We start from the raw sequence: 56,263 nt of genomic DNA, 5'->3' as shown, positions 1-56,263 counted from the left end.
TCCGCCGGCACGCCCTGCAGCGCCTCGACCATGCGCCGGATCGCGCGCATGCGCAGCCGCGTCGCGGCGGTGCGACCGCTGCGTTCGGCATCGCCGCGCTCACGGTAACCCCTAAGCACTACCGTCTCGAGTTCGTCGAGATCATCGCCGACATGCGCCTCGCGCGTCGCGATCGAGACGTCATTGCCGCCACTCACCGTCAGAATGCCGTTGCGCACCGCGCAGTAGCCGGCGCGCCCGTCCATGTCGCGCCAGGAGACGACCGAGATATCGAGCGCGGTCAGGAAATCGGCGTGACCGTTCAGGATCCCAAAGCTGCCCGTCGCATCCTCGGCGCGGATTGCGGCGACCTCCCGGTCGACCATGATCGCGGTGGGATCAGTGATGCGCAGCCTCATGGCTTGGGCCCCACCTTGCCGCGCGCCTCTTCCAGGTCTCCGACCATATAGAAGGCACTTTCGTGCCAGTCGTCGGTCTCGCCACCGAGGATAGCGCGCACGCCATCGAGTGTGGCGTGGAGCGGCACCGATCGTCCGGGCTGGCCTGTAAAAGCCTGTGTTACGACAAAAGGCTGCGTCAGGAAGCGCTGGAGTCGGCGGGCACGGCCAACGATCAGCCGATCCTCCTGTCCCAGCTCCTCCATGCCGAGCAGCGCGATGATGTCCTGCAGCTCGCGATAATGAGCGATCGTCTCGCGGACCTTTTGGGCCAGCGCATAATGGTCCTCGCCCACGACCAGCGGATCGAGCAGGATCGAGGTGGAGGCAAGCGGATCGATCGCCGGGTACATGCCCTCCGCGGCCATCGTGCGTGACAGGAGCACATTGCTGTCGAGATGCGCCGAGATCGCCGTCACGGCCGGATCGGTGAAATCATCCGCAGGCACATAGACCGCTTCGATCGCGGTCACCGATGCGCCCGCGACCGAGGCGATCCGCTCCTGGAGCGCCGCGACTTCGCTCGCGAGCGTCGGCTGATAGCCGACCCGCGACGGCATCCGCCCTAAGAGCCCCGAAACTTCGCTGCCCGCCTGGACGAAGCGGAAGACATTATCCATCAACAGCAGCACATTGCGTTTCTGCTCGTCGCGAAAATATTCGGCGATGGTAAGCGCGGTCAGACCGACCCGCCAGCGCGCGCCCGGCGGCTCGTTCATCTGTCCGAAGACCAGCACGGTCTTCGCGATCACGCCGGAAGTGCGCATGTCGGTGAGCAGTTCATGCCCTTCGCGCGAGCGCTCGCCGATACCAGCAAACACCGACACGCCCTCGTAACGTGCGACCATTGCGTTGATCAGTTCCATCACCAGCACGGTTTTGCCGACCCCGGCGCCACCGAACATCGCCGCCTTGCCGCCCTGCGCGAGGGGCGCAAGCAGATCGATCACCTTGATCCCGGTCTCGAACATCGTCGTCGCTGTGCTCTGGGCATCGAGTGGCGGCGGTTGGCGATGGATTGGGCGAAGCGGAACGTCCACTGGAAGCGCCGCCCCGCCGTCGCCGATGACGCCGGTGGCATCGAGCAGGCGGCCCAGAACCGCATCGCCGACCGGGACCATGATCGCTGCACCCGTGGCCTCGACGTGGGCGCCGCGCGCGAGTCCGCTGGTGGTCTGGAGTGCGACCGCTCGCACGGTGCGCGCATCGACATGGCTCTGCACCTCGGCGATGTGCTTCCCTGTTGGGGTTACGATGCACAGCGCATCGTTGACCGGCGGAAGCGAGCCGGCGGCAAATTCCACGTCGAGCACGGGACCGCGGATCGCGCAAACGCGTCCGCTCGCCTTATCGATGTCGGGTGCCGCGCTGCTCATCTCAAGCTTCTCATGACGGGAGCTAAAGCGAGATCGGGCGGCATCGATATGCGGGACTATACGGATGCTCGTCTCTGCGCCGCGGCTTCGCCGGATCGCTAATGCAATCCGGTCTGGCGAAGTCCGATGTATCCCGACTTTCAGGACGCCAGTTTCGCTGTTCTGTCCGGCTCACGCCTCGCCAGTGGCGCACCTGTCGCAGTCCTGCGGCGAATCGTCGGCGGCCATCAGCAGAACAGGCGCGAACCCACCACCGGCGGTGCGCATATTGGTGGTTTGGCCCTGATATAGTCGCGCTGCGGCAACAAGCGGCTCCCCATCATAGGTGTAGAGACGAACGTCGATCTTGCGCTTAACCGTCTCTCCATCCAGCCGGATGATCCGCTCGCTTGGTCGCACATAGGCTTGGGCGACATAGTCGCTCTCCAGGATCTCGGCCCACACCGATTTCGTCAGCTTGTCGCCACGATAGGCCGCTTTGCTCCCATACCCTCCGGCCGGCTTGAAGAAGAATTGCCTGCGGCCCGCCCAAAGCCGCTCGGCGGAAGCCTTGTCGACCCGTTCGGTTGCCGGAATCCCGGCAACAAGCGTGTCGACAATTGCCGGGTCGAAACCCCATTCCCGCAGCTGCGCGGTGTCGGACAGCAGGGTGAGATTGCGCTTGTCGGCGAATTTCGCGTGGACATGGGGATTGGGCGTTACGACCACCGAGCCGTCGAGATATGCCGCTCGCAATGCCGAGTGCTCGGGTCGATCGAGCGAGAAATCGACGAGCCGGTTGTAGATGAGATCCACATTCCGGTCCCCATAGCGAAGAGTGCCGGACGCATAGGCGAATTCAGAAGGATCGGCGATGCAGACGCTATGGCCGGCCCGCTCCAGCAAATGGCGGGTCAACAGAAACTCGGGAAACAGATATTGCGATACGGGATCGTCATCGACGATGGCGATGGAGACCGGTTCGCCGCTGCCGCGTTGATAGCGCCATTCCTTCGAGAACATGGCCGCGACCACGGACTCAAACGGATCTGCGCGAAGAAAATCTGTCGGCTCGGAAGGACAGCAGACTCGTTGTGCCCGCGCGAGCACGGCATTCAACATTGCTCCTCCTGCATTGGTATTTATTTCGATCAGGGCCGGGCCGCGCTCGCTCAGATGGAAGTCATAGCCCATTAAGACGCCGTGCGGACCAAAGTCCTGTCGGGCACTTACTGGCGCCCAGGCCATGGTGGCTGCCAGATAATCCGGGTGGCGGGCGACCGTCTCGATCGCGGCGATGATGCGCTGCATCCCGGCGAGTTGGGACACATTGATGAACACCGCGACGTCCGAGAATAGATGCGGACGCGTTTCCAGATATGACGCTCGCATTGCCAGATCGCCCGTCTCCCGGACGAGTGCGTCGCTCAGGGCGGCGCGATCCAAGGTTACGCAAACGCATTCCGAACGTCCGTTCTGGAGGTCTGAGACTCGGGCTTCCTCTAGGCTCGGCACGCTATCGAGCTTCCCTGGAATAGAAACTGGACCCAGAACATAGCCTGATCCTTCTTTGGCTCATGCAAATTTCATTTCACGTGAGCGGCAACGACTTCGCCCGCCGCGTGATGACGCAAGAGGCTCGCTCACGGCGCGATCAGCCCCTGTTCTCGGGCGGCATCGTCATAAAGGAAGGCGGTGTTGGGATCAGGGTGGCCATAGCGATCAGAATCCGTTTCTCCCAGCCGGGTCAGCAGATCCCTGATCAGCGCGAGGCGTGCCTGGTGCTTGTCGTCCCCGCGAACCACCGTCCAGGGTGCCGCGATGCTGTGCGTGCGGGCGAGCATTGCATCGCGCGCCTTGCTGTAGGCCTTCCAGCGCTTGTTCGCCTGGTCGTCGATCGGGCTGATCTTCCACTGTTTGAGCGGATCCTCGCGTCGGGCGGTCAGGCGTTTCTTCTGTTCCGCCCTCGAGATATCGAGATAATATTTTACCAGCGTGACCCCGCAATGTTCGAGCAACTGCTCGAACATTGGGACGGTCGTCAGAAACTCCTCATATTCCTTGTCGGTGCAAAAGCCCATCACGCGCTCCACGCCGGCGCGATTGTACCAGCTACGATTGAACAGGACGATCTCGCCGGTAGCCGGCAGATGAGGGACCCAGCGCTGGAAATACCACGACCCGCGATCGTGATCCGATGGGGGGCCGAGTGCCACCACCCGGGTTTCGCGCGGGCTCAGATGCTCGACGACACGCTTTATCGTGCCGTCTTTGCCGGCTGCGTCGCGCCCTTCGACGATGACCAGCACCTTGCGGCCATCCTCGATGATTCCCCGCTGCAGGGCGGTGAGCCCGATCTGGAGCGCGCGCAACTGCTCGGCGTAACGGGGTTCGTTCTTCGCCTTCACCACCGGTTCTTTCTCCTGTCGGCAATCATGCACACCAAGATAGCGGGCCGCGAGGGCCGGGGTCGCACTCGTGGGCCGGTCTCAAACAGCGGCACCAACGGCATTGTGCTCCACCGCTGAGGCCCGACTCATGCCGCCCCGACTGATACCCGCCAGCCGGGTCCGCTTCAGCAGCAGCGCGTTGACCGCGACGAGTGCGGAGCTGCCCGACATAGCCAGCGCAGCGACCTCGGGGCTCAGCAGCACCGGATAGAGCACACCCGCCGCGAGTGGAAAGGCGATCACATTGTAGCCGACTGCCCACCACAGATTCTGGTGCATCTTGCGAAGCGTGGCGCGTGAGAGCGCTATGGCACCGACAATATCATAGGGGTCGCTCTTCATCAGGACGACATCGGCGCTTTCCATCGCGACGTCGGTGCCCGCCCCGATCGCAAATCCTACGTCGGCCTGGGTAAGCGCGGGGGCATCGTTGACCCCGTCACCGACCATGCCGACACGCTGGCCCTGGGCCTGCAGCTCCTTGACCTTCTCCGCCTTTTGACCGGGAAGCACATCGGCAAGGACGATGTCGATGCCAAGCTCATCGGCGATTCGCTTGGCCGTGCCGGCGTTGTCGCCGGTAATCATCGCGACCTTGACGCCGCGCTCCCGAAGCGCCGCGACGGTCGCCTTCGCGGTTGGCCGCGCCGCATCCGCTATGGCGATCAACCCGAGAATCTCGCCGCCGCGCGCAACATGGACAACGGTGCGCCCCGCCCCTTTCAGGCGCTCGCCAGGTTCCTCGAGGGCTCCCAGCGCTACTTTTCCTTCATCCATGAGACGCCGGTTGCCAAGCACCACGGTTGCGCCCTCGACCTGGGCGCTGGCGCCCTTCCCCTCTATATTGGCAAAATCGCGCGTCTCGGGAAGGGTGATACCGGATGCACCTTCGAGGACCGCCAGCGCAAGCGGGTGGTCGGAGTTGCGCTCGATCGCACCGGCGATGCGAAGCACCTCGTCCCGGGTGATGCCTTCCGCTGTCACTACTTCGACAACATTGGGCCGGCCCATGGTGAGGGTCCCCGTCTTGTCGAACACGATGACGTCAAGCTTGGTCGCATCCTCGAGCGCGCTGGCATTCTTGAACAGGATGCCGTTCATCGCGCCAAGGCCGGTACCGACCATTATCGCCATTGGCGTGGCAAGGCCAAGGGCGTCCGGGCAGGCGATCACGAAAACGGTTATCGTCATGGTCAGCGCAAACAGCAATGTCCCACCCAGAATCCAGTACCAGATGGCGAACGTCGCGAGACCGATCAGAATTGCCGCGAGCACCAGCCACTGCGATGCCCGGTCGGCGAGCAGCTGTGCCGGCGCCTTCGAGTTCTGCGCTTCCTGGACGAGCTTGACGATCTGGGCGAGCGCGGTGTCGGCGCCAACCTTGGTCGCGCGATAGCGGAAGCTACCGCTGCGGTTGATCGTCGCGCCGATCACGGTGTCGCCGGCCGCCTTCGACACCGGCATCGATTCGCCCGTGAGCATCGACTCATCGACCTCAGATTTGCCTTCGAGGATTTCGCCGTCGACGGGAATCTTGTTGCCCGGCCGGATCAGCACAACATCGCCGGCCAGCACCTCGGCGGTCGGCACTTCGACGTCCTTTCCGTCGCGCTGCACGGTCGCCATGGGCGGCGCCAGATCCATGAGCGCGCGGATTGCCTGGGACGCGCCGGCGCGAGCGCGCATCTCCAGCCAATGGCCGAGCAGAATGAAGATGAGCAGGACCGCGGAAGCCTCGTAAAATTGCTGGCCCTTGAACAGGAATGTCGACGCCACGCTGAACAGATAACCGGTGCCGACGCTCAACAGGACGAGCACCGCCATATTCAGCACACCGTTCCGAAGCGCGCGGATCGCGGCGACCACGAAGGGCCAGACCGGATAGAGGATCGCGGCGCTGGCAAGCAGGAACAGGGTCAGGTCGAGACTGAGTCCGAACATCGGTTTCAGAAGGGGATGGTCCAGACCCATTGGCGACAGCGCAAAGATCGGCAGGCCAAAAACGAGGCTGACGATAAACCTGTTGCGCATGTCGCGCGCCATAGCCGCCATGTCCTTGCCGTCGCCATGGCCCATCTCGTGCGCCATGGCGTCGTGTTCGGCCGTCACCGGCTTGCGATCGGGAGCAACCGATCTTGCGGCGACACCATCGGAACGATGATCGGGAGGATGCGTCGCGTCGGGCAAGACAGAGGACTGGGTTGTGCTTCCGATCACGCACACGTGCCGCGGGACGAGCCGGCCGCCGCAATGGAAACCGCATGCCGCGATCTGCTCCTCTATCGCGGTTTCGCTGGTGCGCGCTTCATCAAAGCTGACGGTGACGCTGTCGGAGGCGGCGTTCGCGGAGACCTGCGTCACGCCGGGAACCCGCAGCAACTGCTTTTCGACGCCGAGATGGTCGAGCGATTCGAATGATCCACGCAGATCGAAGGTGGACGTCTTCAAGGCAGGTCTCCGAAATCGAGGCAAGCCGCCGCCGACGTGTCGGCAGCCATAGATGCGCCCGCCGCCAAGGCCTGCGCGTGTCGGCCGGTCATCCCGGCTGACCTATTGCCGCCGATCACCCATGAAGCGCAGCAGGAACAGGAACAGGTTGAGGAAGTCGAGATAGAGCGTCAGCGCTCCCATCACGACCGCCTTACCGCGAAACTCGGTACCGGCCACATCGAAGTAGACGCTCTTGATCTTTTGCGTGTCGAAGGCAGTCAGGCCCGCAAACAGAAGCACGCCGATCGCGCTGACGATGAGATCCAAAGTGGACGACCGCAGGAACATGTTGACGACCATGGCGATGAGCAGGCCGACGACGCCCATGATCAGGAAGGTCCCGAACGCCGACAGGTTCCTCTTGGTTGTATAGCCCCACAGGCTCAAACCTCCGAAGGCTGCGGCCGTAACGAAGAATGTGCGCGCGACACTCACGCCGGTATAGGCGAGGAGGATGGTCGACAGCGATACGCCCATCAGGATCGCATAGGTCCAGAACAGTGCCTTGACGGTGCTCTCGGACAGCCGATTGATCCCGAAGCTTAGCGTAAAGACCAGGGCGAGCGGTGCGAAGACCGCTATCCATCCGAGCAGCGTCGGAGTGCCGCTCGCGGCGAAAAACACGGCGCGTATGGCGGCGCTGTTCGCAACCAACATCGCGACGATCCCGGTCAACAACAGACCGCTGGCCATGTAGTTGTAGACTGCGAGCATATATGTTCGCAGTCCCACATCAAAGGCGACCGCGGGGATTGCCGGATTCCTGCCAGCGGTAAGCGGCGATGTGGTCGGTTTCAGCGGATCTGCCATGGCCAGTGCTCCTTCTCGGTGTCGCGGTTTCAAGCTTCAGTCATTTCGGCGAGGCGACCGGCACGTACGTGCAGCCGCGCCGGCCTATACGCCACGCCCCGATGCCGGGCGGACGGCTGAGCGGTTCCCCTGGGATTTGCGCCGGTCCGGCTGGCAGGGAATTCATCGCTGATCCGCTCCTGCGTCACGCTTCGCCCCGAGCAGGCGCGCGAGGTGGGGCACGAACGGTGGAACGGTCTTTGCGTAGCGCCGATAGGCATCATCAAATTCGGCGAGAGCCTCACGCTCCTCGGTCCGCGCCAACCGCAAATACATGACGACGAGGACCGGAAACATCGCAAGCGTCAGGATCGTCGGCCACTGCAGCAGGAACCCGAACATCACCAGAATGAACCCGATATATTGCGGGTGCCGCACATAGGAATAGATCCCCTGGGTCGCGAGCTCGTGGACCTTCTGCGCGTCGTACAGCGCCTTCCAACCCGTCGAGATCAAGATGAACCCGCCGCCGATCAGGATAAAGCTCATGATATGGAATGGCCCGGCATGCGGGTTCGCCCGCCAGCCGAAGAGCATCTCGAGCAGATGCCCGGCATCATGCGAGAACCAGTCGATATTGGGATAATGGCTCTGCAGCCACCCGGACAGGACATAGAGAGTCAATGGGAAGCCGTACATTTCCACGAACAGCGCAACCAGGAAGGCGCTGAACGCGCTGAACGATCGCCAGTCCCGAGTGGTTCGCGGCTTGAAGAAACTGTAGGCGAACAGGATGAAGACCGCTGCATTGACGACGACGAGGCCCCACAGACCATAGGCTTGCGCATGGCCCGTCACTGGCCCTGACCCTCCCGGGGCGAACGACCGGCCCCCGGCTGCGGTGTTCCATCGTGACCATGCCCATGTCCGTGATGCATGAAGAGGTGCATCAGGGGACACGACAGCAGCAGCAGAAAGGGCAGCGCGCCAAGTACATGCGCGCGATGCTCCGTGAACAGCAGCACGAAACCGAGCGCAAGAAAGCCTATCATCACGATGCCCGCGCGCGACGTCAGGAAATTCTTTTTCCCAGTATGTGCCGGTCGTTGCCGTTCCATGATCACGTTTCCTTGAATATAGAACTCGTTAAAAATTGCTGATTGCTCACTTGCGCTGCGCCGTCCTAGGGACGCTGCCAATGACCGATCCAATTGTGGAATGCGGCGAAGAGACCTCCCACGGCTGCGCCGAAGACGATCGACCAGCACAACCCCGCCCCAAGCGCGACGAACGATCCCGGCGGAGCTGTCGTGAACATCGTCACGAACATGTGTGACCCGATCGGACCGAACAAAGTCGCCGCGAGCCAGCAAAGCACGAAGACAGTGGAAAGAGCGGCAGCGCTGCTCGCGGCACATCGTATCACACTGAGCTTGCTTGCATCGGTCATGACGGCTTCCTTTCCCCCCAAATTTGGGCCGGATCGAAGACAGCCACTATACGTATTCCACCCAAGGCTCGGTCGCTCGACCCTGGTCGATGCTGCCGTCAGCGGGAGGCCATCGCCAATGCCACGGTCCTTGGTGTGACGCCCATGAACCGCCGCATCGTACGAGAGAGATGCGCCTGGTCGCTGAACCCCGCATCCGCTGCGGCTGCCACAAGGGGCGCGCCCGCGCCAAGTGATCGCAGGCCCTGCTCGAGCATGAACCATAGCCGCCAGTGTGAGAGCGGTGCGCCCAACTGCTCCGCGGCAAGCGCACGCAACCGCGGTTCAGAGAGTCCGACAGCGCGCGCGATTTCACCTAGATCGGCTATGTCCACTCGTGCGTCCTTCAGGCGCCGCAATGCCTCGCAAAGGCGCGCGTCGATCGGCGGTGTCGGGCAGGCCGCTGCAAGCTCGTAAAGCGTTCCAGCGAGGTCATCGGAGCTGCGCAACTGCTCGGATAGCGCTGCCGGTGGCGACGCCGCGTCCTTACCGTCCCCAAGCCTGGACCAGGCAATACCCAGCGGGCTGAAGGATCGCGCATAGATCACCCTCGCATGCGTCGCGGTGGGACGAACCGCGTGAAGCGCGCCTGCGCGCACCAGCACGGCAGGTCCAGTCAACGAACCTGCGATCGTCTCGACATGGATCGGCTCGGACAGTCCGACGATCATCTGCGCGGCGAGATGGCGATGGGGTCGGGTGTCGCCGCAACGACCCTCGAACCACGCCCATCCGTCGCCCAGGCGGACATGGCCGGTCCACAAATCGCCATAGCTTGGCATCGGAGCTTACTCCCGTCGCGAAACTGAAGATGCAAGCGAAAGGTTCAAGACTCGGGGTGCTGCGATCGCCATGAAGCACATGGAGGCATAACGGTGAATGACAGTCCAACCTTCGTCCCCGCACTCGGGCTGTCTGGCCTGACGGGCGACTATGACCGGGTGATTGCGGTCATGACCCGCGAGCGTCGGTGGCGCAGCGCATTGCTCGAGTCGATTGCACCCGAGGCGGGCGATGTCATCGTCGATGTGGGCGCCGGCACGGGCTCGCAGCTGATCGCGATCAAACAGGCTGTCCCCACGGCACGCGTGATCGGGGTCGATCCGGATCCTGCCGCTCTCGCGCTGGCGCGGCAAAAGGCACAAACGGCCGGCGTAGAAAGCGAGTGGGTTCGAGGTTTCGGCGACCAGGTCGACGTCCTGGTCGGCACGATCGCCAACAAGATCGTGTCGAGCCTCGTGCTGCATCAATGCGACCTGCCGGTGAAATCGGCCATCCTTCGGGCCATGGCACGAACGCTTTGCCCAGGTGGCCTCGTGGCGATTGCCGATTACGGACTTCAGCGTACCTTGTTGATGCGAACGCTGTTTCGTCAGGTGCAGGCGCTCGACGGCTGGGAGCGCACCGGGCTCAACGCAAAGGGCATCCTGCCGGAGCTCATCGCCGACGCCGGCTTCGAAAATGTCGCCGAAGTTCGCGTCGTCCAGACGCCGACCGGCTCGATCTCGCTCTATACCGGGCGCAAGCCGTTCTGACACCGGGCGGCAAGACGAGACCAACACCCACCCGGCGATGGCTTCGGAATCAGCGAAGCGTCGATGCCTGCGATCAACTGTGGTGCGCAAAGACGCGACGCCCTTCGGGGCCAAAGGCGATGACATCGTAAGGCTGGCCCTTCATGCCTGCCATCTCCATGCCCGGCGATCCCATCGGCATCCCCGCAACGGCGAGCCCGGTGACGCCTTTGGGATGCTGGGCCAGCACGCGCTTCATGTCGGAGATCGGAACATGGCCCTCAAAGGTCATCCCGTCGATGGTGGCGGTATGACAAGAAGCCAGGTCTGAGGGCACGCCGGCACGCCTGCTCAAGCCGGCGCGGCCGGCATCGTCGATGATCTGCACCTGCCGGCCGAACTGCGCGCGTACCTGCGCCGCCCATTTCTCACAGCAACCGCAGCCAGGATCGCGGTGAACCACAATCGGGTTCGCCGCCATCGCTGCGACCGGAACGGCAAGTGCCAAAGCGGCGGCGAGGGTACGGATGCTGATCATGGTAGCTCCTTCGATTTCATGCAGGCGCGTTGCCGGTCGAGCCGATAGCACCACTCTTGCGACACTATATTGCGGGCAAGAAGCGCCTTCACCTGGTCAATTTCCTGTCTCTGGGACCGAATAAACTCATTGCACAGCGCAGCTTTATCCCTCTGGGCCAACATACGGCGCCTGGCGACCTTTCTCAGCGCAACCATCTCTGGGACATGCAGAACATGTTCAGATTGTTGTAGAGCTGCCGAGCCTGTCGTCCACGAAGAACATGACAAGATACATGGCCGTGCTGCCGACTATCGTCTGCACCGCGAGGCTCGCATCCACGTTTTCATCATGTTACGTCCCCTTCGTTGACTCCACTGACAACGCTCAAAACCAGGTCCTCACACCAATGACGAAGCTGGTCGCCTTAATGCGTTCACCATCAGCCCTTGCATAGTCGGCAGTTTTGCCCAGTTTTCGATCGTAGGATACGCCAATGTAAGGCGCAAACTGCCGTCGGATCTCATAGCGCAGGCGCAATCCGAACTCGGCGTTGGAGATTCCAGACCCAATCCGTGTCTCAGGCACGTCCTGCGCGGAGAGATTCAGTTCAATTCGGGGCTGCAGAATGATTCGCTGCGTGATGCGCTGGTCATAATAACCCTCAACACGACCGAGAACTTCACCCTTGTTGGAAAGGAATAGAGCCGCTTCGGTTTCAAACCAATAGGGTGCGAGGCCCTCCACCCCGACAGTAGCGTATGTTCGGGACGGATTGGGCTTGAAATCGTATCGAACGCCAGCTTGGAGGTTCCAATACGGATCGATCGCCCGGCTGTAGAGCGCCTGGACCTCGGCGGTCTCCATGAACGATCCGCCAGGACCGCCAAGGACACCCTCGCCCTCGCTCTTCAGCGTCAACCGATTGACGTCCCCGCCATACCAAGCCTCTCCATCCCAGCGGTAGCCGTCACGCCCATTGCGAACCTGATACTCCGCGATATTGAACATGATTTGATAGAAGGCTTGCCCCCCCTGCTCGTGCATCATAGCCATTCGCGACTGTGTCATCGCAGCGGGCGGGAACTGCCGATCGGCGTAGTGGTCCATGGGAGGCTTTGGCGCAGGGGCATTTCCGGCCGGGAGTGCGGTTCCGGTCATTTCCATGCCCGGCATGGCAGCCATATCGTGGCCACCATGATCCCCGGACATATTCATGCCGGGCATGCTGCCAGCCATCGGTGTAGAACCGCTGTTGCCCATATCCATGCCCGGCATCGCGCCATGGTCCATAGTCGGCGCCGTTGCCGCGGCTGCTGGTCCCGGCTGAGGCATCGCCATTCCAGGCATGGTCGAATGATCCATGCCTTCCATATCCTGGCGAGCCGCGGGCTTTGCCGGGGCCACTCTGACCGGCGCGGCCCTTTTAGGAGCCGGCTTCTTTGCCGCAGGCTTTTTGGCAGGCTTGGGGGAAGCCGGTTTTTTCGCGGGCATCGCCATACCGGGCATGCTGGAATGATCCATGCCCTGCATCGACTGGGCTTGCGCGGTTACCGGAATGGCGAGCAACATCGCCGACCCGCCGAGCAGTGTCGTCAAAACGCGCTTCATGCTGCGTCTCCCTTCGGCCGCACACTGACGACGCGCATCATCCCGGCGTGCATGTGGTAGAGAAGATGGCAGTGGAACGCCCAGTCGCCGACCGCATCAGCGGTAAAATCCCATGTGACCTTCCCGCCCGGCTGCACGATGACCGTGTGCTTGCGCGGCGCATGATCGCCATGACCCGTGACCAGTTCAAAAAAGTGGCCGTGGATATGGATCGGATGACCCATCATGCTGTCGTTGATCAGATTGATCCGAACCCTCTCACCCTCGATGAAGGGGATCGGGTCATGCACATCCGACATCTTCTCGCCGTCGAACGACCACATGAACCGCTCCATGTTGCCGGTGAGATGGATATCGAGACTGCGGTCCGGAGCACGCACGTCAGGATTGCGCTCCAGCGCCATGAGATCCTTGTAAACGAGAACCTTGTGGCCGACATTCTCGAGACCCTGACCGGGCTCTCCGGTGCGGTCCATCGGCATAGGCGAGATCGTCTGCACGCCCGGTGACTTTTTGACCTGCGGCGCTTTTGAAAAGTCACGCATGTTCATCGGCCCCATTTCCATGGAGCCCATATCCATGCCCGGCTGCCCCGCCATGGCGCTGTGATCCATGCCGGCCATCGCACCCCCGCCTGCCGCCATGCCCGCCATATTGGAATGATCCATGCCCGCCATGGCGGTCCCGCCAGGAGCCGCGCCCATGGCCATGGCCCCGGCACCAGCCACCGTCAGCTTCGCCGAGGCATTTTTCTCCGCAGTCGGGTCGACGCCCCGCATCGGCGACATGCCGCCTCCGGACATGTCCATGCCTTCCATGCCCGGCATCGATGACATGTCCATGCCCATGTCTTTCATCGTGGCGAGCGGCCGTTCACGCAGCGGCGGCACTTCGGCCGTCATCCCAGCACGCGGCGCGAGCGTGGCCCGCGCCATGCCTGAACGGTCGATGGCCTCACCGACCAGCGTGTAGGCGCGATCATCGGGCGGAGTAACGATCACGTCGTAGGTTTCAGCCACTCCGATCTGGAATTCTTCGACCATCACGGGCCGCACATTCTGGCCGTCAGCCTGCACCACCGTCAGCGGGAGGCCCGGTATCCGCACATTGAAGGTCGTCATCGCCGAGGCGTTGATGAAGCGCAGCCGGACGCGTTCGCCCGGCGTGAACAGAGCGGTCCAATTGTCTCGAGGCCCGTAGCCATTGACGATGTAGGTATAAGCCGAACCCGTCGCGTCGGAAATATCGGTTGGATCCATCCGCATCTTGCCCCAATCGAGGCGATCCTTCAGAGCCTGGTCGCGCTTGGACAGCAGACCGGCAAGCGTCTGGCGCTGGAAGTTGAAATGCCCGGGGTCCACTTTCATCGCCCGAAAGATCGCTTCTGGCGAAATGGCGCTGTGATCGGCCAGCACGATGACATGCTCGCGGTCATATTTCACCGGGTCAACACCGGCAGGGTCGATCACGATCGGACCATAATGCCCCAGCTGCTCCTGAAGGCCCGAATGGCTATGATACCAATAGGTGCCGTTCTGGATGATCGGAAATTCATAGACAAAAGTGGTTTTGGGCCGAATGCCCGGGAAGGATATACCCGGCACGCCATCGAATTGCGGCGGCACCAGCACGCCATGCCAGTGTATCGAGCTATCCTCATCGAGATCGTTGGTCACATGCAGGCGAACAGTCTGTCCCTCGCGCAGCCGGATCAACGGCGCCGGAACTGTGCCGTTGACGCCAATGGCCCGCATTTTCCGACCGTCGATCGTCATCATCTGCTGAGCAATTTTAAGCTCGATGTCATTGCCGGAAACCGTCGGGAGCGGCGTCGCGATGCCGGTTGATACGGGCTGCGCCCATGCCGGCATCCACGCGGACAATGCCAAGCCACCGCCAGCAAGCGAGGCTCCCCGGATTAAATCGCGGCGGGTCAATACCGGGCTCATGTCGTCTCCCTTGTTCAAAATCAGGCGCAAGGCTCAGCGAACGCCTTATGCACCATACTCTCTGAGGCTTACGCACGACCTGGGCGGACCCCTCATCAATCCGCCAATATTTCCGCGAGCCGGCTTCGAGCCCTGTACAGGCGCGTCTCGACAGCCTTGCCACTGATCGCAAGCGCGGCCGCAGTTTCCGCCTGGGTCATTCCCTCTACCGTCCTCAGCAAGAGTACCTCGCGCAACGGAGCCGAAAGCTGTGCGATCGCCGCATTGAGGCGTGCGAGCTCCATCCTTCCCGAGACCGTTTCATGGGCAGAGGGGCTATCGTCCGGGACCGCTTCGCGCTCCTGCTCTGTTGGACCCGCTCCGAAAGTGAACAATCGCCGCACTTTCTGCCGGCGACGCCAATCTCGGCATTTGTTGATCGCGATGCGCGACAGCCAGGCGCGCAGCGGGCGATCGCCATCATATTTCTGCAAATGGCCGAAGGCGGAGACAAAGCAATCCTGCGTCAGATCAAGCGCCTCGTCCGCGTTGACCACGAGACCGCGAACCAGACGGAAAATCGGTGTCTGATGGCGATGCATAATCTCGGCGAACGCCGCCTGGCGACCACCCAAGGTCAACGCCGCGAGTTCACCGTCCGAACACGCCTTGAGATCCAGACTCACCGTACGTCGTCGGTGAGCGCATGAACCACCGCCTGATCGAACGTCCTGGCCTGATCCGGGCGCAGGATCTGGCGCATGGCGAAGATGTGGCCAAGCGTCTCTTTCTGAAGTTCGCCCATTGCCTGGTGTGATTGATCGACAGCGGCTGTTACCCGCGGACCGTTGCCGTGCTCGGCTTCAATGGCATCTGCAAGCCGTGCGTTGTCGGCCCGCAATTCAAGTTCGAGTGCCCGCCGGCGGACAGCAAAACGCTGTTCAAGAAGATCGATCTGGCTCTTTTGACTAGCGTCCAGATCAAGTTTTCCGTGCAACACCTCATGCAGTTCGACACCCGCAGCCACCGGTTGCGGAAAGAAATACCGGCCCAGAAAGACGCCAGCGACCGCCGCGATAAAGGCCACCACTGCGACCAGCAAAAGCAGCTTGGCCTTCATCGCGATCCCACCAACAGCGTCGATGGCGCAAGCGGATTGGACGGCCCAAATGGAGATAATGTCACGGACGCTTCGGCCGGCGTTGCAAGACCATTGCTGGCGACGCCGAGCAATACAGCGCCGAACGCCGCCACCATGCCAAGGGTCAGCTGCTGCGCGGTGGAAACTTGCGGACGCGCCGCAATGCGCCTGAACACAGCCTCCTCCAGACCGGAAAGCCCTGGGTGAACGGCGTCGGTGCGCAAGCGGCTCAAAAGCCCGTCAAGGTCAATGTTCATCGTCTATTCCCATCATTCGATCTCACCCGTTGGCGCCTGACGACGCTACCCAATGCCTGGTCACCCGGCAGCACGCGACGCGATATCTCGCGCTGACCGACGCAAGTACCCATTCAAGGCGCCGTCTTCGCCATACCTGGCATGTCTTTCATCATCGCATCATGATCTTCCGGCGCGCTGGCGACAGCGGCCTGATATTGCGCAGCCGACATCTTCGGTAGCTGACGAACAAAAGCCACCATATCCCAAATCAAATCGTCGCTGTGCGTTTTCCCCCACGCCGGCATGGCCGTGAGCTTGACGCCATGTTTGATCATCCAGAACTGCTCCTTGGCCGACCTTTGTGGCTCCCGGAATAGCTCTGGGGCTCGTGGATACAGGCCCTGGCTGATCTCTGTCTTCTCGAGGCCCGGCCCTAGATGACAGCCACTGCACATCTCCGTGTAGAGCCCCGCGCCGCTCTCTAGGCGCTTTACATCCATCAGATTGCCAGGGACGACGACATTACGTGCGCGCACAGCGACAGAACGATCCCGGAATTGCTCGATCATCCAGTAGATAGGCCGGCTATGCGGCGAGTCGGCGCCGATGTCATATGCACCGACATACACCACCACACCGCCGACCGCAGCGACGGCGAGTGCCGCGATCGCAAGAAAGGGGCCGCTCGGCAAATGCCGCCTTATGCCTGTCATCCGCGGATCTGCCATTGCATCCTCCCCACAAAATCTCGGGCGACCGGTGTGTCCAAGCCGTCCACTTGATCATACGCGCGGGGCGCCTCGACCCCTCATGGCCTATGAAAATCATCCTCGTTCACCGAACTCAGAAGGTCGGGTGCGGCGCTCGCCTAAGAATTGTGGCGGCATCGTTGAGGGGTCACGGGCGGCCGTGCGTAATTCGAATTGTCGGCAGTACCGCCGCGCATGGAGAAATCGATGTTTCGTAAGACAGTTTTTGCGGTTGCGCTGGCCGCCTCTGCAATCGTAGCCACGGCCGCTCAGGCACACCCCAGGCTGGCGACTGCGATGCCCGCCGCCGACGCGGTGGTCACCGCCCCTACAAAAGTTCAGCTCGTTTTTTCCGAGGCGCTCGTTGCTCAATTTTCCGGCATCGACCTGACCATGACCGAAATGCCCGGCATGAAGATGGGGCCGATGAAGATGAATGGCGTCAAGGTTGCCCTCGCCCCCGATGGCAAGACGCTTGTTGCGACCTTCGCCAAGCCGCTGTCTGCCGGGACGTACAAGGTCGACTATCACATCGTGTCCACCGACACGCATCGCGTCCAGGGCAGCTACACGTTCAAGGTCAAGTAAGGGGTGCCAGACACGGTAGCGACCGCCGTCAGGCTGGGGCTATATCTTGATCTCATGCTCCTGTTTGGGCTGCCGATGTTCGGGCTCTACACGCTGCGCGGGGCCGAGCGGCAATCCGGCTCGGTCCTGCGCTTCCGTCCCGTTCTCGCCACCATCGCTCTGGTCGGCATCGGATTGTCGATCCTGGGCGTCATGGTATTGGCCGCATCGATGGGCGGAGTCGCCATCGGCGAGGTCGACCGCGCGACGGTCAGCCTGGTAATCTCGGGCACGACGATCGGCACCGTTTGGCAGCTGCGTATCGCCGCTCTCCTGTTAGTGTTGTATTTCTCGATCGTGGGATGGCAGCGGCCGACCTTCGCATTGGCTTCGCTCTCGATCACGGCCGCCGTGGCACTTTCTACGCTGGCGTGGACCGGCCATGGAGCCGCCGATGAAGGCGCACTTGGCTGGCTCCACCTGGCCGCAGACATCACCCATCTGCTGGCGGCCGGGACCTGGATAGGGGCGCTATGTGGCCTCTGTCTCCTGATCTTCCGGTCCGCTACGCGCATGGCGGCCGAGCATATCCATCTTTCCCACCGGGCATTGGACGGATTTGCAAGAGTTGGCTCGATTGTCGTCGGCCTGCTGATTGTCTCGGGCCTCGTAAATAGTTGGATATTGATTGGGCCATCGAAACTCGGCGCACTTTTCACCACCCTCTATGGCATCCTGCTTCTAGGCAAGTTGCTGCTTTTCGGTGCGATGCTCCTCCTGGCCGCGGCGAACCGCTTTTTTCTGACGCCGGCGCTCGCGGCTGCGTTGGAGCGCGGAGAGGGCGCAGCCGCAGTCGGAGCATTACGCCGGAGCCTCCTGATCGAAAGCAGTTGCGCAATCGCGATCCTCGCGCTGGTCGCGTGGCTTGGGCTGCTTGCGCCACCAGCATCGGGAATGTGAGTGAGAGATTTTTAGGGCAGTGTGCGGGCTATGGCCTTGATCGCCTTCAGCCCTGATCCGAACCGCGAAATTGCCTCCTTGTGCCGCTCCAGCTCGCCATAGGGAAGATAGGCGATCTCGAGATCGGCGACACGGCTGAAGGCGGGGCGCGCCAGTTGCGCCCGCACGTCGGCTTCTCGGGCGTCCGGGGCGACGAGGAACAGCCCAGCGGTTGCGTGTAGTGCGCTCCCGCTCAGGGCCAGGTCGAGCATGCGCACTATGCCGGAATAGATCGAAGTCGAGTGCTCCACCTCGAAAGCCGCCGCAACACGATCACCGCCCTGTTCGAGCCACAACACATCGATCAGGCGGATGGCGTCGCCGCCGGTCGAGGTGGAAATGGAAGCTGGCAAGCTTTCAAGGCACCCCTCCCCAAGGCGTATCCCGTTATGAAGACGGCCGCGATCATTGGCCGCTATCCAGACATCATAGCCAAGCGCCCGACCGATATCGCGGAGCCAGGCTTGAATTTCCGAATGGGTGCGATCGCTTTCGCCCTGCTTCTGAACAGCCTTATTGAGGTTCTGCGCTTCTGCCCGGGCTTGCTCGAGACGAGCTGTCCAGCCGCTAGCGCTTTGATCCTCCTCACCGCGGGGCGGGGCCGGATATCGGCCTGAGCCGATGTCGAACAATAGACCGCCAATGGCGCCAAGATCGTTGGACAGCAGATCCCGGAATTGTTCATTGAGATCGAGAACCTCCGACCGCATTGCCAGGAAATGCGGCCAACTCCCCAGCTTGACCTTTCCGCCCGTGAGCTTGTTGTACCCGTTAACGATCGCCGTGTTGAACGGCGGCACCAGCGTCGGATGCAGAAAATACAGGAGATTGGCGACCGCTGGCCCGAGCCCCTTAATGTTCAGCCGGTCGATCGTATGGATGCCGGAAATAATTTCTTCCGCCGTATCGCAGCACGCGCAGTGATCCAGCAACCGGCCAAAGGCGCGCTGATGCGCCGCGTTCTCATAAATGTCCGGTATCCGCAGCTTTGGCTTCCACAAAAAGGCATGATCTGCCCCCTTGAAGATCTGCCGTTGTTCCGCGACCGAATGAACCACGGTTTCCAGCGACGAGCCGCGATAAGCGACGCCAAATCGTCCCGTCTCGATCTCGGCGACCACCTGGGCCAGACCGCGGCGGATGGAGCGGAAATTCTTGATCCGCTCGTCCCACAAAAACCAGCTCTGATAGGTCGCGTTCGGATCTTCCTTCCATCGCTGAATGAGTTGCCGTGCCAGCAATTCAAAATCCGCCAAACCGTCCCCCTTTGTCGATTACTCGATGAGCTCGAGAGGCTAGCATTGTGGTCGACGGCAGGCCAGATTCCTGATCCCTGCCACGCCATGCGGAAGTCGATTGCCTCGCTGTTCACTGGATGTCGTCTGGAATGTGGATGAGGAGGTCGCGCGTATAATCGACAAGCAATGCTCCCATCGCGGCACCAAAGAGGACCAGGAATAGCAGCAGCGCGAGCAATTTAGGCACGAAGCTGACCGTTTGCTCGTTGATCGACGTCGCGGCTTGAATAATCGAGATGACCAGCCCCACGACACCCATGATGATCAAAGGCGGTCCCGCTACCATGGCCATGACCCAAAGCGCACGTCCCATCGACACAGAAAAAGGACTGTAGGTCTCCATTTATACCTCCCCCTGCACTTGCGCTCGCAAGTGCCAAGGAGCCAACAGTTCCGCCCATCGCGGGACGAACGGCCAAGCGGATGATCGTTGGTTCGATCAGGTCTTCCCTTGGACGCTCGCCCCGCTCCACGCTGCGACCCGTGGGCTCCCGAATGGCCCATCGAGTCTCTCGACGGGCTACTACTGACTTACGCACCGGCGGCGCGCACCCCTCGCCCCGGCCAGCAATTTCTTCAAAACATCGAAGGGCATGCGAGGGAAGATGGGCGAGCGCGCGTAATAGAAATGAGGATCACCGTCGGCGAGGTGCGCATGTACGACTGCATTATCATTGGCGGAGGCCCCGCAGGCCTGACAGCTGCCACCTACCTGGGTCGATTTCTGCGTGCCACGTTGGTTATCGACGCCGGGGCCGGACGTGCCGCCAGCATTCCCACGACGCATAATCTCATCGGCTTCCCGGAAGGGATATCTGGTGAGGAGTTGTTGTCGCGTATGCGTCAGCACGCTGTCGGCTACGGTGCGGAATTGGTCAGTGACGTGGCCCTCGGTATCATGCAGTCCAAGACAGGCTTTGCCGTGGGCATGAGTTCCCGCACCCTCGAGGCGCGGACGGTGTTGCTTGCGCCGGGCGTTGCAAACCACCGACCCAACCTCGCCCAAGCTGCACATGACAGAGGCGTTTCGCGCGGCCTCATCCGCTACTGCCCAATTTGTGATGCGTACGAGGTGCGCGGCAAGCGCGTGGCAGTCCTGGGCTGCTCGGAGCATGGAGCGGCCGAGGCGATCTTCGTGCGGCGCTACAGCGAAACCGTTACCCTGCTCACTGAAGAATCCGTGCAGCTTTCTCTTGCCGACCAAGCTGATCTTGCGGACGGCGGAATTGCGGTCGAACGTGCCGCCATACAAACATTATCGATAAACGATGATGATGTTCTCGTGCGCCTGTCCGATGGCCAATCGCTCAGCTTCGATACGCTCTATGTCGCGCTCGGAAGTTCCGGAAGATCAGAGCTCGCGCGGGTAGCCGGTGCTTCGTTGAGCGCGTCGGGTTGCATCATCGTCGACGACCACCAGCGAACATCGATCAGCGGCCTGTTCGCTGCCGGCGACGTCGTCGAAGGGTTGGACCAGATTGCCGTCGCGGCGGGTCAGGCGGCCAAGGCAGCGACCGCGATCCACAATCTCTTGCTCGAATAATCAGGCTCCAGCGTCTGGCGGACAGAATATTTGAACCGGGGCCTTGACCCTGACACGATGTCAGACCCCAGATTGTTTAGCGTCGACAAGGAGACGAGCCATGACCGATCCTATTTCCGCGAACACATCTGGTGCGCATAACTGTTGCGCTGGAAAGCACCGCGAGCCGCAAGGTCCGACGACAGCGAAGGATCCTGTCTGCGGCATGATGGTCGATCCCGGCGCGACCGCGCACCATGCCTCACACGGCGACCAGGAGTTTCACTTCTGCAGTGCCGGATGTCGGGCGAAGTTCGTCGCCGAGCCGGAACGATATCTGTCGAGCGGGGGCGACACGCCCACGGCCGCAGAACCTGGCACGATTTGGACTTGTCCGATGCACCCGGAGATCCGAAAAGATCGTGCCGGTCCTTGCCCGATCTGCGGCATGGCACTCGAGCCCGAGCTCATAACGGCGGAATCAGGCCCGAGCCCTGAACTCGTCGATATGTCACGGCGCTTCTGGATCGCCCTGGCGCTGACGGTGCCCATATTCCTACTCGAAATGGGCGGACACCTTTTCCCCGCGCTTCATCAACTCGTCCCCGAGCGAATATCAGGGTGGGTTCAGCTCGCTTTGGCGACCCCCGTCGTGCTTTGGGCCGGTTGGCCGTTTTTCGAGCGCGGTTGGGCGTCCATTCGGACGCGAAACCTGAACATGTTCACGCTGATCGCGATGGGAACCGGTGTCGCCTGGGCCTATAGCGTGGTGGCCACGCTTGCCCCCGGAATATTCCCGGCGGCATTCCGCATGATGGATGGCACGGTCGCCATCTATTTCGAGGCCGCCGCGGTCATCACCGTCCTCGTGCTCCTTGGGCAGGTTCTCGAGCTGCGCGCGCGAGAGCGGACATCGGGCGCGATCAAGGCCCTGCTCAATCTGGCACCCAAGACTGCCCGCCGGATCCTGCCGGATGGTCACGACGAGGAAGTCGCGATTGACCTGATCGTGGTCGGCGACAGGTTGCGCGTCCGCCCCGGCGAAAAGGTGCCTGTGGATGCGATTGTCGAGGACGGCCGCTCTTCGATCGACGAGTCCATGGTGACTGGCGAGTCGATGCCGGTGACGAAGACGGTCGATGCCCATGTAGTGGCGGGCACGATAAACCAAACAGGATCGCTCGTCATACGCGCGGACAAGGTTGGCCGGGATACGATGCTGGCGCGGATCGTCCAGATGGTGGCAGATGCGCAGCGTTCGCGCGCGCCGATCCAGCGCATGGCCGACAAGGTTGCGGGCTGGTTCGTGCCGGCAGTGCTTGCCGTCGCACTGCTCTCCTTTGCGATCTGGGGAATATGGGGTCCAGAACCGCGACTGGCGCATGGCCTCGTGGCCGCGGTCGCGGTGCTGATCATCGCTTGTCCCTGCGCGCTGGGTCTCGCGACGCCGATGTCGATCATGGTCGGGATCGGACGGGGGGCCGGCCTCGGTGTCCTGATCAAGAATGCCGAGGCGCTGGAGCGCATGGAAAAGGTCGACACGATCGTCGTCGACAAAACCGGCACGCTGACAGAAGGGCGCCCATCGGTCACGAATATCGTGGCGATGGACGGCTTTTCGGAGCACGATCTTCTTCGCCTGGCGGCGGGCGTCGAGCGGGCGTCGGAGCATCCGCTGGCGCTCGCGATCGTCGCGGCCGCGAAGGATCGTGACATCGACGTTCCCGAGGTTTCCGACTTTGACTCGCCTACCGGAAAGGGCGCGGTCGGGACCGTGGACGGCAAGCGGATCTTTCTGGGCGGCGCCGTTTATCTCAAAGAGAATGGCATCGATGTGTCAGCCGCGGCTGCACGCGCCAATGAGCTGCGGGCGGACGGAGCGACGGCGATTTTCGCGGCCGTTGATGGCCGGGTCGCCGGAATTCTCGCCATTGCGGACTCGATCAAGGCAACCACAGCGGAGGCGCTGGCCGCCTTGCGAAAAGAGGGCGTGAGCGTCGTCATGTTGACGGGCGACAACCGGACAACCGCCGAGGCGGTGGCCCGGAAACTAGGCATCGATGCGGTTGAAGCCGAGGTGCTGCCCGATCAGAAGAGCGCTGTCGTCCTGCGGCTGCAGCGCGAAGGCCATGTCGTTGCCATGGCTGGCGATGGGGTGAACGACGCGCCCGCTCTCGCGGCGGCGGACGTCGGCATCGCCATGGGTTCGGGCACCGATGTCGCCATCGAAAGCGCCGGGATCACACTGCTCAAGGGTGATCTCAACGGCATCGTGCGGGCGCGGCGCCTGAGCGAGGCAACGATGGCCAACATACGCCAGAACCTGTTCTTCGCCTTCATCTACAATGCCGCTGGCGTCCCCATCGCCGCCGGGCTGCTCTATCCGGTGTTCGGCATCCTTCTGTCGCCTGTCATCGCCGCTGCGGCGATGGCCCTGTCATCCGTCAGCGTCGTCACCAACGCGCTGCGTCTCAATCGGGTGACGCTGTGAACATCGGCGCGGCCTCCGATGCGAGCGCTGTGTCGCAGCGCATGATCCGCCATTATGAGAAGATCGGGCTTATCCCGTCGCCGCCGCGACGTGACAGCGGGTATCGCGACTATTCGCAAGCCGACGTGCACCTCCTGCGTTTCATCGCCAACGCCCGCGATCTCGGCTTTCCCATTGGGGAAATCCGCGTGCTGCTTGATCTCTGGTCCGACCGCGAGCGCGCGAGCGCGGAGGTCAAGGCTCTGGCGGAATCGCGCGCGGGAGACCTGGGTCGGAAGGCGGATGCACTCAATGCCATGCGCGAAGCACTGCTCGACCTTGCGAATGCCTGCCATGGGGACGAGCGGCCCGAATGCCCTATACTCACGCGTCTGGCGTCCTGAGCCTATCTGGCGGCTCGGCCTTGTCCTCGATGACGCACCTCAGGTCGCTCCCCATTTGAGTGTCGTAAGCACTGTCGAAGCTGTCGGTACGCAACGGTACATCGCGTTGACCTGTGGCTCGTGGGTGTGTGGCTGAAGCACGTCATCGGCACGATGCGCGCGCTGGCCCCCCACGGGCAGAGTGTCACGCCCGAAAAGATGGCCGCTCCCATGCTCAGCAGGTTCCGGGTCCGATGGCCGACATGGCAGCAGAGCCGGGCGCGGGCGCGGGCGCGGGCCAGATCTCGACGATGACGGTTGACGCCGCTTGCGCTCGCCGGCGGAATTATGGTGGCGACATCGCTTGGTCTGGAACCGGCAAGCGCCGCTGGAATTTTTATGCAAGGGGTTATCGCGCAAAGCGCGTATCTTCTAGTCACCTGGAACTGAAGTAAGTATCATTGTATAAGGCCTTGTCGATAGGCAGGGGTTTGCATGATGGCGGGCAGGAAGGCGGATTTGGTTGTCTTGAGCGGGGATGACCGGAATTTTCTCGAAGCTCAGGTCCGCCGCCACAAAGCGCCGCGTTCGTTGTCGGATCGCTGCCGGATGGTCCTGCTATGTGCAGAGGGGCTGCAGAGCAAGGAAGTTGCCGATCGTCTCGGCGTCCACGAACACACGGTTGGCAAATGGCGCCGCCGGTTCGTGCAGGATGGCATTGAGGGGCTGACTGACGAATATCGTGCGGGCCGGCCACGCACAGTATCTGACACGCAAGTAGCTCAGGTAATCGAGCGTACGCTGAATACCACTCCGAAAGACGCCACCCATTGGTCGATCCGTTCCATGGCTTCCAAGTCCGGGCTGTCGCACACCACCATCCGCCGGATTTGGGGTGCGTTTGGCCTGCAGCCGCACCGGTCAGAGACATTCAAGCTGTCCACCGATCCGCTATTCGTCGACAAGGTGCAGGACATAGTCGGCCTTTATATGTCGCCGCCAAACCGGGCGGTTGTGCTGTGCGTGGATGAAAAATCGCAAATCCAGGCACTGGATCGCGAGCAGCCGGTCTTGCCCATGGCGCCGGGCGTACCCGAGCGGCGCACGCATACCTATGTTCGCAATGGCACGACATCCCTGTTCGCCGCGCTTGACGTTGCCACCGGCGCCGTGATCGGAAAATGCTACAAACGCCATCGGGCGACCGAGTTCCTCGACTTCCTCAAGCGGATCGACGCCGAGATGCCCAAGGGGCCCGACGTCCACCTCGTGATGGACAACTATGCCACCCACAAGACGCCGAAGGTCAAGGCCTGGCTCGCACGCCGCCCACATTGGCATGCTCACTTCACACCGACTTCGGCGTCCTGGATCAATCAGGTCGAACGGTGGTTTGCCGAGCTGACGCGCAAGCAGTTACAACGCGGTGTCCACCGATCCACTGCAGAGCTTGAGGCCGACATCGCCGCCTTCATTGTGGCGCACAACGAAAATCCCAAGCCCTACAAATGGGTGAAATCCGCCGACGAAATCCTCGCCTCCGTCAAGCGCTTCTGCCAAAAAACAATGAACCGAACTTCGGATTCAGGTGACTAGTGGGGGGACTCAGACGGAGATGGATCGATGCATCAGATGAACCCCGACATGCAGGCCTGCATGGACGCCTGCCACGAGTGTCATGTGACCTGCCTGCACATGGCAATGAACCATTGCCTTGAAATGGGCGGCCAGCATGCCGCACCTGAGCATATCAAGATCATGCTCGACTGTGCGAGGATTTGCGAAGTCGCAATCGACTTCATGGCGCGCAAGTCGTCGCACCATCAGCATATCTGTCGCGAGTGCGCCGAGGTCTGCCGAGCGTGCGCCGCGAGCTGCGAATCCCTGGACGGCATGGAGGATTGCGTGGCCGCGTGCCGCAAGTGCGCCGACGCCTGCGAAAAGATGGCCGCCTAAACTTCTTCGCGCGGGGTATGCTCGCGTTCGTGCCCAGGCTCCAGGGAACGATGCGCGAGCAGTACAAGGGCTTGTGGCGAGTGTGCCGGCCGATCACGACGAGATGATGAAAGACATGCCGGCATGAAGTGATGCCAGCAGCGACTATGGAGGGGCGGTTCTGAAAAGCGCGAAACTAAGGCTGCACCTCCTCGCGAGCCGCACCCACAAATGGTTGCACTTATCATCGGTGCGCAGCTCCTCCTCTGGTTCACGAGCGGCGCGTTGATGAGCTTCTTGCCCATCGACCGCGTGCATGGCGATCACTTGGTGGAGCGCAACGCCACCACGGCCCTGCCCAGCCACCTCGCGCTCGCATCGCCATCGGCGATCACCGCCGCCACTGCCGCGCCCGTCGACCGTCACCTATCGCATGTGGCTTGGCCGAGCTGTCGCCGAAGTCGTGACGGCTGACGGCACTCGCCTGGTAGACGCGAGGACTGGCACAGCGCTGCCTGATAGTTAGTTTGGGATCTTGTCCGCGGACCTCATCAGGGCCAGCAGTCGAATTCTAGGCTGCACAAAAGGCCGAACAGAAGACTGCAACTGACCGTTGCCATAAGTTCGTTGAGCACTCGCAAAGGGGAGCCATCCACAGAAGAGATGACACTCTCGGGCCTCGGCGGCGGTCGCGGTGTTCAGTCTTCCCACAGGGGGACCAGGCTATGTCGGCGCTGGCGATGACCGATATCGACCAAACCAAGTCGGTCCCCGAAGCGCCCCGGGTTTTCAGGAGGCTCCCACTTGTGACAAGGAGCCGTTATGAGCAAGACGACGAACAAATTTTCACCCGAAGTACGGGAACGCGCGGTCCTTATGGTCGCGGAGCAGCGGGCTGAGTACGGCTCGGAATGGGAAGTGATGAAGTCGATCGCGGCGAAGATCGGCTGCTCGCTGGATGGGTTTAGTGGACGAACTGTGCTACGTACTTGTCATCATTTGGGCCTTCTCTGCAGGCATCTCGTGACGGGGGACAATCGCGCTCGCGCCTGTCGGCGGAGGCGGATTCTGGACCACGCTCCTTTTCGAAGCGCAGCACACGGCGGCGGCGCCCTGCTACCGGGCAAGCCTCGGGCGCGAGCCAGCATCGCTGCCGGACGTGGCGCGCGATCTTCGCGCCCCATCTGTCCAGGGTTGCCAGCCGTACTGACGAACGACTGGAGCCCCATCATCGGCGAAGGCCAAGTTTGGGCTCTGGGCATATTGGCGAACAGGCTTTGACCATCGAAAAGAAAGATCGCGCCGTGGGAAACTATAAGGTTCTGTGGTTGGCGCTGATCGCCGTGCTGACGGTGACTTTCGGCATATTGAGCGTGTCCGGGGTGGAGATCTATCGGAAGGCTCCGCCCATCCCAGAACAGATCGTCACCGCAACGGGCCAAGTGCTGATGACGCGCGAGGACATCCTCGACGGCCAGAGTGCCTGGCAGAGCACCGGCGGCATGCAGCTTGGCTCGATCTGGGGGCACGGCGCCTATCAGGCGCCGGACTGGTCCGCCGATTGGCTGCACCGCGAACTTGTCGCCTGGCTCGATCTTGCGGCACGGGAGACCGAAGGGAAGTCCTTCGAGGCGCTCGACGGCGAACAGAAGGCGGCGCTGACCTATCGCCTCAAGCAGGAATATCGCCACAACAGCTATGATAGGGCGAGCGGCGTGGTGACGGTGTCGAACCGCCGCGCCCAAGCGTTCGCCCAGACCGCCAGCTATTATGAGCGGCTCTACGGCTCCGATCCCACGCTGCGGCCCACCCGCGATAATTATGCGATGAAGGAAGGCACGCTGCCCGATCCGGCGCAGCGGGCGAAGCTGACCAATTTCTTCTTCTGGACGGCCTGGGCCGCATCGACCGAGCGGCCGGGCACGGTCGCGACCTATACCAACAACTGGCCGCCCGAGCCGCTGATCGGCAATTATCCGACGCCGGAAAATATCCTGTGGTCGCTCGCCTGCGTCGTCATCCTGATCGCGGGAGTGGGCGCGCTGATCTGGGGTTGGGCGTTCCTGCGCCGCCACGATGATACCCCCTTGGTCGCGGCGGCGAACGACCCGTTGCAAGTCGCCGGTCTGACGCCATCGCAAAAGGCGCTCGGCAAATATCTGTTCGTGGTGCTGGCGCTGTTCATATTCCAGGTCTTCATCGGCGCCTTCACAGCCCATTATACGATCGAGGGCCAGAGCTTTTACGGCTTGGATGTCTCGCAATATTTCCCTTACGCGCTGACCCGCACCTGGCATGTGCAGAGTGCGGTGCTGTGGATCGCGACGGCGTTCCTCGCGGCCGGCCTGTTCCTGGCCCCGGTCATCCACGGCAGCGATCCCAAATACCAGAAGCTGGGCGTCAACATCCTGTTCTGGGCGCTGATCGTCGTTGTCGCCGGATCGTTCATCGGCAATTATCTGGCGCTCTCCCATGCGCTACCGGCGAAACTGAGCTTCTGGCTGGGCCATCAGGGTTACGAGTATCTGGACCTCGGCCGGGTGTGGCAAATCGGGCTATTCGTCGGGTTGCTCCTCTGGTTGGTGCTGATGCTGCGGGGAATGGTGCCGGCATTGCGCACCAAGGGCGACGACAAGAGCCTGCTGGCGCTGCTCACCATCGCCACCATCGCGATCGGCCTGTTTTACGGCACGGGGCTGTTCTACGGCGAACGCACCAACATCACGATCATGGAATATTGGCGCTGGTGGGTCGTCCATCTGTGGGTGGAAGGCATATTCGAGGTCTTTGCGACCTCGGCCATCGCCTTTATCTTCGCAACCATGGGCCTGGTCTCGCGACGGATTGCAACGGCGGCCAGCCTGGCCTCGGCCTCGCTGTTCATGGTCGGCGGTGTGCCGGGCACTTTCCACCACATGTATTTTTCCGGCACCACCACGCCGATCATGGCGGTCGGTGCCGCGTTCAGCGCCCTGGAAGTCGTGCCGCTGATCGTGCTCGGCTATGAGGCATTCGAACATTGGAGTCTGCGCGAGCGCACGCCCTGGATGCGCGCGGTCAAGTGGCCGTTGATGTGCTTCATCGCCGTGGCGTTCTGGAACATGCTGGGCGCCGGTGTCTTCGGGTTCATGATCAACACACCGGTCGCGCTGTTCTATCTCCAAGGGCTGAACACCACGGCGGTCCACGCCCACGCCGCGCTGTTCGGGGTGTATGGCTTCCTGGCGCTCGGCTTCACCCTGCTGGTGCTGCGCTATATCCGGCCCGACATTCGGTTCAACGACCGGTTGTTGGCCACCGGCTTCTGGGGGCTCAACGCCGGGCTGGTGCTGATGATCTTCACCAGCCTGCTCCCGGTCGGGCTGTTCCAGTTCCAGGCCAGCGTCACCACCGGCATGTGGTACGCGCGCAGCGACTTCTTCCTGCAGCAAGGCTTCCTTGAAACCCTGCGCTGGGTCCGTACCTTCGGGGATGTCGTGTTCATGGTGGGCGCCATCGCTATCGCATGGCAGGTGGTGATCCTGGGTCTGTGGAGGAAGGGTGCTCGCGTATGACTAAGGCCGCCGCCAAACGGGACCGCATTGCCGAAGCGCCGATCTGGCTTCAGGGCAGTTTCCGGCTGCTGTTCACCGGCGGCGCGCTCTGGGCGCTTGTCGTCGTCGCGTTCTGGGTCGGCGCGCTGGGTGGAGCGTGGTCCGTGCCGACGGCAATGGAGCCGCTTGTCTGGCATCAGCATGAGATGCTGTTCGGCTATCTCGGCGCGGTCATCGCCGGCTTCCTGAGCGCGGCGATCCCCAACTGGACCGGGCGGCCGGTGATGACGGGCTGGCCGGTGGCGGCGTTCGTCGGCTTGTGGGCGGCCGCCCGACTCGCGGTGCTGTTCTCCGCTTATGTGCCGCCGCTCGTCGGCTCGGTGCTCGATGTCGGCTTCCTGCTCGCACTATTCGGCTATGCGGCGCGGCAGATTTTCGCGGCGCGCAACCGCAACAAGCCGATCCTGATCGTCCTCCTCCTGTTCGCCGCCGCTTGTGAGCTGGATCATGCCGCAGCGATGGGGCTAACCACCGATCCGGCGATCGGGATGCGGGCCGGCTTCGCGCTTGTCCTCATGCTGATCGCGATCATCGGCGGACGGATCATCCCGGCCTTTACCCGCAACTGGCTGAACAAGCATGGCGGCACGGACGGGTTGCCGATCATGGCCAACCGGTTCGACCATGCCGTGCTCGCGGTCACGGCGATTGCCCTGGCAGGCTGGGTGTTCGCACCGGCGGCGCATCCGGTGCCCTGGCTGCTGCTCGTCGCCGGCGCATCGCATGCCGTGCGGCAGACCCGCTGGGCCGGGCTGAGTGCGATCGGCGATCCATTGGTCTTCGTCCTGCACCTCGCCTACGCATGGTTGCCGGCGGGCCTGCTGCTGCTCGGGGCTGCTATCCTGTGGCCGGTCGTGCCCGTATCGAGCGCAATGCATGCGCTGGGCGCCGGCGCGATGGCGGGAATGACACTGGCGGTGATGACGCGGGCGACACGCGGTCATACCGGCCGCCCGTTGGAAGCGGATGGCGGCACGGTCGCCATCTATGTGCTGGTCAATCTCGGCGCGCTGCTGCGGGTCGCCGCGCCGCTGCTGCCGCTCGACTATATGCTGAGCATTCGTCTGGCCGGCGGCTTGTGGGGCGGCGCCTTCCTGCTGTTCATCTTCGTCTACGGCCGCATGGCGTTGCAACGGCCTGCCAGAGATCAAGCCTGATCACGGCGTTGGCGGCGTATCGAACAAGATCGTGAGCAGCAGCCGCGCATCTTCGATGCCTTGGACGGAGTGCTGATCGCCGCGCTCCAGATAGACCCAATCGCCAGCGCCGAGCGCAATATTCGTTGGTCCCAACGTGACCCGACCTTCCAGGCAATGCAGCGTCAGATAACCGGCAACATGATGTGGCGGTATGGTCGATCCCGCGGGAACGACGAGGTGAATGGCCTCGAACCGGTCGGATTTGACCAGCGCGGTCGTCCCGGTGGTCCCGCGCTCAGGAGCCAGCGTTGGAAGATGGACCACTTCGCCGGGCTTTGCATGCTGGAGCGCCATTCTCAGATCCTCTTTAACAGTTTTTTACGATCATATCCGACAACACGCGAACGGCGTGGAAGTCACCGGCGCCACTGAATACGCCAGCAAACATCCAAACACGCGGGAACCTGGAAGAGATAGGCCCAAACGCTCGTTACACTTGCTAACGAGGAGGCTATGGCGAAATATTCGAAAGGCGGCCATGTGATCTGAAATTTCAACCGGCTCGGAAAGACATAATTGAAGAGATGGACCGCGCGCTAGCAGCCGCCGAAAAGAACGCCTGCCGAAGCGGCGCTTCCTGAGCGTCGCAGTGATGCAGGAACGGCTCGGCGACGGCTCCACAAACCTGACGCTGATTAGGGGGACAAACTCGTCCGCAGTCCACTAACTTAACCTCGAATTGTGCCAAAAGCTCTGACGGCGGAATAAATACGAAATACGGGTCATTTGGAGGCCTCAGTGGGCTTCAAAATATAATTCGGACAACCGCAAGCAGACTCAGCGCCAATGCGACCAAGCTGGGTAATATGACCGCCGCACCGCAGACGAAGGCTAGGATGCCGACCCAATTCCCACCATGTGTGCGCGTCATCAGATTTTCCTCGATCGCATTTTTGCCAAATATCATCCCCATTCATTAACTCGCTACGATCTGGACGGTTTCGGCTCGGTCGCCTGTTCCTGGGTATTCACCATGGGCATGTCGGCATCGGCATCTATGAAGATGCGTTCTGCCGCGCCATCAAGATCGTCATACTGCCCGCTGCTCATAGACCACAGGAAGGCGCCCAAGCCTACCAAACCCATTACCAGCGCAATCGGCACTAACCAAGCGAGAGCCGTCATGCCGCGCCCCCTGTAGGAACCAGCACGCGCTCTCGACGAGCCGTATTTGGGCTGGGTTCACTCTGAGAAGGGACGCGCAGAGCATTTGCCACTACTGAAATGGAGGATAGCGACATTGCGATTGCCGCGAGCAAAGGACTGACATGACCCGTGACGGCCATCGGCAACACCACTAAGTTGTATCCGACTGAAAAAACGAGGTTCTGCCGGACAAGCCTACGGGCAGCGCGGGAAACCCGGAGGGCTTGCGGAATAGCTGTGAGATCCTGTCCGAAAAACACGATATCGGCGGCAGCGCGGCCGATATCGGCGGCATTGGACGGTGCCATGGAAACATGCGCGGCGGAGAGAGCTGGTCCGTCGTTCAATCCATCGCCCACCATCAAGGTCTTGCACTGCTTATCGGCGAGCGCTTCGAGACGCTGCACTTTCTGCTGAGGCAGGAGGCCGGCGCGAAATTCCGCGATACCGATCGAGCCCGCCACCGCCGATACCGCTCCCGGGTCATCACCCGAAAGCAACTCCACTTCCAGACCAAGTTCCCTCACCTGACGCACCGCATCTCGCGCGCTGGCCTTCTCGCGGTCGGAAAAGCGAAAATGGCCTGCCAGTTCGCCATCAACTGAAAAGACCGTGTGGAGGCTGTCGATATCGCCATTGGTGCTCAGCGCCCAATCGGATCGGCCTATTCTGAATACATGGCCGGCACGGCGCGCTTCTAACCCCTTTCCCGGAAGCTCGGAAAAGCTTTCCAGGTTGACGCCTGAACGGCCCTCGCCACTTGCTGCGATGGCGCGCGCCACAGGGTGGTCGGATCGCGACGCCATGGCCAAGGCGACCTCGCGGTAGCGCTTGTCGATATCGGCTTCGGTTACGCGCAGATCGCCGATGGTCAGCGTGCCCGTCTTATCAAAAACGACAATATCGACCTCAGCCAAGCGTTCGAGCGCGCTTCCGTCCTTCAGGGCGATACCGCGCTCGAACAAGCGCTTCGCCGCAACGAGTTGCACCATGGGAATGGCCAAGCCTAATGCGCACGGGCAGGTGATGATGAGCACAGAAATCGCGATCGTGAGTGACCGATGCCAATCGCCGGTCGACAGAAACCACCCGACAAAGGTGGCGACGGCCAGCGAATGGATGATCGGTGAATAATAGGTCGCCACGCGATCCGCCAAGCGCCGGTAGCGTGCGCGGCCCTGCTCGGCGGCCTCCATCATCAGGACCATTTCCGCGAGAAAGGACTGCGCGCTCGTGCTGGTGACGCGGACTTCCAACGAGCCATTGAGATTGAGCATGCCGGACAGAAGCTTGCTGCCAGCCATTACGGGCGTCGGCATCGCCTCGCCCGTTACAGCGGCAGTGTCGACATCGCCCTCTCCGGCAATGACGACTCCGTCGAGCGGCACGCGTTCTCCCGGCGCGACGACGATGGCATCGCCCACCGCGATGCTGTCGAGCGCCACGAATGTGCGTGCACCATCCTCGGCGATGACCTTCGCGCCCGCAGGCATCATTTTCGCGAGGCCGAGCACTGCGGAACGCGCCTTGTCGCGCATCAGATAATCAAGCGTTCGTCCGATCAGCAAAAAGAAGATCAGCGTGACGACAGCGTCGAAATAGGCATGCGGGCCGGAATGCAATGTGTCGAAGATACTCAAGCCAAGCGCGAGGAGAATGCCGATCGAGATGGGCACGTCCATGTTGGTGCGACCTGCACGCAAGGCGGACCATGCCGATTGAAAGAAGATGCGCCCCGAATAGGCTACCGTCGGAATCGCCAGCAGCGCCGATATCGCATGGAAGAGATGGCGCGTACTTGCGTCAGCGCCTGACCATACCGACACCGAGAGCAGCATGATGTTCATCGCCGCAAATCCCGAGACCGCCATGGCAACGATCAACCTGCGTCTTTCGCGATCCGGCTGGCCCTCGAGATTGTTCAGCAGATTCGCTTCGAAGCCGGCTTTGGACAAGCTTTCGAGCAGCGGGGGGGCAGTCCCCGTCCTTTTCCACGTAACCGTAGCCCGCCGCGTCGAAAGGTTGACGCGTGCCGACACCACCCCATCGAGCTGAGCCAAGGTCCGCTCGATCTTCGCCATGCACCCGCCGCAGTGCGCGGTAGGTACCGACAATTGGGTCTGAAGGAGGCCATCATCCAGCACTCTGCTGGCGAGGATGAGTTCATCGACCGACTGGCGGGCCGGTGTTCGTCGCAACGCGATATCGTTCAAAGCGGCACGCGATGCCATTCCTAGGCGTCCGCTTCGGCGACCCCACGATAGGCATGCCAGGTGGCATGACCCAGCCATGGGAAAATAAGGATGAGCCCGAGAAGTCCTGTTGCCGCGCAAAGAATGAAAAGCGCCAGAACGATTCCTCCCCACACGATCATCGGCGCAAGGTTGTTCCATACGAGCGCCATGCTGGTCCCCATCGCCGTGAGCGCATCGACCTTTCGGTCCAGCAACATCGGAATCGCGAAAACACTGATCGCGAAGGCGAAGGAAGCGAACAATCCACCGACTGCCGTACCGACACCAAGGATGATCCAGCCCACGGGATCGGCCAGGAGGAAAGCCGTAATATGCGAAATGCCGGGGAACGGGCGGACGCCGAAGAATAGGGCATAGATGAGGACTGCCGAGCGAATCCATAAAAGCATGAGAAGACTGAGCAGCAACCCGGTGAAATAGACCTGTGGGCCCGCTGCGGGTTTCACGAAAAGCATGCCGCGCAGGCCGATTGTCTCGCCCTGCTCACGAGCCCGGCTCTTTTCATAGAGTCCTACGGCGAGCAGCGGGGCGACGATCATGAAGCCGGCGAGCGCGGGAAAAAGAATATAGTCTCGCCCGTACAGGGCGAGGATCGCGACCGCGGCGACCGACAGGACAAAGGTGCCCAGACCGTAAAGAAGGCTCGGCACCGGTCGATCCATTAGGTCGCGCCAACCCGCTCCAAGCCAGCGCAAGCCAACGAGCGGCGGGAGGTGGCGCTGAAGCCGGGCGTTCCTGGTTTCATCGATTCCCGACGTTTCGGTCAGCAATCCGTAAGAGGCGCTCTCCTCAGTCATGTCCAGCAACCTTTCAGCATGCCGATTTCGCCGCGCGATACTGGCCGCTCTCGCTCGCTCGCTCCTTCAAATGCCCAACGCAATTGGGCTGCGATTGGAACGCGACGTAAATCAAATGCGCATTGGCGAGAACGAACAGGAGCAGCCCGGCCGCTACGAAGCTCCAAACAATCCATCGCGATCTGCTTCGCGTCACATTCATGGCGCGGGCGAGCTCAGTGAGTGAACATAGAGCGCCAAAATCTTGATATCGGCGGCGCTCAGTCGTTCATCCCAGGTCGGCATATGGCCTTGGCGACCGCCATGCACAGTCTCGACAATCTGATCAAGGTCGCCCCCATAGATCCAGCGCGTGTCCGATAGATTGGGCGCGCCGACATCGCGTTTGCCGCGCGCATCTTCGCCATGGCAAATCGCGCAATTCGACATGAACACCTCGCGCCCCGACAAAACCGAGGCACGGTTGGCCGCCGTCACGAATTTGGGATGCGACAAGGAATAGATGTAATTGGCCGCCAGACTGACCTGATCGGCGTCGAGAATGCCATCCCGACCAAAAGAAGGCATCTGCGAGTTCCGACCCTGCGGATGCTGTTCATTGACCCCGACGCGCATAGTCTGCGCGATTGTTTCAAGATCACCGCCCCAGATCCAGTCATCATCAGTCAGATCGGGATAGCCATAACCGCCCTTGGCATTGATGCCGTGGCAGGCGGCACAATTATCACCGAAAAGCCGGTGACCGGTGCTGCGCACGATCGACATGAGCTGCGGGTCGGCCGCGATCTGTTCGAGATTCTCGCTTTCGATCCGCTTCATCCAGGCCGCGCGTCCCGCCTGCGCATCGACCAAATGCTTCTCGACCGAAGTGCGTTGGTCCGTGTTGAGAATGCCCTTGGTGTAAGTATGGCCCACCGGCCAGGTCGGCATGAGGATCCACCAGGCAAAGGCGAAAAGATGGGTGACAATCAGAAAGATCAACACGCCTTTGGGGACTGGCGTATCAAGCTCCTTGATGCCGTTCCAAACATGGCCGGTCGTCTCGCGGCCGCTGACGGGATCGCGTTCTACGTCCACGGCTTGTCATCCTGATCGAGAACGCTTTGCTTGGCTTTGTCGAACTTCTTTCGGTTGGAAGGACGAAACGTGTAGATGAGCACGCCGATCATCAGCCCGATGAGGTAGAACAGCCCCCAGCTTTTCGAGAATGCGACGAGAGCGTCGTGGCTTAAATCCATGGGTCTCTCCTCATCTCATTTCACCGGCCCAGGTGGCTTTTGCGGCGCTGCCGTATTCTTATACGGCGCATCGGTCAGCCGTCCCAAAACCTGGAGATAAGCCACCAAAGCGTCCATTTCGGTGACTTCGGTCGCCACGTCGTCGAACACGCGCACTTGCGTTTCTTTGCCGTAGCGATCCGCAACACCGGACGACGTCGAGCTTTCCGGCGTCGCTTGGTCGTAAGCATCGATGCTGGCGTTTTCGATCATCGCGTCGGTGTAGGGAACGCCGGCAGCGCGCAGGGCTTTCAGATGCAAAGGCAGATCATCGACCCGCAGTGCGGTGCGCGCCAGCCAGGAATAGGCGGGCATGTTTGAATCGGGCACGACCTCGCGCGGATTGGTCAGATGGGCGACGTGCCAGAAATCCGAATATTTGCCGCCGATGCGGGCAAGATCCGGGCCGGTTCGCTTCGAGCCCCAGAGCATCGGATGGTCATACTTGGACTCGACCGCCAGAGAATAAGGCCCGTAGCGCTCGACCTCATCCTGCAAGGTGCGGATCATCTGGCTGTGGCAGGCATAGCAGCCCTCGCGAACGTAGATATTCCGACCTGCCAGTTCGAGTGGTGTGTAGAGCCGCATGTCAGGCGCCTTCTCCACTGTCTCATCGATCGTGAAGAGTGGGGCTATTTCGACAAGGCCGCCGACACTGGCAGCCGCGACAATTGCGAGCACGAAGCCGATGGTGCTCCGCTCAAGCTTGCGATGAAAGAGTTCCGCCATTGCTCAGCCCCTCACCACCGCGGTGGTGACGTTCAAAGGAACGTCGCCTTCTATCGCCGCGCTGGATGGCGATGCGCGAATGGTCCTCCACATATTGTAAGAGCCGATCACTGCTCCGATCAGGAACAACAGGCCGCCGAAGGTACGCGCGATGTAATAGGGATACATCGCGCGCAGCGAGTCGAGGAACGAATAGGCGAGCGTGCCTTCCTCCGTATAGGTCCGCCACATAAGGCCCTGGATAATGCCGGAATTCCACATTGCGAAAATGTAGACAAGTGTCCCGGCCAGAGCGAGCCAGAAATGCCACTCGACCAGCGCCGACGAATACATCTTCTCGCGCTTCCAGAGTGACGGCACCAGCGTATAGAATGAGCCGAAGGTAATGAGCGCGACCCATCCGAGTGCGCCTGCATGAACGTGGCCCACGGTCCAATCGGTATAATGCGAGAGAGAATTGACCGGGCGGATCGCCAGGAAGGATCCTTCGAAGGTAGAAATGCCGTAGAACACGGCTGCGACCATCATGAAGCGCAGCGTGGCATCGTCACGCACGCAGTGCCATGCGCCGTTCAACGTCAGCAAGGCATTCCCGGCCGAGGCCCAGGACGGAACGAGAAGCATGACCGAGAAGGTCATCCCCAGCGTCTGGACCCAATGCGGCAGCGCCGTATAGTGAAGATGATGCGAGCCGGCCCACATGTAGAAAAATGTGATGCCCCAGAAGCTCAGGATCGACAGCCGATACGAGAAGATCGGCCGCTGCGCCCGTATCGGCAGATAATAATAGAGCATCCCCAGGAAGCCGGCCGTGAGGAAGAAGGCGACGGCATTGTGGCCATACCACCACTGCACCATCGCGTCCTGCACGCCCGACCAGATCGTATAGCTTTTGGCGTGCCCCAGCGAGACGGGGACAGCGAGATTATTGATGATATGCAGAATTGCGACGACGAGGATGAAGGCCATGAAATACCAGTTGGCCACATAGATGTGGGGTTCTTTGCGGCGCGCCAGCGTCCTGATGTAGAGGACGAAATAGGTCACCCAGACGATCACCAGCCAGATGTCCGCATACCATTCGGCTTCGGCATATTCCTTCGATTGGGTGACACCAAGCAGATATCCGCTGGCGGCCAGGATGCAGAACAGATTGTAGCCGACAAGGACAAACCAGGGGGAAAGCTGATCGGGGAGCCGGGCACGCGAGGTCCGCTGCACGACATGAAACGAGGTGGCGATGAGCGCGTTGCCGCCAAATCCAAAGATCACACCGCTCGTGTGAACCGGTCGCAGGCGGCCGAAGCTCGCCCAGGCGCTATCGAATGTCAGATCGGGAAACGCGAGCAGGGCTGCCACCCATACTCCCACGAACATGGCGACCACTGCCCAGGCCATGCTCGCGATAATGCCGGCCTTGATCGGGTCGTCATAATAGCTTTCGAGGCGGGATTTTGGCGGCTCCGGCTCCCATAAGTCTCGGATTACAACAACTGCGCAAATGGCGCCGAAGATCAGGATCAGCCATCCGTGAACTTCTATCGTGTCCTGGGTGCCTGCGGCGGCGAGGACCAAACCGCAAAAGGCGACAGCAACAGAAATTGCGAGCGCGATCTGCCGCTCGGCCTCGGTCAAACTTTTAACCATGCCCGATCAATATCCCCCTTTGGTCGCTGCCACGCGGCTTTTTTTCAGCGCAGCACTGACTCCGGGGAGCGGGCCACGGAACTTGCGCATAAGCTGCAACACCTTAGTCCGCTCCGGGTTCCCGCCACGCCCGCTTTCCGACAAGTCATACGGCACAATTGGGGTCACCAATCAATGCCCTCACAACAATCCGTGACTGCCTGCCACGGCGCCGAGAAGCGTGATCACCGCAAACCCCAGAAGCCCGCGATGAACGACCTCCATGCGATCGAAGTCGGCGGCGGGCTGCGATGAATCCTCCATGCGTCGATGAAGAAATAACGGCTCAATCACGAACAGCATGGCAGCGAAAATCGCCCAGAGGCCAACCATCGCATGCATCCACCAGAAACGCAGGTCGGCGAACCGATCCCACATCTGCCCGCGCTCAACCATCCAAAAGCCGCTGACGCCGGCAAGCAGCACCCAGATGCGCGCTTGCGCCGCGAAACGGCCTTCGAGCTTGTGGAAAGCCGCGAGCCTGTCAGCTGGCGGATGCGCGGCGCGAATGGACGGCATCACCACGAGTGTCACAAACGCCACGCCGCCGATCCAGAGCAGAACCGCGAGAACATGGATCGCCCGAGCTATGGTGATGTCGTCCATAACGTCTCCCGTCAGGCTGCCAGAAGTTCGTCCGCCGGGCCGAAGAACTCGTAGTGAATTCGGTCGGACGGCACACCGGCGAGCGACAAGGTCGAAACCGCGTGACGCAGGAACGGGCGCGGTCCGCAAATATAGTAGTCGGCCTCACCGACCGGCGTGTTGGCGACGAGCCACTCATCGGTGATGATGCCGGAGACATCATAGTCCTGGCCCTGCGCTTCGCCTTCCAGCGGAGTTTGATGGAAATCGGTAACCGACACCGCGCTGCCCTGCCCAGCTACGGTGCGGACATGATCGCGCATCGCATGCGTGTCGCGATCATGGGTTCCGTGAATATAGTGAACGGGCACATCGGCGCCGCTCTGCGCAAGCGCCTCGAGCATCGCCACCATTGGCGTCAGGCCCACACCGCCGGAGAGGAGGACCACGGGACGTTCGACGTGCTCGGAAAGGAAGAACTCGCCCGCCGGCGCGGCGACCTTCAACACGGTTCCGGGCTTCACCTCGTCATGAAGCCATCCCGAAGCCAGGCCCTGCGATTCGCGTTTCACCGAAATGCGATAGGTTTCGCCATTGGCAGCCGCCGAAATCGAGTAGTTGCGCTTGACCGGCGGATGACCGGGAATCTCCAGCCAGAAAGTCAGATACTGCCCCGGCTTGTGCTGCATGACGGGTCCGCCATCGACCGGGCGGAGAATGTAGGAATTGATGACGCTGCTCTCGCGCAAGACGTCTTCGACGCGGAAGTCACGCCAGCCATTCCATCCGCCCGCCGCGTCCTTCTGCTCTGTGTAGACCCGCTGCTCGCGTGCGATCAGGATATTGGCGAGGAACCAGTAGGCCTCGCCCCATGCCGCAAGGATTTCCTCCGTTGCTGCATCTCCCAGCACCGCCTTGATCGCGCCAAGGAGCGCCTCGGCAACGTGCGGATAGTGCTCGGGCAAAATCTGAAGGCCCACATGCTTTTGCGCGATCCGCTCAACAGCAGGCGCAAGCGCACCGAGATTTTCAATATTGCTGGCATAGGCGAGAATGGCGCCCGTGAGCGCACGCGGCTGCGATCCGGAGTCGCCATGATGCGACTGATTGAAAAGGTCGCGGATTTCCGGGTTCTGGAACATCCGGGAATACATTTCGTGTACGATGTCCAGACCATGCGCTTCCAGCGCGGGAACGGTCGCCTTGACGAGCGCGATCGTCTGATCGCTAAGAGGTTGCGACATGAACTTCTCCTTCTGAAATGCGTTGAAATTTCCGGCAATGTCAGCGCGCGGGCGGCTGATCGTAGAAATCGACCTGCATCTTCATTGACCCCATCGGCGTCACGAAATGCGGCTGCTGCGGCAGAACCAATCCTGGCTGGTTCGGTGTCAGCACGATCTCCGAAGGCGGATCGAGATAGGTGAGCTTAAGCTCGCCTTCCAAAACGCGGATCAGGCCCCAGACACCGGCCTTGGTATCGTGTCGCGCCCGCAAGGCAGCCGGTAGTGTATCCTGATCAAACACCGGTGTGGAACGATAGGGAAGGATGTCAGGCATGGCTTTGCACTCTCCGCCTTGGGCAATCCAGCGTATCGGAATTGATTGCCGAGCCTTCCGCGCGTTGCCGATCGAGCCGAAAAAACACGGCGAGCTGCAGGCTTTCGGCGATCCGCTTCGCTTTCGCTTGCAAAGCGGCGGCGGCTTCGGGCGACATCATTTCGTTGGTCGCCTCAGCCCAAAGCGTTAGCCATCGGTCGAATAGCGCCGGCGTAATTCGTGATTTGTGCTTCAAATGAGCCGGCACCGGTTGACCCTTGTATCGACCACTGGTGAGCATCACCGATGACCAGAATGCCGCCAGCTTTTCGAGATGTTCCGGCCAATCGGCGATCGCGTCGTTGAAGATCGGCCCCAGCTCGGCATCCTCGCGGACCCGCGCATAGAACAGCGTCACGAGACGGCTTAGCCCTTCCTCGTCAACCTGCGTATCGTCATCCATTGACCGACTCCGAAATCATGTATCTACGCTACATGTATCACCGGGTTGGAAACATGCAACAAGAATGCATATATATTAGTGCAGCGTCGATTGGGCGCTGTGACCGGGAAGCGACATGAAGCTGACGCGCTACACCGACTATGCCCTTAGGGTGCTGCTTTACCTTGGAGCGCGGCCTGATCGGCTATGCTCGATTTCCGAGATGGCGGGTGCCTATGCGATCTCGCAAAACCATTTGATGAAGGTGGTTCACGACCTCGGAAAAGCGGGCTTTGTGGCGAGCGCTCGGGGGCGTCTTGGCGGAATTCGCCTCGCGCGACCGCCGGGTGAGATTATCATCGGATCGGTCGTGCGGCACACGGAGGATGGGTTCGATCTGGTCGATTGCGGAAGCTGCATCATCGCGCCGGCGTGCGGAGCGACGGGCGTTCTTCGCGAGGCGCTTGCCGCATTCATGGCCGTGCTCGACAGCTACACGCTCGACGACCTGTTGGCGAGGCGGGTCGATATGCTCAGTCTCTTTGCACCCGAAGCGGCATAGAGGCTCTGCCGATGGAGGAGGAATGCGCGCGCTATCGTTGTGAGGGAGAAGATGGCTCGCCGATCACCGTTTTGGAGTTTCAATACTTCGGTCAAGCTGAAACGAAACCCGGCCGACGCCGTTACCCAGGTGCGCAGCGCCTAGAGTCTGTCCTGGCTGATTTGAATCGGTTGCGGGATTCCCAAGCGGGGTAAGATGTGATTCATGTGTGGACGGCCCCTGTTGGGCAAGGGGGAAATTGACGCGTTGATCTGAGCCGGGTCAGGTTCATTCATGTGTCCGGCCTGTTTGCGCGGCGTGAAAGGCCGCTGGCCATGATGGTGTCGGTGGATGGGATCCTCATCAAGCTGGCGCGCTGTGATGCGCGTTGAATCACTCAGGTTGTTTCCATCCCCGGCAAGCCCCGGATCGGCATCACGCGTGTCGTTCTCTCCTGCCCAAAGTGGTTGGCGCCAGGTCAGGCGGTTACCGGACCGGCGCGGTAATTTTCATCGCGCGCCATCACGGCCCAGGCGATCCGGGCCATCTTGTTGGCGACCGCGACGGTCACCAGCCTTGCGGGCTTGCGCTCGAGCAGCTGGTTCGCCCAGATGCTGACGGTCGTCTGCTTGCGCCGGGTGTAGCGGACAACGGCGGTTGCGCCGACGACTAGCAAATGGCGCAGATAGCGATCCCCCATCTTCGATATCGCGCCCATTCGCTCCTTCCCGCCGGAGGAATGTTGCTTGGGTACCAACCCCAGCCAGGCGGCAAACTGGCGACCGGAACGGAAGATAGCGGCGTCGCCGACGGTCGCAACGAGCGCGGTGGCGGTGATAAACCCGATGCCGGGGATCGTCTCCAAACGCTTGCACGCGGCATTGGCGCGATGCCAAGCCATCAACTCGATCTCGATCTGACGGATCTGTTGGCTCAAGCCATCAATCATGCCGGCGATCAGCAGCAATGTCTGCCGCGCCAGTTCCGGGATCGCTGCTTCGCCCGCGTTGAGAACGCCGACGAGCTCGCGGACATGGGCGCGGCCTCTGGGTGCCACAATCCCATATTCGGCCAGATGCGCGCGCAGCGCACTAACCTGCGCGGTCCGCTGCCGGACCAGCAGGTGACGGGCGCGATGCAACATCAGCACGCTCTGCGCGTCGGCCGACTTGATCGCCACAAAGCGCATCGTCGGTCGCCTCACCGCCTCGCAGATCGCTTCGGCATCGGCTGCATCATTTTTGTTCCGCTTCACATAAGCCTTCACGTAGGCAGGCGGCATCAGCTTCACCTCATGGCCCAGGCATTGGAGCTTCCCGGCCACCGGTCGCACCGCCGGCCAAGTAGATGCACCGTGCATTACCGCCCAAACGTACGAAGACACGCGCAACGTTTATACCCCCGCCGCCGGGGCAATAATGCTCCGCGACCGTGCGCATCTTGTGAGTATGGACCATTTGATCCACTTCGTAGGCCACGTCGATCGTGGGATTCATCGTCAGGGTGGCAATGTTTTTCATATCGATCCTTTGCCGTTCTGGCGCTGCCTGTAGCGTTGGGCGGACTGGGCCGAGTACCTTGGAGCTTGACCGAGCCTGCTGATTGCTAACGGGTGTTTCGCTACTGCTTCTTGCTGGCGGTGACGAAGGACATGCACATGCTTGATGAGCCTTACCGGTCCACGCCGATCTTCGATGAAGTGACCTTGCCGAAGGCCCTGCGACGCGACCACCGCACCAAGGCGGGGACGTGGGGCCTCATCCGCGTTCTTCGCGGAACCCTCAAGCTCACCATTTTGGAGCCGGCCAGCGAAATCCTGGTCACGCCTGGCGCGCCAGCGGTCATTCTGCCCGAACAGACTCACTTCGTTGAACCTGTGGGCCCGATGGAAATGCAGGTCGACTTCTTCGATCACCTGCCTCGTCTCGGGGGATGATATCTTCATGTCGTCGCCGCGCTTGGCGTCTTGGCCTTCGCCGTGACGAAATAGAGGACCATGATCGCGACCAGGAGAGCGAGGGTCAGTGCTGGCCCATACCAGTCGGCCTGCACTATCCGCGCTGCTATCATCGCGAGGCAGATCAGGACGCCTAGCACCGGAACGACGATTGGCGCATTGAAGCAGCCAGGGATATCGCCTTCCCTCAGCTTGAGGACGATCAGCGCAGCGTTGACCAACGCGAACACGACTAGCAGCAGCAGCACCGTGGCGCTTGCCAACTGAGCTATGTCCCCAACGAACTGCATCGCGACAACGACGACCAGCAGCGCCCCGATGGCGATGTGCGGCGTGCGGCGCGTGATATGGACCGTGCCCAGAACGGCCGGGATCAGTCCCTGCTGAGCCATTCCGTAGAGCAGCCGCGAGCCCATCACGTAGTTCACCAGGGCCGTGTTCGAAACGGCCGCAATCGTGATGACGGTGAATCCAACTGCTGGAAACCAAGGAGCGGCTCGTTCAACAACGAGTTTTAGCGGGCCCGGCGCGCTGGCAAGTTCAGCCCACGGCACGACGGAGACCGCTGTGATCGCGACAGCCATGTATATCACCGATGCGGTGAGCATCGCGCCAATGATGCCGATCGGCATGTTGCGCTCGGGACGCTCTACCTCTTCCGCGACGTTGAGCATGTCTTCGAACCCAAGGAATGAGAAGAACGTCAGGATCGATCCCTGTAGGAGCAGCCCGAGCGTGAGATCGCCATGAGCATTCCCAGGTATTTTAGGGACTTCGAAAAGATCGGCCTGGCCCCAGAAACGGGCGCCCACCGCGATGACAAGCAACAACCCGAGTGCGGAAACCACCGTGAAAGCTGTGTTCACCCAGACCGATGTCGTGATGCCCCGAAACACGATCCCGTCTAAAAGCAGGAGGAACACGACGCCGATCAGCACTATCTCTGTCGGGCTGGATAAAACGGTGAACCCGAAGTCGAACCCGACGAGCGTATTCAAGTTCTCTGCCACGACCTTGGCCTGGGTCGCGATTGAGGCGAGGCCAGAACTAAGGACGGTCAGTCCGACCAGGTAGCTCAGCCATGGCGCACCGTATGCGCGCTGCGTCGCATACGCCATTATCCGAAACCGTCAGTGACCAGTCACTGCCTTGCACTTCATACTGAACTAAAATGCGGGCGTCGGGTCGGGGAGTCGGAAAGGCATATTTGATCGCATTGATGACGAGCTCTGTGACGATCAACCCCAGGCTGATGGCATCGGCCGAGGCAATGATGCTTTCGTCTGTGACGACATCGAGCACAATCGGTCTTCCCTCACCAATCATGGATGCCGAAAGGCCGCTGCCGAGTTTCACCAAATAGGCACCCACTTCGATGCGGTCGATACCTTCGGATGCATTGAGGTGCGTCTGCACTGCGGCCACAGACATGACCCGCTCGCGGGCATCCTCCAGATGATGGCGCGTCTCCTCGGAAGTCACGGATCCCGCCTTGAGCGTGAGAATGCTGGCGATGATCTGCAGACTGTTGGCGACCCGATGCTGCATTTCCTGGAACAAGATGCGCTGCTGGGCGAGGAGATGTTCGGTCTGCGCATTGAGCGCAGCCTTCTCTTGCTCGATCTGGCGCCGGAGGGTCACATCCTGAAACGCCAGCAGGATATTGGCGGTGTCCTTGCCTGCATAGGTCACAGTCCGAGCGTTCAGCAGCATGACCTTGCGCCCGATTGCTGGGAAGTCGTGCTCGACCTCGAAGCCTTCCATCGCAGGCTGTCCCGGAATGATCGTTGCTATCAAATGGCGCAGCGCCGGAATGTCCCATTGTCCGTCGCCAAGAGCGAATAGGGATCGCCCGCGAGTTTGGGCTGCGTCGACTTTGAAACATTCATAAAAGGACCGGCTTGCCGCCATGACCGAGAAGCTGTCGTCCAGCACGAGGAACGGCTCTGGGATCGTATCCACGATCGCGAGGGCGAGGGTCTGGGCGTCTTCGAGGTTCTCGAACTGTTTCATGTGAGATTTTCGCTCCGTCGGGCGGGAGCGTGAGACTCTCAGCCACCGACGAGCCAGGAGGACCGGTGGTGACATCCTTCTACACCTGATTGAGCGGTCCGCCTAATTCATTGGAGGTGTCGTTAGGTCATCCGACCTTGCCATGGTATATATGGCGCATCACCCGATCTGATGCAGGCATCCTGTGACCGAGGGACGGTAGCGCTCTCGCCTGAAGGCGGAGCAATGCCATGACCAGATTCAGAATGCCGCTATGAGCCTCCACACATTGGTCGGCCGTCATTCGGTCGATCCGCGGGGCACGCACTGGGAAGCCGGACTGTTCGTTGGCAGATGCCGCACGTGCGGCTGCGCGATGGTCAAGCCGCCCGGAACGACATGGCGGGCAGTTCCACCGGGTGCCGGCCAATGACGCTAAGGGAATCGACGGACCGGATAGTAATAATCGGTGCGGGGCATGTCGGGGCAACGGCTGCCTACGCAATGATGCTCCGGGGCATCTTTCCCGAGATCGTGCTCATCGACGACAACCATGCATTGGCGTCTGCCGAAGCCGCAGATTTGTCGGATGCCAACGCCTTGGCAAGACCGTCGCGTATCTGGGCCGGCACATATGACGACGCTGCGAGCGCGAAGGTGGCCGTCATCACCGCAGGCGCGGCGACCCATGGCGCTGAAAACCGTCTGTCCGTGGCTGCGCGTAGCGCGCAAATCGTGAGGGACTGTGTCAATGCTCTCGACGCTGCTGGGTTTGATGGCATTTTACTGATCGCGGCCAACCCCGTCGATGTGATGACAGCCATAGCGTTCAACTCTGGCAGCCTCCCCGCCAGCCAGGTCCTCGGGACCGGCACGCTGCTCGATTCAAACCGGCTGCGGCAAATGCTTGCCGCACACTTCAATGTCGCAGCGTCCGCTGTGGATGCCGTTGTGCTGGGCGAGCATGGCGATAGCGAAGTGGCGATTTTTTCTGCGGTCCGTATCGGCGGGATTCCCTTGCAGGAGTTTCAGACCGATCGCCCGATACTTGACACCGTCGCTGTCGCGAAAGCTGTGCGTGAATCGGCCTATTCGATCGTGTCTGGCAAGGGGTATACCTCCTTCGGCATTGCGACAGCCATCGTTCGGATTTGCGAGGCAATAATCCGCAACGAGCGCGCGGTTTTACCGATTTCGACCCTCATGCACGGAATCGCTGGTGCTGACGAAATTGCGATCAGCATGCCCTGCATCATTGGCGCAAACGGTGTGGAGCAGGTTCTAGCGCCGCTCCTCAACGCTGACGAGGCTGCAGCGTTCCGATCGTCCTCGTTAACGATCCAGGGCGTGGTGGAGGCTCAGGTCCGGGAGGCCGGGCTGCCGCAATCGAACGAAGTAGCCTGGCTCCGCGACGAAGCGAGAAGCCGTACGACATCTGAGTAACCCGACGCTCGAAAGGCAATGTTCCATGGCGGTCGATCCCAAACATCAGCTCCTACTCTACGTAGAGGATGAAAAGTCCGTGCGGACACCGGTTGCCGAGATGCTCAAGCATGCAGGCTTTGACATCCTGCTGGCAAATAACGGCGTGGAAGCCCTCAACTGCATCGCGACGGACGACGGGCATATTGATTGCGTCGTCACAGATGTGCGCCTCGGCCGCGGCTCGACGGGCTGGAATATCGGTCGCCGCGCTCGGCTGCACGCATCCACTATGCCGATCGTCTATACCAGTTCGTCGACCGCGGCTGAATGGATGGCTTATGGCGTGCCCATGAGCGAACTGGTGATCAAGCCATTTAGGCCAGCGCAGCTTATCGATGCGCTGTCCTCGGTCGCAGCCAGAGTACGCGCTGCCATTCCCCCTGTCGTCCGCCGAACATCCAAGCCGGTGGCGCTGGACAGCGCCATCTCGCTGAAGACGGGCAGCCGCCAAATCTCGGAGGAAACGATATGACGCAATCGGAAAATGTCTCACCGATCACGACCCGATCCGGCGCCCATTTTCATGTCCGGCGCGCACACGTCGGTGATGGCCCGACGATCAAGGCTTTCTTTGCCCACGTCACCCCCGTGGATCTTAGGTTTCGATTTCTCAGCGGGATCAGGGAAGTGAGCCAGGCGCAGATTACGATGCTTGAATGCCCACTACCCAATAGCGACAGCTTTCTTGTGTTCACACAGGACCAGTCCCGGATGGTTGCGACTGCAATGCTGGCTTACGGCGCCGACTTGGAGCAGGGCGAGGTGGCGATTGCAATCCGCGCCGATTATAAGGGCCAAGGCATAGGCTGGGCGTTGTTGGCCCATATTGCGCGCTACGCTGAGACAATCGGGTTGCGGACGCTGGAAGCAATCGAGAGTCGGGACAACCATGCCGCTATCGAGGTCGAATGCGACCAAGGCTTTATCGCCACTGAGTATCCCGGCGATTCCACGCTGATGTTGGTCAGCCGCACACTTGGGCGCCGATGATAGGCAGACGCGGTTCGACCGGCGGCCGCGGGGACCGCTAGCCCAGCAAAAACTCACCGACATAGCATGCAAGGACACCATCGAATGAGATTTCGAACCCAATGCCTGGGCCTCATGAGCGGGGTGCTCGCTTGGGCAGGTGCGGCCCCTGCCCATGGAGGTCGTCAGCTTGTCGACCAGCAATGCTCAGGCTGCCACGCAACAGGACCGGATGGCGTCAGCACCAACCCCGACGCGCCGACATTTCGTTCCTTATATCGCCGCTATCCTGTCGATGCCCTGCGGGAATCATTCTTGAAGGGCTTACAGGTGGGGCATCGCAATATGCCCCGATTCAAACTCACACCTCAGGAAATAACCGAAATCGTCGGCTATCTGGAGGATCTCAATCCCTGCGCCAAGCCTTCGTCCGACAAGGCTGCAATGGCCGCATGTTTTTCGCCGATGGAATAACGGTCTAATCCGCCCTTTCATGCCAACCCCGGAAGCCGCGGTATAAGAGATCAATTATCCGTTTTGCCAGCCCAGCCGCGTTCGCTTCCGCAAGTCCGCTTTTAGTCCCTTACACATAGGGGGGCGGCATCCTCCGCCAAAAGGCGCGACACTGGTGGCCCACGAACGTCGGAAACTGGCGAGAGCTGTCGGATGTCGTAGTTGTCGAGAACGGCAGAAAAGTGGCAGCTGCCGCCTACCGACCCTTCATAGCCGTTCAGCCGCTGATTTTCGATCCTCAGGTGCGGACGGGCGGCTTTTCAAAATTCAGCCCCTTAACGTCGCGCGCGTGAGTGACCTCGCTCGGTGGCAATATTTTCAACTATCTGCCGTAGAAGTGTCCCGCACTGGCCCGTCCAGAATGCCGGCGGACAAAATCCGGCGCGCCGTCATCGATCCCACAAACATATCGATGGGCCGCCTCGGTCACGGCACGATTGCTATATGCCTCTGCGAGGGCCGTCCTGACGTTGTTCCAGTCAGAAGTCGATCAGGCGCGAACCCGCAATTGCTGCCGCAGGCGCTCATACAAAGTTAATTCCGCCTCGTGCGAGATTTCGACAACAATAGCGAAGCCTTGCTGGCCGACATCCCCTGACCATCCTCCCGCGCAGCGCACGACCAGATAGTAGGCGTCACCGTAACTGCTGACGTCTCGTGAGAAGGTAACGGACGCGCTTTGAAGGCTCGATTTTTCGCGCGCTGTAGATGACGGAGATAAGGTGCAATTGTTGCGGTTGGCCATTTCCGGGATCGGTCCCTCGGCCTGCGTGCGTTGCCGGTAATGCTCGAAAATCGTTTCCGGCTCGCACCCACGAACGAGCCGGAAGCTCATCGAGACACCATTATAGTCGAGCCGGCTGTGGCGCACAGGTGGATCGTAGGCCAGGCTTACGCGGATCGTTCGACGACCACGTTCTGTCTGGAATGGTCGCGGAATCGGTATCTGATAGACCGCAAAATGGTCGATCGTGAGTTCGTCCTCCGCGTAAAGGACAACACGATTGTCATCGGAATAGGAGGCAAGCTCGGCATCGACCATTCCGTAGCCGCACTGCGCGCGGGTCGGCACCTCGCCTAACAAGGCAAGACGATGTGCAGCCTCAGATGGCACTGTTGCGCTGCTGGCAAGAAGCGCGCGTACAAGGTTAGCCGAGGCATCGGGGAATCTTCCCAGTATCTGGCTGGCTTTATAGGCAACCAGCGGCGCGGCGTGCGACGTACCGGACCGGGTTGCGAAAAGACGATCCACCGGGCGATGGTGAAGCGAGAGGACACCGGCTTCCGGGCGGACCTCACCACCCTGAAGGAGGTTTGTCGTACCGTCGTAAATCAGTGTTCCACCGATATCCGTAAAATCAGGTTTGATGGCGCCTCTTGCGCCTGGCCCCGCGCGCGAGAAGGGGGACGGTTCGAGCCGCTCGGTGATGGGCCGAATTCCGACCGTCCCCGCAGCTGCGGCTGGAAGACCATTTCCGTGGGCGAGTGCGCCGACCGTCACAATGTTCATGCCGCCGGCGGGTTCGCAGAGTCGGTTGGCAGGCTCGGACAGGTAGGAAGGATATTCGGTCACAGCCTCCTCAACCCGCAAATGGCTGCGCGGATGCCGATTCCCGGCCGAAACGATGATGACTACATCGAGTTCACGCACCAGTTCATCGAGCGTTTGAGCCCACACGCCGACTTTCGTCCCCTCGATCAGTTTGGTGCGGTCGCCCAAGGAGATCACGAAAATGCGGCACCCAAACTCGTCATTTAGTCTGGTTATGGCCTCACGCATAAGGCGCGGGACCAATCGGCTGTTGGGAAAACGCCCGCGCTCATCCACGACCTTGGCGGAACAGAGCCGCGCATTTCGTACAAGTGCTTCATTGCCGAGCTGCGCCCGAAGATCGCCAAAGGTTGCAATGCCTCCAACGAACGTACCATGTCCCCAATCGTCGGCCGTCCCAAGCGTCGCCGGCACTCCGATAGCACCGGCGATGATGTCCTCGATCAACGGATGGTCGTTCACGCCACTGTCGATGATGCCGATCAGCGGGGCATCGGCGGCCAATTCTTCGACGGGAGGCAGTTCTCCAATCGCCAGATCGCCCGTGTCGCGCTCCATAAAATCCGGTTCGGGCGGGAAGTCGATTTCAGCAATTTCTTCGATTGCAAGAAGTGGACGCACCATTCGACCATCACCGCTCAGACGAACCATCGTGATGTTCGGGCCGATATGCCGATCCAGCTCTTCGGCACCAAGCGCTTCAGCATAGGCGACGATCTCGTCCAGCTTTCGCTCCCGCAGCTCACGCCGCCCGAGATCCCAGAGTTCGAGATCGACGATATACTGTGTGCCAGGCTGGAAATCTTCTGTCTCAACGAGGGCTGCTTCGCGTGCGCGAAGGCCAATGCGATCGCGCGGCGCTACTGCGGCGATCCCTTCGACGTTGGCGATGAAGCCCGCATAGGACGGATTGATTTGGTCGCCACGCACGCCTTGACCATAAGCTGTCATCTTGCGCCGGAAATCAGTCAGTTCATCATTGGAGGCGAACAGGATGAGTGACCGATCTTCGTCGCTCGAAAGCACGGTCAATCCGACCTTGGCCCACTCCTCCTCCAGCAATGGCCCGCTCATACTGACGCGAAGGATCAGCGCAGGGTTGACCGCATCCGGGCGTCGACGCTGCCGTTGGACTTCCACGGCTTGGTCGAGTTCTTCACCGAGTCTGCGGCTGTGGCCACCAGGCTCTCGCTGGGGCGGAGGTCCGCCGCCGCCTGTCTTTCGACGCGGCAGTCGCTCAGGCAGCCGTACCAGCTGCAAATGATCATAGCGGGCCATTTAGTAGAGGTCAGTCCGCCGCCATGCGTCTGGTTCGACGCTTCCGCCGCTGTTCATCGGCGACCGCAACTTTGAAATCGGATTCCCCGACCTGCTTCCGGCGATCGATAATCGCGCTCTTCATGGACTGAACACAGATCCGGTTCAGCTCCGCATAGGAATAGCCTTCAAGCTCCGAGAGATGATCCTCGGGATCGAAGGCAATTGCCACATTCTTGAACTTCATCTTGAGGAAGCGCGCAATCATGCGCGCATCGGGCCGGTCGAACCAGATAACTTCGTCGAACCGACGCCATATCGCTGCGTCGAGCGAATGATCGAGATTGGTCGCCGCGACGAGATAGCCTTTCGGCTGTATCCGATCGATGAAGATCAGCAGACTGTTGACGACGCGCCGCAGTTCGTTGTGCTCGCCACCCTCGTCGCGCGCGCGGGCGATCGCATCGAACTCATCGAAAAACAGAACCGAGGGCTGCTTGCGCGCAAATTCGAATATTTTGCGGACATTTGTCGCTGTCTCACCAAGGTAGGACGAGATCAGGCGATCGAGCTTGACCACATATAGGGGCAAGCCCAGTTCGGCTGCAAAAATCTCTGCGCAGAGCGTTTTCCCGCAGCCTGGCGGGCCGCAGAACAGCATCTTGGACCGAACGGAAAGGCCCCGTCGGCGAATTTCCTCGCCACGCCGAAACTCATCCATTAGCCCCAGGAAGATGCGGGTATTCTCCGCTGAGAGAACGATGTCCTGCTTGTTGTGGCTCGGCTCGACCAGCTCGATGAAATCGCCAGCGGCGTCCGGAAACGGAATGAGCGAGGCAAGCGCCTTCGGTCGGCTGGCCTTGGGAGGGGCAACCTCAAGCGAGCGCCGGAGCGAACGCGCAAGCACCTTGTTGTTCTTCGCTTCTTCTTCCGTGATGATTTGCTCGGCGACCGCCCGGAACTCCTCGTCCCGGCCGTAACTCGCCAGCAATCTTTTCATCAGCTCGCCGCGCGCCATGTTATCCTTGCCAGCAAATCGGTCCCGTAGAAGTACGATAGCGGGATCGGCAGATTTTGCCACCTGTTCGCGAAGGCAGCGAAGCATTTTTCGTCAGGCTGAGCACGCTAATCGTCGCGGTCAGGGAGAAGGAAGCGCCTCACGATCGGTATTCTATCCCCATAGCGAGGCAGGTTCAGCGAGTTCAATCACATAACCAATGGTCTCTTTGGCGTCGTTCGTAAGCGTGTGCCCCTCAAAAGCGTAGCTGAGCCCGTCTCCCAGCTCATGCACCTGCCGACCATGCGCAGGCAGCATCGTACCCTGCATCCCTTCTAATCTGACATAGACAGTGCCGTCGAACAGTCTCACCGTCCCGTGACGCTTGAAGCCATGACCACGCAGTCCTGTGGGGAATTTCCAGTCAAGTTCGGCGTGCGCAACCTGCTGACCGACCGATGGCGCCGGGACCTTGGGAATTCGCTGGAGCGTGGCCTTCGCGATGATCTGGTCAATCTGCTTGACGCTCGTGATCGTGATGGACTCGATCGCAAGGCCGCTGATGACAACCGCCTCAACCGCTTTGTGCGTGATTGCCCGGCGATAGGCCTTAAGCAGATCAGTGAAAAGACTATGGAATTCGGAGGGGTCGCTGGCGAACCCCAGATGAACGATCGAGGCCAAGTTCGTCATGAAGCCAGGCAGAACATCCGACCCCAGTTGCAGCAATCCAGCAACCTCGACGGCATCCTTCAGCCTTGCCCAGTAGCTGCCGGTGCCACTATCGACAATTACCAGATCGCGGGGCTGTTCACCGTTTGCGCGACACCACGCCCTGAACGCCTTGTTGTGAGCTTTCAACAGATCGGCGGCGATGTTTGCGCTTATTGTTCCACGGATCTCGATCAGCAAGCCGGGCTGCTTCCGAGCCTCTTCCAATGCGATCAGCGCCACCCATCGTCCCCTTTCGATGTCAAACGCTATGTCTGACGGTTCGCCACCGAAATGACAATCAGGATAAGGTCGGTCGCTCCGCCCGCCGGCTCCTCTTCTGTTATCCTCCTATTACGGGCGGATTCCGAAAAACTTCACATTCGCCAGATATCTCACAGGTAAACCGTGATGATTGAACATCTGTGACGCGACGAGACTCGTTCCGGACATAAGACCGGGGGACGGGGACCAGTAACGGCACAAGCCCCAAAAATCTTCCACTGCGGCAATTCTACGCAGCTGACATGGTGGTCTTTTAATCGGCATTCTACCGTCGGAAGGACGAAAACGGCTCTGCGCCATCTTGGCCCTGTTCGGAAGGTGCGCTGGGTGGTCTATGCGAAGGCGCCGTTTGCCGGCCCGGAAGCAGTCCTCGCCTACCTGTCCCGCTATACCCACCGGGCTGCTATCTCGAACCGGCGGCTCATCTCCTTCGACAAGACTGGCGTCACGCTGCGTTACAAGGATTATCGTCGCGATGGACCCGAACGCCAGAGTATCATGACGCTTGCCACCGACGAGTTTATCGTATCGCTCCGGTGAGGGCCGCCTTGCGGTGATCGGCTGATATTTTGAGATGGCACCGGTGCAAGCGCCGGTGTTTGCACCGATACTAAGGACGGTGCGATGAGTCAGATCACGGTAATTTCGGGGCCGGAGCGGCGGCGGGTATGGACGGACCAGCAGAAGCGCGAACTGGTCGCAGCGGTTTCGGCGCCCGGTGCAAACGTGGCGGAGATTGCCCGCCGTGCCGATCTGCGGCCGAACCAGATCTACAGATGGCGGCGGCAGATGGGGCAGGCAGCCCAAGGCTTTGCAGAAGTGCAGGTGCAGCCCGATCCGATGCCAGTGACCGGATCGGCGATCACCGTTGAGTTCGAGCGGGCGATTGTGCGCATTCCCGCTGGCGCATCACCTGGGCTGGTGTCGGCAGTGCTGCGGTCGGTCAAGCCGTGATCCCAGTCCCCTCCGGCGTTCGGATATGGATTGCAACGGGGCACACGGACATGCGGCGCGGCATGCGCAGCCTGGCCCTGCAGGTGCAGCAAAGTTTCGGACGTGATCCCTACGCGGGCGACCTCTACATTTTCAGGGGACGCCGCGGCGACCTCTGCAAGATCATCTGGCACGATGGTGTTGGCATGTCGCTTTATGCCAAGCGTCTCGAGCGCGGGAAGTATATCTGGCCTTCGGCCGTGGACGGCGTGATTGCCATCTCCCCCTCGCAGATGGCCTGCATGTTGGAGGCGATCGACTGGCGTAATCCGCAGGCCACATGGCGCCCGACATTGGCCGGATAAAAGCCCTAGCATGACCTAAAAAGCTAGAGATTTCGGTGCTTTTTGGCTATGCTATTGGCCATGGGGAACGAGGCACAAGCAGAGATCGACAGCCTTCGCGAGCGGCTTGCCGCTGCCGAGGCTGTCGCCGCTGAAGTCGCCCGCATCAAGGCCATCAACGCCGACCTGGAAGCCCGTAACGCCCTTCTCGAACTGCAGAACGAGAAGATGCGCCGCACCCTTTTTGGCCAGCGCTCCGAGCGCACGCGCCATCTGCTCGACCAGATGGAGCTGACGTTCGAGGAGTGCGAGACCGCTGCCAGCGAAGACGAGGCGTTGGCCGCTTTGGCGGCAGCGAAGACCAATGTCGCGCCGTTCGAGCGCAAGCGGCCCGCCCGCAAGGCCTTGCCCGAGCATCTGCCGCGCGAGCGCGTCGTCATCGCCGCGCCCGATGCCTGCCCCTGTTGCGGCTCGGATCGGCTGTGCAAGCTGGGTGAGGATATCACCGAGACGCTCGAGGTTGTGCCGCGACAGTGGAAGGTGGTTCAGACCGTGCGGGAGAAGTTCTCCTGCCGGGATTGTGAGAAGATCGCACAACCGCCGGCGCCGTTCCATGTGACGCCCCGCGGGCTCTTCGGTCCCAGCTTCCTTGCGATGCTGCTGTTCGAGAAGTTCGGCGCGCATCAACCGCTCAACCGCCAGCGTGATCGCTATGCCCGGGAAGGCGTGGACCTGAGTCTTTCCACTCTGGCCGATCAGGTCGGCACCTGCACCGCCGCGCTGATGCCGCTCTATCTCCTGATCGAAGCCCACGTCCTTGCCGCCGAGCGATTGCATGGCGACGATACGACGGTGCCAGTGCTGGCCAAGACCAAGACCGATACGGGCCGGATCTGGACCTATGTTCGGGATGATCGACCTTTTGGCGGACCCGCACCGCCCGCAGCGATCTTCCATTATTCCCGCGACCGGCGGGGCGAGCATCCTGTGGGCCATCTGCGCGGTTGGAGAGGCATTCTTCAGGCTGATGCATATGCCGGCTATAATGCCCTGTTCCATGGCGGCCGCCTGCCGGCGCCGCTAACCCGCGCCCTTTGCTGGAGCCACGCGCGCCGTTATTTCTTCGAGCTGGCCGATATCGCCGCGCAGCTCAAGAAGCGCCGCAAAAAGGCCGTCATCTCGCCGCTGGCGGTGGAGGCGGTCCGCCGTATCGACGCGATCTTTGACATTGAGCGCGCCATCAACGGCAGACCGGCCCAGGAGCGCCACGCCCTTCGACAGGAACTCAGCGCACCGCTGGTTGCCGATCTGGAAGAATGGATGCGCGACAACCGGGCAAAGCTGTCAAAGAACAGCGATGTGGCCGAGGCCATGGATTACATGCTCAAGGCATGGCCCGCCTTCGCAGCCTTCCTCGACGATGGCCGCATCTGCCTGACGAACAACGCGGCGGAACGGGCGCTTCGAGGCATAGCAACGACCGATTCATACTACACCTCCTCTTCAAATGTCCGGAAACAGGGACTTTTGGTTTTCCATTTTGATGCGACACGGGCCTCTGTGACGCGGGAACTGGGTCACTTCGTCCTTTTCCAG

58 protein-coding genes and 3 pseudogenes (1 of these 61 cut by a window edge) are annotated in these 56,263 nt (G+C 61.1%); 23 read left to right on the top strand and 38 right to left on the bottom strand.

The genetic code is table 11. From position 1 onward, the window contains the following. The 10 genes from HHL08_RS15450 to HHL08_RS15405 form a co-directional block, all read right to left on the bottom strand. Positions 1 to 398 carry the 5' portion of a F0F1 ATP synthase subunit epsilon gene (locus HHL08_RS15450; protein ID WP_024018185.1) on the bottom strand. 13 nt of this gene lie to the left of the window's left edge, so the window shows 398 of its 411 coding nt (coding positions 1–398); the start codon lies at positions 396 to 398; the stop codon falls past the left edge of the window. Further along, on the bottom strand, positions 395 to 1,813 hold the full coding sequence (atpD, locus tag HHL08_RS15445; RefSeq protein ID WP_024018184.1) for a F0F1 ATP synthase subunit beta: 1,419 nt from the start codon (positions 1,811 to 1,813) through the stop codon (positions 395 to 397). Before atpD ends, HHL08_RS15450 begins: the two co-directional genes overlap by 4 nt. A gap of 171 nt (positions 1,814 to 1,984) precedes the next feature. Then, positions 1,985 to 3,238: an ATP-grasp domain-containing protein gene (locus HHL08_RS15440; RefSeq protein ID WP_235955078.1), complete on the bottom strand. Its 1,254-nt coding sequence runs from the start codon at positions 3,236 to 3,238 to the stop codon at positions 1,985 to 1,987. 197 nt (positions 3,239 to 3,435) lie between these two features. Continuing rightward, positions 3,436 to 4,203 (bottom strand): polyphosphate kinase 2, encoded by a 768-nt coding sequence (ppk2, locus tag HHL08_RS15435; RefSeq protein WP_024018182.1) that lies wholly within the window; start codon positions 4,201 to 4,203, stop codon positions 3,436 to 3,438. Positions 4,204 to 4,281: 78 nt separating this feature from the next. Next, entirely contained in the window at positions 4,282 to 6,690 is a 2,409-nt protein-coding gene (locus HHL08_RS15430) for a heavy metal translocating P-type ATPase (RefSeq protein WP_024018181.1), read from the bottom strand. A 102-nt stretch (positions 6,691 to 6,792) separates the two neighbouring features. Next, entirely contained in the window at positions 6,793 to 7,542 is a 750-nt protein-coding gene (locus tag HHL08_RS15425) for a Bax inhibitor-1/YccA family protein (protein ID WP_024018180.1), read from the bottom strand. Positions 7,543 to 7,704: 162 nt separating this feature from the next. After that, positions 7,705 to 8,379 (bottom strand): methyltransferase family protein, encoded by a 675-nt coding sequence (locus HHL08_RS15420; RefSeq protein ID WP_024018179.1) that lies wholly within the window; start codon positions 8,377 to 8,379, stop codon positions 7,705 to 7,707. Further along, on the bottom strand, positions 8,376 to 8,639 hold the full coding sequence (locus tag HHL08_RS15415; protein WP_024018178.1) for a DUF2933 domain-containing protein: 264 nt from the start codon (positions 8,637 to 8,639) through the stop codon (positions 8,376 to 8,378). Before HHL08_RS15415 ends, HHL08_RS15420 begins: the two co-directional genes overlap by 4 nt. Positions 8,640 to 8,704: 65 nt before the next feature. Further along, positions 8,705 to 8,971 carry a hypothetical protein gene (locus tag HHL08_RS15410; RefSeq protein ID WP_024018177.1) on the bottom strand — a complete coding sequence of 89 codons (267 nt, stop codon included), beginning with the start codon at positions 8,969 to 8,971 and terminating at the stop codon, positions 8,705 to 8,707. A 98-nt stretch (positions 8,972 to 9,069) separates the two neighbouring features. After that, a complete protein-coding gene (locus HHL08_RS15405; RefSeq protein WP_169574008.1) occupies positions 9,070 to 9,792 on the bottom strand; it encodes a helix-turn-helix domain-containing protein in 723 nt (240 codons plus the stop codon). Positions 9,793 to 9,885: 93 nt separating this feature from the next. Here HHL08_RS15405 and HHL08_RS15400 point away from each other — a divergent pair, with 93 nt between their 5' ends. Continuing rightward, positions 9,886 to 10,545, top strand: coding sequence for a class I SAM-dependent methyltransferase (locus HHL08_RS15400; protein WP_024018175.1), 660 nt, complete (start codon positions 9,886 to 9,888; stop codon positions 10,543 to 10,545). A 73-nt stretch (positions 10,546 to 10,618) separates the two neighbouring features. On the opposite strand, the gene HHL08_RS15395 is transcribed toward HHL08_RS15400, so the two are convergent. The 7 genes from HHL08_RS15395 to HHL08_RS15365 form a co-directional block, all read right to left on the bottom strand. Further along, the gene (locus tag HHL08_RS15395) at positions 10,619 to 11,062 is read right to left on the bottom strand and encodes a DUF411 domain-containing protein (RefSeq protein WP_024018174.1); all 444 of its coding nucleotides are present in this window, start codon (positions 11,060 to 11,062) and stop codon (positions 10,619 to 10,621) included. Positions 11,063 to 11,428: 366 nt separating this feature from the next. After that, complete coding sequence (locus HHL08_RS15390) at positions 11,429 to 12,652, bottom strand: copper resistance protein B (protein ID WP_031308582.1); 1,224 nt, start codon at positions 12,650 to 12,652, stop codon at positions 11,429 to 11,431. Beyond that, a complete protein-coding gene (locus tag HHL08_RS15385) occupies positions 12,649 to 14,601 on the bottom strand; it encodes a copper resistance system multicopper oxidase (RefSeq protein WP_024018170.1) in 1,953 nt (650 codons plus the stop codon). Before HHL08_RS15385 ends, HHL08_RS15390 begins: the two co-directional genes overlap by 4 nt. A gap of 95 nt (positions 14,602 to 14,696) precedes the next feature. Further along, on the bottom strand, positions 14,697 to 15,266 hold the full coding sequence (locus tag HHL08_RS15380; RefSeq protein ID WP_024018169.1) for an RNA polymerase sigma factor: 570 nt from the start codon (positions 15,264 to 15,266) through the stop codon (positions 14,697 to 14,699). Beyond that, positions 15,263 to 15,700, bottom strand: coding sequence for a periplasmic heavy metal sensor (locus HHL08_RS15375; protein ID WP_169574007.1), 438 nt, complete (start codon positions 15,698 to 15,700; stop codon positions 15,263 to 15,265). The genes HHL08_RS15380 and HHL08_RS15375 overlap by 4 nt, the downstream gene beginning before the upstream one ends. After that, complete coding sequence (locus HHL08_RS15370; protein ID WP_024018167.1) at positions 15,697 to 15,978, bottom strand: hypothetical protein; 282 nt, start codon at positions 15,976 to 15,978, stop codon at positions 15,697 to 15,699. Before HHL08_RS15370 ends, HHL08_RS15375 begins: the two co-directional genes overlap by 4 nt. A 113-nt stretch (positions 15,979 to 16,091) precedes the next feature. Then, entirely contained in the window at positions 16,092 to 16,688 is a 597-nt protein-coding gene (locus HHL08_RS15365) for a c-type cytochrome (RefSeq protein WP_031308581.1), read from the bottom strand. Between the two features lie 228 nt (positions 16,689 to 16,916). On the opposite strand from HHL08_RS15365, the gene copC reads away from it, so the two are divergent. Beyond that, positions 16,917 to 17,297, top strand: coding sequence for a copper homeostasis periplasmic binding protein CopC (gene copC / locus HHL08_RS15360; protein WP_031308579.1), 381 nt, complete (start codon positions 16,917 to 16,919; stop codon positions 17,295 to 17,297). Positions 17,298 to 17,300: 3 nt separating this feature from the next. After that, a complete protein-coding gene (copD, locus tag HHL08_RS15355; RefSeq protein WP_031308578.1) occupies positions 17,301 to 18,236 on the top strand; it encodes a copper homeostasis membrane protein CopD in 936 nt (311 codons plus the stop codon). Positions 18,237 to 18,247: 11 nt separating this feature from the next. Here the strand turns inward: copD and HHL08_RS15350 are convergent, their stop codons facing one another. Both HHL08_RS15350 and HHL08_RS15345 read right to left on the bottom strand, forming a co-directional pair. Further along, positions 18,248 to 19,531 (bottom strand): hypothetical protein, encoded by a 1,284-nt coding sequence (locus tag HHL08_RS15350; protein ID WP_024018163.1) that lies wholly within the window; start codon positions 19,529 to 19,531, stop codon positions 18,248 to 18,250. A 112-nt stretch (positions 19,532 to 19,643) separates the two neighbouring features. Beyond that, positions 19,644 to 19,916 (bottom strand): flagellar biosynthetic protein FliQ, encoded by a 273-nt coding sequence (locus HHL08_RS15345; protein WP_088181985.1) that lies wholly within the window; start codon positions 19,914 to 19,916, stop codon positions 19,644 to 19,646. A gap of 285 nt (positions 19,917 to 20,201) precedes the next feature. Here HHL08_RS15345 and HHL08_RS15340 point away from each other — a divergent pair, with 285 nt between their 5' ends. The 10 genes and pseudogenes from HHL08_RS15340 (at position 20,202) to HHL08_RS15295 (ending at position 30,633) form a co-directional block, all read left to right on the top strand. Continuing rightward, on the top strand, positions 20,202 to 21,116 hold the full coding sequence (locus HHL08_RS15340; protein ID WP_024018161.1) for an NAD(P)/FAD-dependent oxidoreductase: 915 nt from the start codon (positions 20,202 to 20,204) through the stop codon (positions 21,114 to 21,116). A 100-nt stretch (positions 21,117 to 21,216) separates the two neighbouring features. Further along, a complete protein-coding gene (locus tag HHL08_RS15335; protein WP_037529499.1) occupies positions 21,217 to 23,586 on the top strand; it encodes a heavy metal translocating P-type ATPase in 2,370 nt (789 codons plus the stop codon). Next, positions 23,583 to 23,969: a Cu(I)-responsive transcriptional regulator gene (gene cueR / locus HHL08_RS15330; RefSeq protein ID WP_024018159.1), complete on the top strand. Its 387-nt coding sequence runs from the start codon at positions 23,583 to 23,585 to the stop codon at positions 23,967 to 23,969. The genes HHL08_RS15335 and cueR overlap by 4 nt, the downstream gene beginning before the upstream one ends. Positions 23,970 to 24,202: 233 nt before the next feature. Then, a complete protein-coding gene (locus tag HHL08_RS15325) occupies positions 24,203 to 24,403 on the top strand; it encodes a hypothetical protein (protein ID WP_169574006.1) in 201 nt (66 codons plus the stop codon). 40 nt (positions 24,404 to 24,443) lie between these two features. After that, entirely contained in the window at positions 24,444 to 25,544 is a 1,101-nt protein-coding gene (locus tag HHL08_RS15320; RefSeq protein WP_408021783.1) for an IS630 family transposase, read from the top strand. A gap of 36 nt (positions 25,545 to 25,580) precedes the next feature. Next, positions 25,581 to 25,904, top strand: a complete 324-nt coding sequence (locus HHL08_RS15315) for a four-helix bundle copper-binding protein (RefSeq protein ID WP_235218991.1) — start codon at positions 25,581 to 25,583, stop codon at positions 25,902 to 25,904. A 210-nt stretch (positions 25,905 to 26,114) separates the two neighbouring features. Further along, positions 26,115 to 26,357: a hypothetical protein gene (locus tag HHL08_RS15310; protein ID WP_024018157.1), complete on the top strand. Its 243-nt coding sequence runs from the start codon at positions 26,115 to 26,117 to the stop codon at positions 26,355 to 26,357. A gap of 348 nt (positions 26,358 to 26,705) precedes the next feature. Then, positions 26,706 to 26,837, top strand: a pseudogene (locus HHL08_RS15305) (IS3 family transposase); the annotation flags it as partial. A gap of 323 nt (positions 26,838 to 27,160) precedes the next feature. Then, positions 27,161 to 29,437, top strand: a complete 2,277-nt coding sequence (locus HHL08_RS15300; RefSeq protein ID WP_024018156.1) for a nitric-oxide reductase large subunit — start codon at positions 27,161 to 27,163, stop codon at positions 29,435 to 29,437. Then, a complete protein-coding gene (locus HHL08_RS15295) occupies positions 29,434 to 30,633 on the top strand; it encodes an NnrS family protein (protein ID WP_024018155.1) in 1,200 nt (399 codons plus the stop codon). Before HHL08_RS15300 ends, HHL08_RS15295 begins: the two co-directional genes overlap by 4 nt. Here the strand turns inward: HHL08_RS15295 and HHL08_RS15290 are convergent, their stop codons facing one another. The 12 genes from HHL08_RS15290 to HHL08_RS15235 form a co-directional block, all read right to left on the bottom strand. After that, complete coding sequence (locus HHL08_RS15290) at positions 30,634 to 30,969, bottom strand: cupin domain-containing protein (RefSeq protein ID WP_024018154.1); 336 nt, start codon at positions 30,967 to 30,969, stop codon at positions 30,634 to 30,636. A 630-nt stretch (positions 30,970 to 31,599) separates the two neighbouring features. Further along, positions 31,600 to 31,800, bottom strand: coding sequence for a cbb3-type cytochrome oxidase assembly protein CcoS (gene ccoS, locus HHL08_RS15285; RefSeq protein ID WP_024018152.1), 201 nt, complete (start codon positions 31,798 to 31,800; stop codon positions 31,600 to 31,602). Further along, on the bottom strand, positions 31,797 to 34,034 hold the full coding sequence (locus HHL08_RS15280) for a heavy metal translocating P-type ATPase (RefSeq protein ID WP_235955077.1): 2,238 nt from the start codon (positions 34,032 to 34,034) through the stop codon (positions 31,797 to 31,799). Before HHL08_RS15280 ends, ccoS begins: the two co-directional genes overlap by 4 nt. Before the next feature lie 20 nt (positions 34,035 to 34,054). Continuing rightward, positions 34,055 to 34,873 carry a DUF2189 domain-containing protein gene (locus HHL08_RS15275; protein WP_031308570.1) on the bottom strand — a complete coding sequence of 273 codons (819 nt, stop codon included), beginning with the start codon at positions 34,871 to 34,873 and terminating at the stop codon, positions 34,055 to 34,057. 198 nt (positions 34,874 to 35,071) lie between these two features. Continuing rightward, a complete protein-coding gene (ccoP, locus tag HHL08_RS15270) occupies positions 35,072 to 35,950 on the bottom strand; it encodes a cytochrome-c oxidase, cbb3-type subunit III (RefSeq protein ID WP_024018149.1) in 879 nt (292 codons plus the stop codon). Beyond that, positions 35,941 to 36,111: a cbb3-type cytochrome c oxidase subunit 3 gene (locus HHL08_RS15265; RefSeq protein ID WP_024018148.1), complete on the bottom strand. Its 171-nt coding sequence runs from the start codon at positions 36,109 to 36,111 to the stop codon at positions 35,941 to 35,943. Before HHL08_RS15265 ends, ccoP begins: the two co-directional genes overlap by 10 nt. A 15-nt stretch (positions 36,112 to 36,126) precedes the next feature. After that, positions 36,127 to 36,879, bottom strand: a complete 753-nt coding sequence (gene ccoO, locus HHL08_RS15260) for a cytochrome-c oxidase, cbb3-type subunit II (RefSeq protein WP_024018147.1) — start codon at positions 36,877 to 36,879, stop codon at positions 36,127 to 36,129. A gap of 3 nt (positions 36,880 to 36,882) precedes the next feature. Further along, positions 36,883 to 38,526: a cytochrome-c oxidase, cbb3-type subunit I gene (ccoN, locus tag HHL08_RS15255; RefSeq protein WP_024018146.1), complete on the bottom strand. Its 1,644-nt coding sequence runs from the start codon at positions 38,524 to 38,526 to the stop codon at positions 36,883 to 36,885. 180 nt (positions 38,527 to 38,706) lie between these two features. Beyond that, positions 38,707 to 39,171 (bottom strand): hypothetical protein, encoded by a 465-nt coding sequence (locus HHL08_RS15250; RefSeq protein WP_024018145.1) that lies wholly within the window; start codon positions 39,169 to 39,171, stop codon positions 38,707 to 38,709. A gap of 11 nt (positions 39,172 to 39,182) precedes the next feature. Beyond that, positions 39,183 to 40,394 (bottom strand): NO-inducible flavohemoprotein, encoded by a 1,212-nt coding sequence (hmpA, locus tag HHL08_RS15245; RefSeq protein WP_024018144.1) that lies wholly within the window; start codon positions 40,392 to 40,394, stop codon positions 39,183 to 39,185. Positions 40,395 to 40,434: 40 nt separating this feature from the next. Further along, on the bottom strand, positions 40,435 to 40,710 hold the full coding sequence (locus tag HHL08_RS15240) for a DUF1971 domain-containing protein (protein ID WP_031308569.1): 276 nt from the start codon (positions 40,708 to 40,710) through the stop codon (positions 40,435 to 40,437). Further along, on the bottom strand, positions 40,703 to 41,152 hold the full coding sequence (locus HHL08_RS15235) for a group III truncated hemoglobin (protein WP_031308568.1): 450 nt from the start codon (positions 41,150 to 41,152) through the stop codon (positions 40,703 to 40,705). The genes HHL08_RS15240 and HHL08_RS15235 overlap by 8 nt, the downstream gene beginning before the upstream one ends. Before the next feature lie 115 nt (positions 41,153 to 41,267). On the opposite strand from HHL08_RS15235, the gene HHL08_RS15230 reads away from it, so the two are divergent. Then, the gene (locus HHL08_RS15230) at positions 41,268 to 41,693 is read left to right on the top strand and encodes an Rrf2 family transcriptional regulator (RefSeq protein WP_024018143.1); all 426 of its coding nucleotides are present in this window, start codon (positions 41,268 to 41,270) and stop codon (positions 41,691 to 41,693) included. A 457-nt stretch (positions 41,694 to 42,150) separates the two neighbouring features. On the opposite strand, the gene HHL08_RS15225 is transcribed toward HHL08_RS15230, so the two are convergent. Together HHL08_RS15225 and HHL08_RS25640 are read right to left on the bottom strand one after the other, a co-directional pair. Next, entirely contained in the window at positions 42,151 to 42,996 is an 846-nt protein-coding gene (locus tag HHL08_RS15225; RefSeq protein ID WP_169574005.1) for an IS110 family RNA-guided transposase, read from the bottom strand. Further along, positions 42,995 to 43,192 (bottom strand): annotated as a pseudogene (locus HHL08_RS25640) (1-phosphofructokinase family hexose kinase); the annotation flags it as partial. The pseudogene HHL08_RS25640 and the gene HHL08_RS15225, both read right to left, overlap by 2 nt. A gap of 137 nt (positions 43,193 to 43,329) precedes the next feature. On the opposite strand from HHL08_RS25640, the gene HHL08_RS15215 reads away from it, so the two are divergent. Continuing rightward, positions 43,330 to 43,608 carry a DUF1971 domain-containing protein gene (locus HHL08_RS15215; RefSeq protein ID WP_169574040.1) on the top strand — a complete coding sequence of 93 codons (279 nt, stop codon included), beginning with the start codon at positions 43,330 to 43,332 and terminating at the stop codon, positions 43,606 to 43,608. A gap of 5 nt (positions 43,609 to 43,613) precedes the next feature. On the opposite strand, the gene HHL08_RS15210 is transcribed toward HHL08_RS15215, so the two are convergent. Further along, positions 43,614 to 44,747 (bottom strand): APC family permease, encoded by a 1,134-nt coding sequence (locus HHL08_RS15210; RefSeq protein ID WP_169574004.1) that lies wholly within the window; start codon positions 44,745 to 44,747, stop codon positions 43,614 to 43,616. Beyond that, entirely contained in the window at positions 44,677 to 45,642 is a 966-nt protein-coding gene (locus HHL08_RS15205; RefSeq protein WP_169574003.1) for a sensor histidine kinase, read from the bottom strand. The genes HHL08_RS15210 and HHL08_RS15205 overlap by 71 nt, the downstream gene beginning before the upstream one ends. Before the next feature lie 378 nt (positions 45,643 to 46,020). Between HHL08_RS15205 and HHL08_RS15200 the strand changes: the two genes are divergently transcribed. The 4 genes from HHL08_RS15200 to HHL08_RS15185 all read left to right on the top strand — a co-directional run bounded on the left by HHL08_RS15200 (position 46,021) and on the right by HHL08_RS15185 (position 48,549). Beyond that, the gene (locus HHL08_RS15200) at positions 46,021 to 47,064 is read left to right on the top strand and encodes an L-lactate dehydrogenase (RefSeq protein ID WP_328804667.1); all 1,044 of its coding nucleotides are present in this window, start codon (positions 46,021 to 46,023) and stop codon (positions 47,062 to 47,064) included. Positions 47,065 to 47,089: 25 nt separating this feature from the next. After that, on the top strand, positions 47,090 to 47,578 hold the full coding sequence (locus tag HHL08_RS15195) for a response regulator (RefSeq protein WP_169574001.1): 489 nt from the start codon (positions 47,090 to 47,092) through the stop codon (positions 47,576 to 47,578). Further along, positions 47,575 to 48,096 (top strand): GNAT family N-acetyltransferase, encoded by a 522-nt coding sequence (locus HHL08_RS15190; protein WP_169574000.1) that lies wholly within the window; start codon positions 47,575 to 47,577, stop codon positions 48,094 to 48,096. The genes HHL08_RS15195 and HHL08_RS15190 overlap by 4 nt, the downstream gene beginning before the upstream one ends. A 114-nt stretch (positions 48,097 to 48,210) precedes the next feature. Then, a complete protein-coding gene (locus HHL08_RS15185; protein ID WP_235955075.1) occupies positions 48,211 to 48,549 on the top strand; it encodes a c-type cytochrome in 339 nt (112 codons plus the stop codon). Positions 48,550 to 49,078: 529 nt separating this feature from the next. Here HHL08_RS15185 and HHL08_RS15180 read toward each other — a convergent pair. From HHL08_RS15180 to HHL08_RS15170, 3 genes are all read right to left on the bottom strand, one after another. Further along, positions 49,079 to 51,214 carry a S8 family peptidase gene (locus HHL08_RS15180; RefSeq protein WP_206377903.1) on the bottom strand — a complete coding sequence of 712 codons (2,136 nt, stop codon included), beginning with the start codon at positions 51,212 to 51,214 and terminating at the stop codon, positions 49,079 to 49,081. A 214-nt stretch (positions 51,215 to 51,428) separates the two neighbouring features. Beyond that, positions 51,429 to 52,415 (bottom strand): AAA family ATPase, encoded by a 987-nt coding sequence (locus HHL08_RS15175; protein WP_169573999.1) that lies wholly within the window; start codon positions 52,413 to 52,415, stop codon positions 51,429 to 51,431. Between the two features lie 153 nt (positions 52,416 to 52,568). Then, positions 52,569 to 53,348 (bottom strand): hypothetical protein, encoded by a 780-nt coding sequence (locus tag HHL08_RS15170; protein ID WP_169573998.1) that lies wholly within the window; start codon positions 53,346 to 53,348, stop codon positions 52,569 to 52,571. 252 nt (positions 53,349 to 53,600) lie between these two features. Here HHL08_RS15170 and HHL08_RS25945 point away from each other — a divergent pair. The 4 genes and pseudogenes from HHL08_RS25945 to tnpC all read left to right on the top strand — a co-directional run. Continuing rightward, positions 53,601 to 53,915: pseudogene (locus HHL08_RS25945) on the top strand (transposase); the annotation flags it as partial. Between the two features lie 99 nt (positions 53,916 to 54,014). After that, entirely contained in the window at positions 54,015 to 54,344 is a 330-nt protein-coding gene (gene tnpA / locus HHL08_RS15160; protein ID WP_169573997.1) for an IS66-like element accessory protein TnpA, read from the top strand. Continuing rightward, the gene (tnpB, locus tag HHL08_RS15155) at positions 54,341 to 54,688 is read left to right on the top strand and encodes an IS66 family insertion sequence element accessory protein TnpB (RefSeq protein WP_093088606.1); all 348 of its coding nucleotides are present in this window, start codon (positions 54,341 to 54,343) and stop codon (positions 54,686 to 54,688) included. Before tnpA ends, tnpB begins: the two co-directional genes overlap by 4 nt. A 60-nt stretch (positions 54,689 to 54,748) precedes the next feature. Beyond that, the coding region (gene tnpC / locus HHL08_RS15150; RefSeq protein WP_235955087.1) for an IS66 family transposase at positions 54,749 to 56,263 on the top strand (1,515 nt) is incomplete at its 3' end.

The sequence above is a fragment of the Sphingobium psychrophilum genome (genome assembly GCF_012927105.1).
Lineage (GTDB): Bacteria > Pseudomonadota > Alphaproteobacteria > Sphingomonadales > Sphingomonadaceae > Sphingobium > Sphingobium psychrophilum.
Note: the sequence above shows the minus strand (reverse complement) of the source record. Positions and strands in the feature narration are given on the sequence as shown.

Bases quoted from the DNA above. Each gene is read 5' to 3' on its own strand.
- HHL08_RS15395 (WP_024018174.1), bottom strand. From the start codon at position 11,062: ATGATCAGCATCCGTACCCTCGCCGCCGCTTTGGCACTTGCCGTTCCG.
- HHL08_RS15195 (WP_169574001.1), top strand. From the start codon at position 47,090: ATGGCGGTCGATCCCAAACATCAGCTCCTACTCTACGTAGAGGATGAA.
- ccoS (WP_024018152.1), bottom strand. From the start codon at position 31,800: ATGACGGCTCTCGCTTGGTTAGTGCCGATTGCGCTGGTAATGGGTTTG.
- HHL08_RS15205 (WP_169574003.1), bottom strand. From the start codon at position 45,642: ATGAAACAGTTCGAGAACCTCGAAGACGCCCAGACCCTCGCCCTCGCG.
- HHL08_RS15265 (WP_024018148.1), bottom strand. From the start codon at position 36,111: ATGGATTTAAGCCACGACGCTCTCGTCGCATTCTCGAAAAGCTGGGGG.
- HHL08_RS15385 (WP_024018170.1), bottom strand. From the start codon at position 14,601: ATGAGCCCGGTATTGACCCGCCGCGATTTAATCCGGGGAGCCTCGCTT.
- HHL08_RS15415 (WP_024018178.1), bottom strand. From the start codon at position 8,639: ATGGAACGGCAACGACCGGCACATACTGGGAAAAAGAATTTCCTGACG.
- ccoO (WP_024018147.1), bottom strand. From the start codon at position 36,879: ATGGCGGAACTCTTTCATCGCAAGCTTGAGCGGAGCACCATCGGCTTC.
- copC (WP_031308579.1), top strand. From the start codon at position 16,917: ATGTTTCGTAAGACAGTTTTTGCGGTTGCGCTGGCCGCCTCTGCAATC.
- HHL08_RS15275 (WP_031308570.1), bottom strand. From the start codon at position 34,873: ATGACTGAGGAGAGCGCCTCTTACGGATTGCTGACCGAAACGTCGGGA.
- HHL08_RS15405 (WP_169574008.1), bottom strand. From the start codon at position 9,792: ATGCCAAGCTATGGCGATTTGTGGACCGGCCATGTCCGCCTGGGCGAC.
- HHL08_RS15240 (WP_031308569.1), bottom strand. From the start codon at position 40,710: ATGCCTGACATCCTTCCCTATCGTTCCACACCGGTGTTTGATCAGGAT.
- HHL08_RS15315 (WP_235218991.1), top strand. From the start codon at position 25,581: ATGAACCCCGACATGCAGGCCTGCATGGACGCCTGCCACGAGTGTCAT.
- HHL08_RS15200 (WP_328804667.1), top strand. From the start codon at position 46,021: ATGGCGGGCAGTTCCACCGGGTGCCGGCCAATGACGCTAAGGGAATCG.
- HHL08_RS15295 (WP_024018155.1), top strand. From the start codon at position 29,434: ATGACTAAGGCCGCCGCCAAACGGGACCGCATTGCCGAAGCGCCGATC.
- HHL08_RS15425 (WP_024018180.1), bottom strand. From the start codon at position 7,542: ATGGCAGATCCGCTGAAACCGACCACATCGCCGCTTACCGCTGGCAGG.
- hmpA (WP_024018144.1), bottom strand. From the start codon at position 40,394: ATGTCGCAACCTCTTAGCGATCAGACGATCGCGCTCGTCAAGGCGACC.
- HHL08_RS15310 (WP_024018157.1), top strand. From the start codon at position 26,115: ATGGTTGCACTTATCATCGGTGCGCAGCTCCTCCTCTGGTTCACGAGC.
- HHL08_RS15185 (WP_235955075.1), top strand. From the start codon at position 48,211: ATGAGCGGGGTGCTCGCTTGGGCAGGTGCGGCCCCTGCCCATGGAGGT.
- HHL08_RS15320 (WP_408021783.1), top strand. From the start codon at position 24,444: ATGATGGCGGGCAGGAAGGCGGATTTGGTTGTCTTGAGCGGGGATGAC.
- HHL08_RS15190 (WP_169574000.1), top strand. From the start codon at position 47,575: ATGACGCAATCGGAAAATGTCTCACCGATCACGACCCGATCCGGCGCC.
- HHL08_RS15325 (WP_169574006.1), top strand. From the start codon at position 24,203: ATGGCCGACATGGCAGCAGAGCCGGGCGCGGGCGCGGGCGCGGGCCAG.
- HHL08_RS15340 (WP_024018161.1), top strand. From the start codon at position 20,202: ATGAGGATCACCGTCGGCGAGGTGCGCATGTACGACTGCATTATCATT.
- HHL08_RS15365 (WP_031308581.1), bottom strand. From the start codon at position 16,688: ATGGCAGATCCGCGGATGACAGGCATAAGGCGGCATTTGCCGAGCGGC.
- HHL08_RS15230 (WP_024018143.1), top strand. From the start codon at position 41,268: ATGAAGCTGACGCGCTACACCGACTATGCCCTTAGGGTGCTGCTTTAC.
- HHL08_RS15370 (WP_024018167.1), bottom strand. From the start codon at position 15,978: ATGAACATTGACCTTGACGGGCTTTTGAGCCGCTTGCGCACCGACGCC.
- HHL08_RS15290 (WP_024018154.1), bottom strand. From the start codon at position 30,969: ATGGCGCTCCAGCATGCAAAGCCCGGCGAAGTGGTCCATCTTCCAACG.
- HHL08_RS15180 (WP_206377903.1), bottom strand. From the start codon at position 51,214: ATGAGCGGGCCATTGCTGGAGGAGGAGTGGGCCAAGGTCGGATTGACC.
- HHL08_RS15345 (WP_088181985.1), bottom strand. From the start codon at position 19,916: ATGGAGACCTACAGTCCTTTTTCTGTGTCGATGGGACGTGCGCTTTGG.
- tnpA (WP_169573997.1), top strand. From the start codon at position 54,015: ATGAGTCAGATCACGGTAATTTCGGGGCCGGAGCGGCGGCGGGTATGG.
- atpD (WP_024018184.1), bottom strand. From the start codon at position 1,813: ATGAGCAGCGCGGCACCCGACATCGATAAGGCGAGCGGACGCGTTTGC.
- HHL08_RS15375 (WP_169574007.1), bottom strand. From the start codon at position 15,700: ATGAAGGCCAAGCTGCTTTTGCTGGTCGCAGTGGTGGCCTTTATCGCG.
- HHL08_RS15175 (WP_169573999.1), bottom strand. From the start codon at position 52,415: ATGGCGCGCGGCGAGCTGATGAAAAGATTGCTGGCGAGTTACGGCCGG.
- HHL08_RS15235 (WP_031308568.1), bottom strand. From the start codon at position 41,152: ATGGATGACGATACGCAGGTTGACGAGGAAGGGCTAAGCCGTCTCGTG.
- HHL08_RS15210 (WP_169574004.1), bottom strand. From the start codon at position 44,747: ATGGCGTATGCGACGCAGCGCGCATACGGTGCGCCATGGCTGAGCTAC.
- HHL08_RS15390 (WP_031308582.1), bottom strand. From the start codon at position 12,652: ATGAAGCGCGTTTTGACGACACTGCTCGGCGGGTCGGCGATGTTGCTC.
- HHL08_RS15215 (WP_169574040.1), top strand. From the start codon at position 43,330: ATGCTTGATGAGCCTTACCGGTCCACGCCGATCTTCGATGAAGTGACC.
- HHL08_RS15410 (WP_024018177.1), bottom strand. From the start codon at position 8,971: ATGACCGATGCAAGCAAGCTCAGTGTGATACGATGTGCCGCGAGCAGC.
- HHL08_RS15335 (WP_037529499.1), top strand. From the start codon at position 21,217: ATGACCGATCCTATTTCCGCGAACACATCTGGTGCGCATAACTGTTGC.
- HHL08_RS15250 (WP_024018145.1), bottom strand. From the start codon at position 39,171: ATGGACGACATCACCATAGCTCGGGCGATCCATGTTCTCGCGGTTCTG.
- ccoN (WP_024018146.1), bottom strand. From the start codon at position 38,526: ATGGTTAAAAGTTTGACCGAGGCCGAGCGGCAGATCGCGCTCGCAATT.